Below are 52,932 nucleotides of genomic sequence, written 5' to 3'. Positions count from 1 at the left end.
ACACGGGGAGCTCACGCGGACGGATGGCGGCTACCTGCTGGGGCTGTATTTCGTCTTCGTCGTCGGGCGGCTCCTGCTGTTCCCCGGCCAGTGAAACGCAGACGGGTCCGGGTGGCGAACCACACCGCGTCCGTTCTGCACTCGGGGACCCAAGCGGTCGCGACGCCGTGTCCCGGCCGCACCGCTGCTCTCACCCTGCATGGTGTCGGTCTCCTGGAACGACCCTGCGAATATTTCTCCCGGGAGGCTGTCTGTCCGGGTATGAACGCTCGAACGGTCGCCCTCGCCCTCGGGACCGCTGTCACGACTTTCCTCCTCGTCGGTGCCGCGACGATCGAACTGCTGGGTGCCGGCGAGGCACCGGGGATCGGGATCATCGGCGTCTTCGCTGGCTTCGTCGCCGGATTGGCCGCCGGTGTGCTCGTCGGCGTGGCGAGCGACCGCATCGCGGGAGTTCCCGCGGCGGCCCTCCTCGGCTACGCCGCCTTCGGCACCACGTTCCTCGCCATCGCCGCGATGAGCTACGTCAACGTGCCGGGCGTGGACGACGTGTTCACGTTCCCGGTCCGTCTCGGCGTGAGCGCCGTGGTCGCCGTCGTCGCCGCCCTGGCGACCGCGTACGGCGAACGGTCGGTCGCCCGCTGAGCCCGTCCCCCGCCTCGCACGCCGCCGTTCCCTGCAGGGCGTGGGTCACTGTGCCGTCCACCCGCCATCGACCGGGATGTTCGCGCCGGTGACGTACGAGGCCTCGTCGGAGGCGGGGAACATTGCCAGACCCGCTATCGATCACGCCTGCCCGACCGTTTTGCGACCGATAACGGTCCCCATCTGTAGTTCGTATAGGGTGAATTCGACATCCTCGATGGCTTCGTCGAAGAGACGAAACGGTTGGAACCAGCTATTGAGCGTCCTCTCGTCGACGTCTCCCTCCCAGTTCTCGATCGTGCCACGAACGTGGATACTCCACGATTCGTTCGTCGAGGCCGCGTAGCACACGAACGTCGCCGTTTCGGTCGACTCGAGGAATCGGCCTTTTTCGCTCCCGTCGTCGTCGTGTTCGCTCACCCGGAAGAGGAATCGGTTGCCGTCGTAGTGGTAGCTCAGCGGGATGGTGTACGCATCGTTCTCGTGTGCGAGCCCGAGGACGCCGTGTTCACCTGCTTGCAGGTACTCGTCGATTTCGGACTCGGTCATACCGGTCGTGTATACGTATTCGACGTTGTCCATACGGAACTGTACGGACGGTGTTTTTAAATAGGCTGCCTGAGCCGAGCCCTGGAGGCACATCGAAATCACTCCCCGACAGTCCCCGTCACTTCCACGAAGAACGGCGGTTGATGCTCGGTCGGGTTCCCCCCACTGGGGCCCTGACTCCACACGCTGGTACGAGATGCCGGCTGCCCACGTCGAATCGCACGGTATTGTACCAACTGCACAAAATATGTTGTGAGTCCGACTCCTCCATTCGTATATCGGACGCCCGATTCGAGGTGTGAAATGCTCCGTCAGGATATGACCTGTGCAGGCCTGTTGAAATGTTGCCACGGTGTGAAGGAACTCGACGAGGACGTGTTCGGGCTGCTAGTCGAGCCGTCAGAACTGCTCACGGTCGACGAGGGTGCCGAACGGATCGATCGTGAACGCTCGACAGTCTACCGGTCCGTCCAGCGCCTGAGACGGGTTGGATATGGCCAGAAGGAACGGAGTAACGACGAGCAGGGGCAACTGGCACGTCTTCCGGCCGACGGATCCCGACGAGTGCCCCGAGACAAACGGTCGAAGCGCACGACCCGGCAGACGTTCGAGAGTTTCGCTGGCTCTGTCAGCCGATCCCCGGCCACCACATTTTTCATCGCTTACTTGTTTAGTATTGGCCGTGATGAACAATATCGATACAGATCCAGCCGAGGTCGCACGGCGTATCCACGATGACGATTCGGCGGACCCCTTCGTCCTCGACGTCCGCAACGAGGACGAGTACGAGGAGTGGCACATCGACGGGAGCTACAACCTGCCGATCTACGACCAGTTGCTCGACGAGAACTACGCCGGACTGAAAGACTCCCTCGACGAACTCCCCGACGACGAGGAGATTATCGTCGTCTGCGTCGCCGGCGTGACTTCGGGACGAGCGGCCGAGTTCCTTCGGGAACGGGGCTACGATGCAACGTCCATCGAGAACGGAATGAACGGGTGGGGGCGTGTCCACCGCCAGTACGACGTGGATGGCGCAGACGGTGTTGTCCAGATCGTCCGACCAGGAACCGGCTGTATCTCGTATCTGGCCCACGACGGCGACGAGGCCATCGTCGTCGATCCGAGTCAGTACATGGACCAGTATCTGACCGCCACAGACGAGCGGGAGCTGGAAATCGTCGGTGTCGCCGACACGCACGCGCATGCCGACCACGTTTCTGGGGCTCGGCGGCTCGCTGGCGAACTTGACGTGCCGTACTATCTCCACGAGACGGACACTGGTGTGCTCGAAGAAGTCACCGAAATCGAGGACGGCGAGACGATTGCTGTCGGTGAGCGTGAACTCGACGTCCACCATACACCGGGCCACACCCCCGGGAGCGTCTCGTTCCACTTCGGTGACGCCCTCCTCTCGGGTGATACGCTGTTCCTGCGTAGCGTTGGGCGACCTGACCTCGAAGACGGCTCCGAAGATGCGATTCGAGAGGCGAGTAGTCGGCTCTACGAGAGCCTCGACAGGCTCACTGCCCTGGATGACGAGACGGTCGTCCTTCCAGGCCACTTCAGCGATGCGGAGCTCCGGCCGCTCGCGACGCCGCTCGGTGAGCTCCGTGCGAAAACGAGCAACGAACTTCTCAACTACGTCGAGGACGGCGACGAGACGGCATTCGTCGAAACCATCGTGGAGAGCCTCGCCGACGAACCAGCGAACTACAACGAGATCAAGCAGATAAACTGCGGCAACGAACAGCCCGGCGGAGACGTCGAATCGCTCGAACTCGGTCCGAACAACTGCGCTGCCAACTGACGACGAAGGTACCGCTTTTTTGCCACACCTGCAGGGGATTCGTCGGAACTGATCGCAGGTTACGCTTCAGGACCCACGGTGTTTCACCGTCGGTCTTGTCGGAGCCGTCGGGGACGGTGACGCCGATTGAAGCCCCGCTGAATCGTCTTGGGAAGTGTCTACGAGAACGGGACTAGTCCGGTTAGCCAAAACTCCGTAAAGGCCAGAGCCACTTGTACACCCATGGAGCGAAGAGAGTACGCGATCCTCGCGGTCATCGCACTCGCCACGGTCGCACTCGGTGTCGTCACGACATCGAAGCCCCTGTGGCCGTTCTTCGTCGAGAGCACGCGCCAGTTCCTGACGACGGCTGCGGCGATGGCGTGGATAACCTGGTGGGCGCTGGTCCTCGGGTTCGCGATCGCCGGTGGCGTCGAGGCCTGGACCTCCGACGAGAAGGTCTCGGACCTGCTGGAGGGACACAGCCTTCGGGAGATCGGCTACGGGTCGCTGTTCGGGTTCGTCTCCTCGTCGTGTTCCTACAGCGCCATCGCCACGGCGAAGAACCTCTTCAAGAAGGGCGGGTCGGCGGCCGCCACCCTCGGCGCGTTCATGTTCGCGTCGACGAACCTCGTCATCGAGATCGGCATCGTCATCTACCTGCTGCTGGGCTGGCAGTTCCTCGTCGCAGACATCGTCGGTGGGTTCATGCTCATCGGATTGATGGCGTTCGGCTTCGCCTACGTCACGCCCGATGCGGTTATCGAGCAGGCGAGAGCAAACATCCAGGACGAGAACGACTCGACTGTCCAGGACCCGGTCTGTGGGATGGAGGTCGACCCCGATGAAGCCGACTACTCGACCGAACACGACGGGAAGACGTACTACTTCTGCTCACAGTCCTGCAAGGACAGCTTCGACCCGGAGGAAGCGACCACGACCATTCGGGAGCAAGCGACGTCACTCGCAGGCTGGAAGGCGCTGGCCGACAAGCAGTGGTCGGAGTGGGGGATGCTCTGGGACGAGATCGCCATCGGGTTCATCTTCGCCGGGCTCATCGCCGGCTTCATCCCCGAGAGCGTCTGGACGAGTGTGTTCTCGGGGCCGACGTTCGGGCTGCCGGTGTACGTCTTCTGGACTGCGGTCCTGGGGGCGGTCATCGGCGTCGCGACGTTCGTTTGCTCGGTCGGGAACGTTCCCTTCGGCGCCGTCCTCTACGCGAACGGCCTCCCGTTCGGATCCGTCCTGTCGTATATCTATGCGGACCTGATCGTACCGCCGATTATGGACGCCTACCGTGAGTACTACGGCATCAAGTTCGCCGCCATCCTCTCGGGGATGATCTTCGCCTCGGCCGTCCTCACTGGCTTCGTCATCCACTTCATCTTCTTCGGGGCGGGCATAATCCCGGACCCCTCCAGCGTCCAGGTCGCTGAGGTGGGAATCGAGGCGAACTACAAGATGGTGCTGAACGTGCTTGCGACGATCTTCTTCCTGTTCCTCTACTGGCTCCATCGCTCGGAGTCCGTCGGCGACGAGGGGAGCCAGGGCGAGCACGCCCACACCGCGGACTAACCGCGCTCCCCACTCGCCCCTGGGTGACGTGGCACGTCGTCGAGTCCACCCAGCGACCGAGGAAGCACACTCCTAGAGAGGATTCACGCCCAACTACCAATAGGTTCGGGAGAGAACAGCGACGGGTGCCCGACGATCCGCAGAGTCGATCGGTTGACTCGGTCCTGTCGGCCGCCGACACCGCTACCGAGGGCCTGACCGCCGATGAAGCACAGCGACGGCTCGCTGCGTACGGCGAGAACGAAGTGGCCCAGGCCAGGGACCGATCGCCATTCACGATCTTCGTCGCGCAGTTCAATAGCGTCCTCATCTGGGTCCTGCTGGCGGCAGCCGTCCTCTCGTCAGCGGCGGGGCACGCCGTCGACGCCGTTCTCATCGCCGTCATCGTGGTCGTAAACGGGGTCTTCGGGTTCGTCCAGGACTACCGCGCCGAGCGGAGTCTCGGAGCACTGCGCGAACTGACGTCGCCGACAGCGACTGTCAGACGGGGTGGAACGACCATCAAGGTCGACGCAACCGAACTCGTCCCCGGGGACGTGATCGAACTGGAGAGCGGCGACGTCGTCCCCGCCGACGGCCGGCTCCTCGAGGACGTCGACCTGGAAGTGGACGAGGCGGCGCTCACCGGTGAGAGCGCGCCGGTCTCGAAGTCGCCGAGTCCAGTCGGCGCCGACACACCGCTCTCAGAGCGCAGCTGTATGGTGTACAGCGGTACGAACGTCACACGCGGCAGGGGCGTCGCCGTCGTCACCGCGACAGGGATGGACACGGAGGTCGGCTCGATCGCACGTGAACTCGCGGCGACCGAGGAGACGGAAACGCCGCTCCAAGAGGAACTCGACGAACTCGGCCGCCGGCTCGGATTGGGCGTGCTCGCGCTGACCGCGCTCGTGGTTCCGCTGTTGCTGGTGCAGGAGACGCCTCTCGTCGAGGCGGGCCTCACCGCAGTGTCACTGGCCGTCGCCGCCATCCCCGAGGGGCTGCCGGCCGTGGTGACGCTGACCCTCGCACTGGGCGTCCGGACGATGGCCGAGGAGAACGCCCTCGTTCGCCGCCTGCCGGCCGTCGAGGCACTCGGCTCGGTGGACGTCATCTGCACTGACAAGACCGGGACGCTCACCGAGGGGCGGATGACCGTCAGCAGGCTCTGGGTGAACGACGCCGTCGTCGCCCTCGACGAACCCGGAAGTGAAGCGCCGTCCGACCGCGTCGATCTCCTGTTGCGGGCCGGGGCGCTCTGCAACGACGCCACCGCCGAGGAAGGCGACCCCACGGAGCGAGCGCTGGTCGAGGCGGCCGCGAACCACGGAATCGACGTCGAAGCTCTTCGCGATGAGCACCCTCGGACCGACGGGGTCCTGTTCTCCTCCGAGCAGAAGTGGATGGGGTCCGTCCACGGCGACGTCGGGTACGTCAAGGGCGCTCCGGAGGTCGTTCTCTCGAAGTCCTCACGGATTCTCACTGACGACGGGCCGGTCGACCTCACGGCCGATGCCGCTGACCGCGTCCACCACCAGGTCGGAGCGTTCGCCGACGACGCCCTTCGCGTGCTCGCGGTCGCCTATACGGAATCTCCGGAGTCTCTGGCGGACGACCTGGTGTTCGTCGGGATCGTCGGGATGATCGACCCACCCCGCGAGGAAGTCGCCGACGCACTCGCGGCGACCGGGCGGGCCGGCATCGACGTGAAGATGATCACCGGCGACAACGTCCGCACGGCCGCCGCGATCGCCGGATCGCTCGGAATGGGGCAGGAGGTGATCGAGGGGCGCGACCTCGATGAACTGGACGAGGCGGAACTGGCGGCACGGGTCGAGGACGTCGACGTGTTCGCCCGGGCCTCCCCCGAACACAAAGTACGCATCCTGCGGGCACTCCAGAAAAACGGGCACATCGTCGCGATGACGGGTGACGGCGTCAACGACGCGCCGGCGTTGAAGAATGCCGACGTCGGGGTCGCGATGGGCGTCCGCGGGACCGACGTTGCCAAACACGCCAGCGATATGGTCCTGCTGGACGACAACTACGCGACCATCGAACGGGCGGTCGAACGGGGTCGGGCCATCTTCGACAACCTCTGGAAGTTCGTGGCCTTCCTGCTCAGTGCGAATATCGCCGAGGTCGCGATCGTCTTTCTCGCGTCACTCTACGGCTACCTGATCCTCCCGGCGGTCCAGCTGCTCTGGATCAACCTGCTCACTGACGGGTTGCCCGCGCTGGCGCTGGGTGCGGACCCGCGGAGCGGCAACGTGATGGAACGGCCCCCACGCGATCCCGACCGGGGAATTGTCGGACGCCCGATGCTCTGGCTCGTCGGGGGTGCCGGGCTCGTGTCGACCGCACTCATGCTCGGGCTGATGCTCTACGTGATCGATGGCGCGGCCGTCGTGACGTCGTACGCGATGACGATGGTGTTCACGGGCTTCGTCTTCCTGGAGTTCGAGAAGCTCTACATCATCCGCTGGCTCCGGGAGACGCCGACGTTCTCGAATCCCTGGCTCACACTCGCGGTTGGCGGGTCGGTCGTATTGCAGCTCGCGGTCCTGTACACCCCGCTCAACCAGTACTTCGGGACGGTTCCGCTCGGGCTCGAAGACTGGGGAATCATCGGCGGTGTCCTCCTTCTTGGCCTCCCTGCATACCTCGCCATCGTGCTCACAATCAGACGGCAGTTCAGGCACGAGGCGAACGCGAGTGACGCCTCCTGAGGTCCCCGATTTCCCGGCCGTTGTGTCGACGTGCCCGAGAGGGTTCCCTCGTCGATAAGTGTGAGATGGCTGCCTGTTCGCCGCCGGCGAGGACGGAAGAGCGGCTTTCAAAAGACGTTGGTCACGTAGAACAGGAACAGTCCGAGCGACGAGCAGAGGCCAGCGAGTGCGGTAACCGAGAAGCGGCCGACGGTCAACGGCGCCGTGAAACCGGGAGTTGCGTCAGGGGCCTCGTACCGGAGTTTGACCAGTGCAGCGTTGACGAGGATGAATACGACGAGCAGGCCGCCGTTGGCCAGTCCGGCGACCGTCCCAAGGTCCCGTAGCAGCGTGAACGGGATCGTGACGCCAGCGACGAGCGCGACCGCGAGGTACGGTGTCCGTCGCCCGCGGTGGACCCGGGCGAACGCCGACGGGAACGACCGGTACTCGGTCTTCGAAACGCCGTACACCAGCCGCGAGGTGGAGACGAGCAGGATCAGCACCGTGTTCGCGGTCGAGGTGAGCGCGATCGCGCCCACGAGCGCCGCGGCGAACTCTCCGCCGGCCGCCCGGGCGACCAGCGAGAGTGGGGACGCCGACCCGCCGAGGGACTGCCAGTCGACGGCGCCGACCGCCGAAAGCGCGACGAGCACGTAGAACACCGTCGTGACGCCGATCGCGAGCAGGATCGCCCGCGGGATCGTCCTAGTCGGATCCTCGGTCTCCTCGGCCACGTTGACGATCGACCCGAACCCGAGGTACGCGAAGAACGCGAGGAAGGCCCCCTCGACGACGCCCGGCACGCCCAGCGGCGCATCGAACACGTCGACGCCACCCCACGTCCGTCGGCCCAGCCAGATTACGACCACGAGCCCCGCGACCTCGGCGACCGTGAACAGCAGGTTCACCCGCGCGGACTCCTCGATCCCCCAGAAGTTGACGGCGGAGGCGAGGACGACCAGCCCGACCGCGACGGGGACGACCGGCCCGCGGACGAACCCGCCGAGGTAGCCCGCGAACGCGAGCGCGACCGCAGCTGCGGAGACGGCGCCGACGAACACGCGCAGGACCGCGACCAGCTCTGCGAGGCGCTTGCTGTCGAACGCTTCACGGACGTAGACGTAGTCGCCCTCCCCTTTCGGGAACCGGGAGGCGAGCTCCGCGTAGCTCAGACCCGTGAACGCGGCGACGACGGCGGCGAGGAGGAACGAGAGCGGCAGCGACTCGCCGGCAACGCCCGCGGCCTCGCCGAGGACGGCGTAGATGCCGGCGCCGAGGATCAGCCCGATACCGTACACCGACACCTCGAACAGCCCCAGGTCCCGGCGCAGCGCCGGTGAGACCGGCTCCGACGCGCCGGGACCGTCGGGCGCACTCATCGAGCGATACCCGTTACGGTTGGCTGGTCGTTCGCGTGCACAGTATTTTGTAATTGTGTATCCTATCCAATAGTATGTTCGACGACCTGCTGTTCCCGACAGACGGGAGTGACGGTGCCGAGTCTGCGCTGGAACACGTCCTCGATCTCGCGGCGGCCCACGGGGCGAACGTGCACGTCCTCAACGTCGTGGACACGGCGTACGACCGGTTTCTCCACATGAACGGGGAGTTCCTCGAGCTGCTCGAGGAGGAGGGCGAACGGGTCGTTGACGAGGCCGCGACGCGGGCCAAGGACCGCGACGTAACTGTACAGACCGCGGTAGCGAAGGGAGAGCCCTACGAGGAGATCGTCGACTACGCGAACAGCCACGCCGTGGACCTCGTCGTCATGCCGACCCACGGACGGACAGGGCTGGGCCGGTTCCTGCTCGGCAGCGTGACCGAACGGGTCGTCAGGCGGGCCGACGTGCCGGTGCTTACGCTCCGGCCGGACGAGGAGGACCGGGTCGATTACCCCTACCGGACCGTGCTGGCCCCGGCCGACGGAAGCAGCTGTGGGGAGTACGCCCTCGGGAGAGGGATCGATCTTGCCGTCGCCGAGGAAGCCGAACTCCACGTCCTCTCGGTCGTCGAGACCGCCGCACTCGGGACCGACATCCGCAGTGAGATGCAGATCGACAGCCTCGAGGGGCGGGCCGAACGGGTCGTCGACGGCGCCGCCGAGGCCGCGGCGGACGCCGGCATCGAGGCGACGACCGCCGTCCAGTTCGCCGCCTCGGTCCCGGAGACGATCCGGACCTACGTCGACGACCACGACATCGATATCGTCGTCGTCGGCACGCACGGCCGGACCGGTTTCGATCGGTACGTGCTCGGCAGCGTCACCGAACAGCTCGTCCGCACGTGCCCGGTCCCGGTGCTCAGCATGCGCGAGCCCGCCCCGGAGTAGTCGGCGTCGGCGAGCGTCCAGCCGGGTGTCCCGCGGTGGCGGTCGCGCCGGCGTCAGCTCAAAACGACCGGCCAGAGGAGTCGGACGAGCAGGTAGGCCATCCCAGTCGTGAGCAGGATCACGACGACGTCGAGTAGGACGCCTGCCCTGAGCATGTGCTCGCGCTCGACGTAGCCAGCGCCGAAGACGATCGCGTTGGGCGGCGTCGCGACGGGGAGCGCGAACCCGTAGCTCGCGGCGACGGCGCCGGTGACTGCAAGCAGCACCGACGCGAGCTCGCCCGTCGTGCCGAGCGCGGCCGCGTACGCCGGTCCGATGTTGACGAGGATCGGCACGAGAACAGCGGCCATCGCGGTGTTCGAGGCGATCTCGCCGACGACCACGGTCATGGCGATCACGACGAGCAACACGGCGATGATCGGCGCCCCCGCGAGCGGCCCGAGTATGAGTTCCGCCAGCCACACTGTCGCGGCAGTGTCGTGCAGCGCGTTCGCCAGCGAGATGCCGCCGCCGAGCAGGAGCAGCGTCCCCCAGTCGATGTCGAGCAGGTCGTCCCACGCCGCCCCGCCGCTGACGACCAGCGCCGGGATTCCGAGGAGGCCGACGAGCACGTAGAACAGCAGCCCCTCGTGCCCGGCGGTGCCGAACACGGATTCGGCGGCGCCGCCGAAGAGGGTGACGTACCACGACCCCGGAAGCACGCCCTCGAACAGGAAGCCCAGACCGCCGAGTAGCCAGAGGGCTGCGACGGTGCCGAACACTGCGACTGTGCGGCGGGCAGCGCTCGACAGGGTGCCCGTCTCGCGGAGTCGCTCGCGGGCCCGCTCCCGCGCTCGCTCGACGTCGTGCTCCCGCGGGGGGTAGACGACGTAGGTCAGGAGCACCCATGCGACTGGGAGCGTGACCACGACCATCGGGAGCCCGACCGCGAGCCACTCGACGAACGTGATCTCGACGCCGATCAGGTCGTCGAGCTGGCCGACGACGATCGCGTTGGGTGGCGTCCCGATCAGCGTCCCCACGCCGCCTAGACTCGCCGCGTAGGCGACGCCCAGCAGCATCGCGATCTGAAGGTTCGATGCCCCGGGGGAGCCACGGGGCTCCTCGCCGGCTTTCGTGAGGTCCGTGACGCTCTCGACGATGCCGAGGACGATCGGGACCATCATCGCGACGGTGGCGGTGTTGGAGACCACCATCGAGAGCAGCGCGGTCGCGACCATGACGCCCAGAACCAGCCCGCGGACCGAACTGCCGAAGCGGACGAGGATCGCGAGCGCGATCCGGCGGTCGATTCCGTGGGTCTGGAGCGCCTCGGCGAACATGAACCCCGAGAGCAGCAGGAAGATCACCGGGTCCGCGAACCCGAGGACGGCAGTCTCGAACTCGGGGTAGACGCCGAAAACCGTCAGCAGGATCGGGATGGTCAGCGCCGTGAGCGCCAGCGGGAGCGCACCGGTGATCCAGAGGATCGCCGCGAACGCCATCGTCGCTACCGCGTACTGCCCCGCCGTCGTCAGTTGGCCGGCGGTCGGGGCGACCGCGATCGCGGCGGTGGCGACAACTGCCGCGGCGATCGTCGCGAGTCGGGTTGCGTGGGACACGAGTGGCGGTCGTGGTTCCCTCCACTCACGGAGAGGGTGTTAATTCTGTCTCCGAGTCGACCCGTGATGCGAGAGGGCGCCACCACGACGGCGCGTACGGGGTACCTCGAGCGTGTGGCTCAGGCGGGTGAGTGCCCATCAGCCCGGGAGGAGGAAGTTCAACAGCGCGACCAACACGCCGGCCATCCCCATCCGGGCACCAGCGACGAACCAGTTCTGTTCGGAGATCGTGGCGAGGTAGGCGCCGAACGTGAAGAGGATTGCGACGGCCACGCCGATGGAAGAGAGCGTCGCCGCGCGCATGCTGAGCACCGACCCCTCGATCAGGAACGGCGTCATGGGGAGCACGACGCCGATGATCGGGCCGATACCGCTCATCAACGCGTTCACCTGCCGGGCGCCCGCCTTCTGCCGCTGGATCCGCGTCTCGTCGAGGTCGGTCAGCATCGCCCGTTCGACCCGGGCGAGTTCGGCTTGCTTCTCGGCGCGCTCGATCTCCCACACGCTCCAGACGCCGGACGTTCCAAGCCCGATCGCGGCGCCGATACCGATGCTGAACACCGTTAGCCCGTCGGCGATGCCGGAGAGGTACGCGCCGACGGTCACGCCGACACTCGTGAGCGCGCCGTCGAACCCGTTGGAGATGAAGTAGCGTCGGGAGATCGATCGGACGTCTTCCCGTTCCAGGGTCCGGACGAAACGTCGCAGGCGTTGGCGCATGGTCAATCCTGTGGGGTCTTGCCCTGTTCCACCATCCGCTCGCCACAGACTACCTCATCGATCGAGTGAATTGCGGCACCCATGTCCTCGATCGTTTCGTCGACTGCGTCGACCCCGATCGCGTCGCCCTCGACGGTCATCTTGACGTTCTGGACTTCCTTATCGGTCTCTACGAGCACGATGTTGACGCCGTCGACGCCGTCGAGACCGGCGACGGTGTCGGCGACTGTGACGACATCCGGGTCGTACGGCTTCAACAGGTCGAGGACTAATCTTCGGACAGGAACCATTACTGGAGCATTATCGTGCTCCCGCTTAATCTCGGGGGTGCGGCTACTGAAACACACGCAATCGAGCTCGCAGCCGCCCACAGCGCAGTCCTTCACGTGCTCTACGTCGTCGACGAGGATGTCGCGACTGCATACAGTGGGGATGAGTACGTCAACGAAGCCGAAGGTCCCGAACACGGCCTCGAAGAACACGGCGAGGAGACGCTTTCCGAACTCCGACGTCGAGCCGCAGAGGCCGATGTCGACGTCGAGACGGCGATGCAACATGGCAATCTCGCTGAGACTATCGTGGATCACGCAGATGACTGTGACGCGGATCTCCTCGTGCTCGGTACCAAACGCCGGCCGGACGAATATCGGGCGTTGCTCGGAAGTGTCACCGACCGCGCCCTCCGATTAACGACTCGTCCGGCAACCGTCGTGAAAACTGAAGTCAGCGAGTAGGGGACGATCCTTCGCTACCGTCCATCATCTCGAGTGAGTCGGGCACGACGGCGGTCAAATTCCTCGTCGTCGATCTCGCCGCGGGCGTACCGCTCTTGGAGGACAGCGAGTGCGCTATCCTCGGTGGAGTCACCCGCATGGGACCGCGATCCCACCCAGTAAACGAGACCGAGGGGGAGGGCGACGAGGAGTGCCATCCACAGGAGACCGAACAGCATCATCCCCCAGCCACTCCATCCGGCCATATGGCCGCCAGTCCACATGCGGTCGTGCCACCCCCACATCATCGCATCTGGAACGGCCGCGTGCGTCAGCGCCATTCCGGCGACGACGGCCAGAGCCAGCGCTCCGACGACAATGAGGCCCAGAGAACAAATCCCGCGTGCTTGAATTGGATTTTGCATTGTTGTACTCCCAAAAGTCTCGGCGTGGTTAGCCGAGGATGTATTCGAGGGCGGGGTAGCGCTCAACGAGCGTCTCGCCGCCGATGTCGTAGTTCTCGATGTACTGGTCGAGGCCCAGGATGCGGCCCGCCGCGAACGCGGCAACCGCGAGGAACACGAGCATGTACGCGAAGTCCCCGTTGATGAACCCGTGGCCCATGTCCCAGTTCCCGAAGTAGAACATGAGCATCATGAGCGCGCCGAAGAACGCCGCGAGGCGGACCAGCGCACCGACGAGGAGGCCGAGGCCGATGAACAGCTCGCCCCACGGGACGGCGACGTTCGCGAACTCGACGAACCAGGGCGTGCTCCCCATCCACGCGAACATGCCCGCGAGGGGGTTGCCGTTGGTCGCCGCGACGTTCGACAGGTAGCCGCCGGCAGCGAACTCGCCGGTGATCTTCGTGAACCCGGAGTACGCGAACGCGTACCCCATCATGAGCCGGAGCGCGAGCACGAACCACGCGCTGAGACTGTGGACCTTTCCGCCGACGGTTCGTCCGCCGATCTTGCTCTCCAGTTGGTTGACGCCAGATTTGATAGTTGACATGCTTAGGTCACCTTACAACTACACCTTGGAGAGGAGAGATCATATAGTATCGAGCCGGCGTTCCGAGTCAGAAAATCGGCGGGCTATATTACCCTCCTGTAGCGAGTATGGTCGTGTGACCGAGGAGCCCGACCCGCCGGAGGTCTTCGCCACACTCGACGACGAGTACGCTCGCGACATCCTCGTGGCGACGAAGACCGACCGACTGTCCGCGAAGGAACTCGGCGAGAAGTGCGACATGTCGCGCCCGACCGTCTCGCGCCGTGTCAGCCGCCTCGTCGAACAGGGCCTCCTCGAGGAGTACACGCACGTCGACCCAGGGGGACGCCACTACAGCGAGTACGAGGCGCGTCTCGAACGCATCGAAGTCCTCCTTCAAGCAGAGGCCTTCGACGTCACCATCGACGTCCGGCCGGACCCCGCCGACCGGATCACGTCCATCTTCGAGGAGATGCGGGGGGACTGACTCATGGAACACACGTTATTCGTCATCGGCAAACTGTTCACGACCGCGCTGGCACTGGTCATCGCGTACCAGGCCTATCGGGGGTACCAACGACATCGCACGCAGTTACTCCTGTACGTCGCAGCCGGCTTCGCGCTGGTCGGGCTCGGCGGACTTCTCGAGGGCGTACTCTTCGAACTGTTTCGAATGTCGATTTTCGAGGCGGGGTTCGTCGCAGCCCTCGTTACCGCCGCGGGGATGGTGTCCATCCTGTACGCTCTCTACGCACCGAACCCCTGAGTCCCAGTATCGAGATCACTGCTCTCTTCGGAGATGCGGCCGGGACCGGATCAACGAAAGTCAGCGCATCGAGCGACAACCACGCCCACCGGTAAGGTTCCGTGATGGATCCGGGGAGCGATGCCGAACCGAACGCGAACGTCCATCGGCCTCGCACTCGGCAGATGCGTTCGCTGAAGCGCATGCCCGCGACCACCGTCCCACGAGGACCGGATCGAGACGACCGTACACCCACTTACGCAGTCGGTGGTGGTTCCATTACAGTACCTGGTTTGGTGCTACCCCAAACCGTATCATGGGTGATAGGTACGCGATCACTGACGGCGACCCAACCATCCGGAGTTGATACGAAAGTCGAGCGATTGCTCCCGGCTATCCGGAACGCGAGTGCGGCGGTCCAAGCGGCAAGGGCAAAGCAGGATGCTCGACGACTGCGACCGCTCGACGGGCGAGGCGGGGACCCGGATATCTGATCTCCGGCCGAGCCGGCCTATCGCCACGCGCTCGCGAGTGCGCCGGCGCCGATGACGCTGACGAACGAGAAGCCGAGTACGACGGTGAGGACGGTCGGGTCCGAGAAGCCGGCCGTCGCGATGAACAGCGCGACCGCTGCGTTGCGCGCGGTCGTCGTCGTCGCCAACACCTCCCGCCGTTCCCGGACTGGGCCCCCGAACCCGTACCCGAGGAGTAACGAGACGGCGACGACGACCGCCGAAAGACCGAGCGTTCCCGTTCCGACGAGTGACTGTAGCTCGCCGCTGTACACCGCGAGCAAGACGGCGATCAGCCCGACGAACGAGACGTCGGACAACCGCTGTATCGGCGCGTACATCCGTTCACCGAGTTCGGGAGACAGGTACGACAGGCCGAGTCCCGCGATCAGCGGAACGATCTGGATTTCCAGCACCATCCGTCCGATCGCGATGGGGTCGACGACGACGTCGCCGGGGGCGAGCACCACCAGCGAGATCGGGATCGTCACAACCGACAGGAGACAGAGGATCGCCATCAGCCCGCTGGCGAACGCGATGTCGCTGTCCGAGATCTCGGCGAACTTCGGCCCGAACGGGGCGCCGGGTGAGACGGCAAGCAACAGGAAGCCGGTCGCGTACGCCGGGCCGACCGAAACCGTTCGGACCAGAAGGTATGCGACGATCGGGACGGCAACGAGGTTCACCGCGAGGGATTTGGTCAAAAGCTGCCGGTCGCGGAGCGCACCGAACAGTTGTGTGACGGAGAGTTTCACCCCCATCGAGAACATCGTCGAAAGGACGAAGATCGTCGTCACGATCTCGACGGCCGTATCTCCAGATATCGCCTCCATCGTATGGTCGTGTAGTCACTAGTTCGGAGTGGTGCCATTTGTCGGTGGCGTATCGGGAGATCGAAAGCGGCCCCATTGAGACACTCTCGTCCCACGTCCCGACGCCATCGGCGATTGACTCGATCGAAAGTCGGACCGTACGACCGACAGGGACAGCGATCGCATGAAACAGATCCCGAGTACCGATCGAGTGGTGGAGCGTGGTACTAAAGATGACTCGCTCGCATAGCCTCTCACAGTGAGTCAGGACGTCCTTACGGTCCTCTTCGGCGATCCATTCGCGGTGATGAATACGATCGGATTGGTGGCGTTCGCTCTCGTGGGATCATCGAAGGCGATCCGCGAGGGGTTCGACGTGTTCGGAGTCATCATCGTCGGGTTGGCGATGGCATTTGCTGGAGGGGCAACCCGTGATCTCCTGGTAATGCGTGTCCCCTTGGTGCTCCAGTCGCCGATCGAAATCAGCCTCGGACTACTCGGTGTCGGGCTGGCCATCGCACTGAGCCTTGTCTTGCCGTCCCCGGATACACACCCAGTAACGGTTGTTGCGGACGCTATCGGGCTCGCCGCTTTCGCGACGACAGGGTCGATCGTCGCCACCGGGGCGGGCGTGTCGGCAGTTGGTGTTGTCGCGATCGCGACGATCAATGCCGTCGGCGGAGGTGCGTTTGCAGATATCCTTCTCGACCGCTCGCCGTTCATCCTTTTCGAGGATTTCTACGCAAGTTGTGCCGTTTTCGGTGGGTTCGCGTACTGGTTGGTGCAAACGATCGGAGCCGAGGGGAGTACTGCTGCGGCGATATGTGCGATAGTGACCGTCGTGACCCGGTTGGCCGCAGTTAAGTACAGCTGGAACCTCCCAACGGTACAGAAGACGGGATAACCCATTCCGGCGTCCGTGGCGTCAATCCCCACCGACGAACGGAGCGACACCCCGGGAAAGCGATGATGTCCCAACAGAGTACGTTAGAATTCCAGTGAATTGGGAAATTAATCGTCGTCGAGGTCGATATCCACGTCGTCTTCGGCGAAGATACGCCGAGAGATGATCGTTCCTTCGGACTGTCTCGGGTTCCTCGCGCCGGACAAAGCGCTTCTTCAGGAGCTGTCGCGTGCGTCGTCGGGCGTTACTGCGGGCTGGACACCTGTGGGTCAGCGTTCTCCCTAGTCGCCTGGGAGTCGGACGGTTCCGAGCTCGGACTGCCCGTCGAAGTGGTTCGCTCGTCGTCGCGGTACCAGCGGCGGATGCAGTATCGGTTGCCATCACCAGTGCTATTCGATTGTTTTGTAGAATACACACAATACTACCCAAACTAGTGTCCGCAGGAAAACGGGGGTCAGAGCTCGACAGCACGCGAAGTTTCGCTCCCTGGGGAGTATCAGAAGCCGAGATAGAGAGAACTGGAGGCGTTAGCTTTCGGCGGCCGGGGCTGCTGTCTCCGTCTGTTCGTACTTCGTCTCGAACTCCTGGATGAGCTGTCCCATCTTCGCGTACCAGTCGTTGAGGAGCCGCTGCATGTCGTCGGCGATCTTGGAGGGGTCCGTCGGCGAGTAGACGTGGTAGTAGCCACCCTGATCGTAGTTGATCTGGTCTTTCTCGATGAATCCGGTCTGTAGCAGCCGTTGTACGGCACGGTAGGCGGTCGAGCGTTCACGATCGACAGCCTCGGCGATTTCGTCGACTGTCAGCGGTTCGTCGGCCTCGACGAGCGCTTGAAAGCACTCCTTGTCGAGCTCCTTGAGACCGTGGAAACACTCCAGCAGCCCCTCGCACTCCATGTCCCGGCGGAGCTGTTCAGACATCGAATCTGGCATCGTTATCGTCAGTTCGTAGGCGCTGAGTCATTAAAAGACTTTTGCACAGTTCACACAATTTCGCGGTGAACCTGATGTAACGAGACCGGAACCGCACCCACGTGGTTGCTCGTCGCTCGGGGATTCGACGCAGCGCAGACGAAAACCCAATTCCGGCGGTTGGGACGCCCTGAAACGGGGTGGGTGATCGGCTTCACCGCGGCTTCGAACAACTTCGAACTCGCCATCGCCGTCGCGACGGCGGTGGTCGGCGTCGGCTCCGGCGTCGCCTTTACGACGTGATCGGCCCGCTGATCGAGGTGCCCGGACGGCTCGACAGCACGGCCCCGGCGAACACCGCCGGCAACGCCGACTCGACCGCCGAGGACGACTGAACCGCGCCGGGTCCGGGGCTACCCCATCGCCCCGCCGAGGGGCTGATAGTGGGGAAGCATCGGGTGGGGCACGTGGATGCCGACGGCCATCAGCCCGTGGGCCAGCAGGACGTAGCCGAGCACGACGAACACGACGCCGAGCAGCCGGTGGAGCCGCTGGCGGTGGACAACGTCGACGGAGTCGATCAGCGTTCCGTACGCGAAGACGGCCGGGATCGTCCCGATCCCGAGCACCCCCAGCGCGATGAACCCGGAGAGGGCGGAGCCGGTCGCGAACGCGAACAGGTACGCCGGATAGAGGATCGGACAGGGGAGCAGCCCGTGTAGCGCGCCGAGGCCGACGATCCCTGGGCTGTTCACGTACCGATCGACACGGGCCGCGATCCAGCCTGTCACCCGCTGGACGCCGGGAATCCGGACGCCGACGGCGCCGCCGAGGAGATACTTCGCCCCCGAGGCGATGATGAACGCGCCGATCACCACGCCGACGGTGCCACGGACGAGTGCCGCGACCGCCGTCAACTGCTCGGTCGTCACGAACACGACTCCCCCGAGCGCCCCGAACGCCCCGCCGAGAAGCGCGTAGCTGACCGCCCGTCCGACGTTGAACAGCGCGTGTTGCCGGACTTCGTAGGTCGTCAGATGTCCGCGCCGGTTCGTCGATCCCGCGTGCCCCGACTGCGGCGACATCTGCTCGGCGTACATCGTCACCATCGGCCCACACATGCCGATGCAGTGGGCGCCACCGAGTAGCCCGATCGCCAGAAAGAGCAGAACGTCCACCCGGAGGATCGATTCGATCATCGTCACTCGTCTACCGGATGAACGCCCGCGCTATTGATTACTCTGGTGTGATCGTCGAACCGAAACCGCCGGAAACGGCAAACGAACTGGGACTTCGCCGGCAGGCACGCGGCTGGACCGTTCGGATCGTCGCCGCCCGCGTTGCGCGGCCGGTGTCGACGCTGCCCCTCGACTACGGTCACGACTGGCCCGACTCCGGGCCCACCGACGGTCCCTCAGGCTGTCGTTACTGCTCGTTCGGCCTGTAGGCCGCCGTTATCGCGTTCGATCGGCGGCGATCCGGATCACTTACCTCGGGTTAACACCTCAGCTAAGGCAGGTAAGGCAACTAAGGTAGTATCAGTACGGCGGGGACTCGGCTTCGATGATCTCGCTGAGGCTGTCGAGCTCGTCCGAGAGCAACACCACGAGATCGTCGAGCGTGACGATCCCGGCGATAGCGTCGTCCTCGTCGACGACCGGCAGCCGCCGGACCGAGCTTTCTCGGAGCGTCCGGATGGCGTCGAACACGCCCTGATCGCCGTCGACGGTCACCGGCGTCTCGGTCATGACCGCCTCGGCGGTCGTCGTCGTGGGATCGCCGCGGGGTTCGAGAACCTCGATCATGAGATCGCGGTCGGTAACGATCCCGACGGGCTCGCCGTCGTTCTCGATGATCACGCTGCCGACGTTCTCCTCTTTCATCACGGTCGCGAGGTTCCCGGCCGACTGGTCACGGCTCGCGGTCATTACGTCCGTGCGTGCGATGTTTATGACGGGCATGGGTATCCACGTTTGGCCGTCGCCCTCAAGAGTATAGACACGGTTCGGGGCCGTCACGATCGCTATCTTCGTCCTACTTCCTCGAACCGCGTGTCGACGGCCTCTCGACGCCGCGAGCTTCGACCCGAATCGGTGACGCTCGTCACCGTGCCCGCCCGCGTCGAGCGACGCGAGGCTGACCCGGTAACAGATCCATACTTTTCCCCGTCGGGGGCGTCGCGTTCACGAGATGGTTTCGATCCCCAGTCCCTTCGAGTGTATCGGCGTCCTTGGCCTGATTATCGGCGCGGTCGGGCTCGTGATCGGCCTGCCGATGCTGCTGCTCTGGGACGTCGTCCCGTGGGGGTGGTACGTCGTCGTCGCCAGCGGCACTCTCGCGGGACTGTCGTTTCTCTACTGTTGGGCCTGGGAGTGGGACCACATGCCCTTTCCCGGCAGTTGACCCGGGGTGAGCGGGGTGTGTCGTCACCGTGTCGCGGTCAACTCGGGACGAGGCTCCCGACGCACGCGGCGTCGCCGATCGGCCCGTCGAGACAGCCCGCGAGCGAGGCTGCCAGCCCGCTACCGGTCCCGAGAAGGCTCCGCCCGGTGGTCATTCGCTACTGGATACCCGTCATCGCGGTCTCGGACTGGGGGCCCCCGTACTCCCCCTCGAGCGTTTTGCGGTACTGTTCGGCGATCTGTTGCATCTGTCGGCGGATCTGGTTCGACTGCTCCTCGAGCTCGCTCGTATCGATGTCGAACGCGACCAGCGGCTCCAGCGCGTCCTCGATGACCGACCGGGCCGCGCCCGGATCGGGGAGGTACGGATCGGACCGGACGACCAACACCGCCGCAGGCACGTCGTAGTGGTAGCAGTCGTTCGCGATGGCGCCGGTGACACCCCCGATCAGACCGGCTTCCGGCGCCAGCTCGATCCCGGCCGCCGTCACGTCGGCCGCCATCCGCTCGTCGGTCACGACCGCCGTCACGTTCCCGACCTCCGCCTCGTTCCGGGCCGGCGCGCCGGCGAGGAAGATCGCCCGGTCGAACTCGTCGGCCAACTGCTCGTGGACACACCTGCTCAGTGGCTGGAACGCGTACGGTGGCAGCGCGAGATCGCTCTCGAGGGTCATCACGTCGTGGTCGGCGTCCGCGTGTACCCGGACCAGATCCTGTGCGTGGCCGTCGCGGTACGAGAGCACCGGCGGGAACTCCTCGGAGACGATGTTCCCGTGGTGGCCGAGGCCGAGCTGGGTCGTGATCTGATCGACCGCGATCGCGGCGACCAGCCCAAACCCGGGGAACCCTTCGATCAGCACGGGCGATTCGGCGCCGAGATCCGTGAGCCGGTCGAACGTCACTTGGGGCTCGTCCATCAGCTTGGACCTACGCGCTCGCGTACTTCGTTATGGAGCGCCCACGGGGCCATAACAAGGAGTTCGGTCGGCGGCAGGGGGAGCCGCCGATGGCGGAGAGATGGCTCGATGCCACGTGTGGCGGCCGGCGAGTGGGGCCGACCGCTCACACAGCGGTGGCGAACCCGTTCGAGCGCGGGAACCGCACTCCTGGAGGGCCGCGGCTCTACCGTTTACCTGGTGGTACATCAAGGTGTTCCCGGTGTTACAGCCGTTGACACACTCTTCCCCTCGCCGATCGCTCTCGATCCCAGACGAATAGCGCGTGAGCACCCTCGGCCAAGTCATGCGGATGTTCTGACCGGCAGCTTCCCCCGCTGTGTGGACACAATAGCCGTACGCCGAGCGTCCGTGGCGATGCCGGTGCTCCCGGCCGATCCCTCGGCCGCCGGTATCGACGTCGACGAGCACGGGTCGATCCACGGCTGTTTTAAGCCCCCCGCCCCGGCGCCGTTTCACCTACGCCGTCTCCCCGCCGGCGTCGACGACAGCTTTCCGTGGCACCACCTCGATCGACGTTTCCGGGCCGATCACGGCGTCGCCGTCGATCTCCTCCACCCGGAGGATCACGTCCTCCGGGCTCGCACAGCCACAGTTGACGAACTCCGCCCACTCGTCGCCCACGTCGACCGGCCCGGCGTGGGCCCGTCGGAGGTAGCGCCGGTATCGGTCCTCGGTCATACTCTCCTGAAGCCACTCGCTGTCAGCGACCCACCAGCCGTCGTCCCCGTCCGGATCCGTCTCGGGGGAGCGAAAGGAGACGACGACGCGGGCCGCCTCCGGAGTCGCTCGCTCGCCCATCGCTCACCAGCCTCCGATCATCACGCCGTGTAAGACTCGACGAGCGCCCGGAGCTGGTCTTCGCCTTTGAGGCCGACGATCTCCTCGACCTGCTTCCCGTCGGCGAACAGCACGAGCGTCGGGACGCCGCGGACGCCGTAAGCCGACGCGAGCGCCTGGTTGGCGTCGACGTCGACTTTCGCGACGGTCGCGTCGGTCTCCGCGGCGAGGCTCTCGACGATCGGTTCGAGCATCTGACAGGGACCACACCAGTCGGCGTAGAAGTCCGTCAGCACGACGCCGTTCTCGGCGACGAGCTCGTCGAGTTCGGCTTCGCCGTCGACGTGGTGGGGCTCGGTCGGACTGTCGGTGCCGGCGTCGGCAGCAGTGTCGGTTGCCATCACCAGCACGTACGTCGCGGTGCTAATTAACAGTTTTGGGTAAAACGCACAATTCCGTTGCGGCCCGGCGGCGCGCCCGAGAAGGGGGACCAGTCAGTTGGTCACGCTCGTCGTCGAGTCGGACTCCGCCTGGAGCGCCCGGACGGAGCTGACCACGACGGCCCCGGCGACCAGCGTCGCCGCACCCAGGATCACGACGAGCGAGACGGTCTGGAGCACGGGGATCTCCATGAACGTCCCGATCTTCCGAAGGGCGACGGCGATCGCCCCCAGTAGGAGCATCACGCCGAAGTACACCTTGATCTCGTCCTCGTCGACGAGGCTGGTCGCCGCGGCGCCGATGCGGGCGCCGCCGGCGCTGCCCGCCAGCAGCGGGACGACGATCGAGAGGTTCACCGCGCCGTCCATCGCGTAGAGGAAGCTGCCGATCCCGCCCGAGAACACGATTTCGAACAGGTCGGTCCCAACGGCGACCGGCACGGGCACACCGATCAGGTAGAACAGCGCGGGCATGCGGATGAACCCACCGCCGACGCCGAGGAACCCCGAGAGGAGCCCCGTTGCGAACGCGACGAGGAGGATCATCCACAGCGACACTCTGATCCCGCCACGGAGCTTCATCATCGGGGGGACCCGGTAGGACTGTATCTTCTTGGCGATATCCGGGATCTCGTCGGCGTCGATCTCGCCGTCGACCTCGTCGTGGTCGGGGCTGAGGCCGCCACCGTCGTCGCCTTTGACGGCGGTGTAGGTGATGAACACGCCGATCCCGCCCAGCAGCAGGACGTAGATGACGCTCACGACCGTGTCCGCGAGGCCGATATCCTGGAGGTAGTGGAGGCCCATCTTCCCCACCTCGATCCCGACCGTGGTGCCGGCGATCATCAGCACCCCGAGCTTGTAGTCGACCTGCCCGAGGTCACGGTGTTTCAGCGTCGCGATCACCGACGTGGCGAACACGAACGCGAGGCCGGACGCGACTGCCACGTCGGTCTTGTACCCCATCACCATCAGTGCGGGCGTCACCAGGAACGACCCACCCATCCCGAAGAAACCGAACAGGAGGCCGATCAGCACGCCGAACCCGGCGAACAGGGCGAGCAGCGCCACCGAGACACCGAACAGTTCCATCATTAGTTACCACCCACCGCGTCGACGAGCGTCGGGCCGACCAGCCGCTCCAGCAGGCCGTAGCCGACGTAGAGGACGATCGCTTCAAGCAGTACGACACCGATGACGAGCAGGGCGCCGTCGACGCCCGTGGCGCTCTCAAGCCCGAACATCGGTCGACACCTCGAACAGTATTGTGTTTATCATGGGATTCTGCTCGGTCGAGCCTACTCCGTTGTGGCATTTAACGGTTGTGGGATCACAATACAATATTACTGGAGTGGATGCGACGGCTAACGGATTCGGATACACTCATAGGTTATCCAAATATACGGTTCGCGTCGGCGGGGTCGAAATCGGGGGGTGCGAGCCTCGCGCGCGCCGGGGTGGGAGAACGGGAAACGTGACGCGCCGAGGTGGAAGGACGAGCGACCTGAAGGCCGGGAAAACGTGGCGGTGGCGATAACGTGATACGGTCGCCCGCGGGCGGACACGCGTTCGCGCGGACGGCAGTCGTTCCGGCTCCCGTCCACCTCGATCGGGCCACCGCCGATGCCGGGGTCCCCCGAGAACGCTCGGGGTTCAGTCGTCCGTGACACCCGTCGCCTCTCCGGCAGTCGCAGGTGCCGGCGGCTCGTGAGTGCCGAACTCGGGATGGGTCTCCTCCATCCAGACGTACACAACTGCGCCGGACGCGAACATCAGGCCGGCGGTCACGTAGAACGCGGCCGCCGCATTCACGAACTCCATCGAGAGGCCGATCAGGACCGCGCCGACGGCGTAGCCGGAGTCGCGCCACATCCGGTAGACGCCCATCCCCGCCGAGCGCCACGTGGGGTGGGCCGCGTCGCTGGGGACCGTCATCAGGTTCGGGTACAAAAGCGCCATCCCGAGGCCGGAGACGCCAGCCAGCACGGCCCACGGGAGGTAGCTATCGACGAGTACCATCCCGAGGACGCCCCCGCCGGCGAGGAACATCCCGGCGATCACGGGCGGGCGGCGACCGATCCGATCCGCGAGCCCGCCGGTCGCGATCTGGAGGAAGTACATCGCGCTGTGGACGCCGACGACGACGCCGACCGCCGCGATACCGAGCCCCTGACTCGTGAGGTACAGCGGGACGGCGATCCAGAACAGCGTGTCGACGAAGTTCTCGACGTGGCCGGCTTGCGCCGCCGCGAACAGCGTTCGGTCGCCGTACGTTGCGCGTTTCAGCACCTCCTCGAACGGCAGGTTCGCGTCGTGGTGGTCGTCGTCGCCCTCGGCCTGCGCGTACTGCACGGTCTCCTTGATCAGGAAGATCGAGACGAGGAACGCCAACACCACGACCACGGCGAGGAAGTAGAACGGCTCGGGCCGCAGCCCCCACTGGCCGGCGATGACGCCCGTGATCCAGGCGCCGACTGCGAGACCGGTGTAGCCGAACGCCTCGTCGATCCCGACCGCGAGCCCGCGCTGGTCGGGGCCCGCGAGGTCAATTTTCGCGTTGATCGCCATGCTCCAGGTCAACGCCTGATTGATCCCGAGTAGGACGTTCCCGACGGTGATCCAGCCCCAACTCGGGGCGAAGATGAGGATGATCGGCAGCGGGAGCGCCGTCGCCCAGCCGGCGACGAGGACGGGCTTGCGGCCGTACGCCTCGCCCCACTTTCCGGCGTAGAGGTTGAGGATCGACTTCACGATCCCGAACGAAACGACGAACGAGCCGATCACGAGGAAGGACTCGACACCGAGGACATCCTCCCCCAGCACGGGGACGACGGTCCGTTCGGCACCGATGGTCAGTCCGGTTGCGAAGACGAGCAGGACGTGTAACGAGAACTGTCCGAGGTGTTCGCGGATGCCCTGTCTGAGTTCAGTTGTCGTGCTCATGGATTACTCGGCCGCGCAGTTGTTCGGCCCCAGTTCCAGTTCGGTCAGTTCGTCCGCGGGGACCGACTCCTGCCCCACGTTCGTCCGCTTGACGCGCTCGAAGTTCGGCGGGTGGTCTGGGATGTCCGACGCGAGCTCCTCGACGAACGCCTCGCGGTCGCGGCCGAGGTCGTCGTTCCGTTCTTTGACCGCCGCGAGTGTCGCAGTCACCGGCGGCTCCGGCGAGCCGGGGTCGTGCGCCGGCAGGACCAGCGCGTCGTCGGGGCGGTCCAGCAACCGCTGGAGGCTCTCGTACAGCGTCGCGGCGTTCCCCTCCACGTCGGACTCCTCGATCCCGGCTTCGACGCCGAGTTCCACGCGCCCGACGCTGTCGTGGAACAGCGTGTCCCCCGTGAGCAGCGCCGCGCCGTCGACGTCGAACGAGACGCTCCCCTCGCTGTGGCCGGGAGTGTGGATCGCTTCGACGTCGAGTCGGCCGACCGTCAGGGTCTCGCCGTCCTCGACGGGCGTCGCGTCGATGGCGAGCGCGTCCTTCGGGTGGAGGTAGTAGGGGACGCCGTGGCGGTCGGCGAGCTCCGCCCCGCCCGAGACGTGGTCTGCGTGGGCGTGCGTATCGAGGACTCCCACGAGCTCGCCGCCGTACTCGTCGAGGATCGACTCGTACTCCTCGAGGTAGTGGGACGGGTCGAAGACGACCGCTTCGCCGTCCGAGATGAGGACATGCGAGAGACAGCCCTTCCCGGGACGCGCGACTTGGACGAGCGTGCCGTCGATGTCGGTCGGCACCTTCGCGTGCCGGTGGACGCGGCTCCAGCCGTTCATCCCGTCCGTCAGCGTCACCGCGTCGTAGCCCAGTTCCCGGAGGAGTTCCGTCGCCGTCCCTGAGACGACGCCCGCGGCACAGACGGTGACGATCTGTCTGTCAGCGGGCAGATCGGAGAGCGGTTCTCTCGCCTGGTCCGGGTCTTCAGCCAGTTCGTCGTACACGTCGACGTTGCGGCTGCCCGGGATGTGCCACTCCTCGAACTCCTCCTGGTGGCGGATATCGAGGACGAGTGGCGGCTCGTCGCCCTGTAACTGTTCACCGAGTTCCGCTGGCGAGATCTCCTGCATCGGTACTCCGGATTAGCAGGGATATTCGCATATGGGTACTGCCGGCCATGACCGGCACTGGTAACTGCGTCGAGTTCGAATCCTCCCGTATGGGACTGTACGAGGCGTCGATTCGGGTCAAACACGAGTGCCCCTACCGGAAGATATCGGAGCGGTACCCGGACTTGACCATACGCGAGTGGCCGTTGAGCGACTGCCAAGTGCTCGAAATCAGCACGGAGACGACGCCGAGCGAGGAACTACTCGACGAGATCGACGAGATCGGTACCGTCCTGCACGAATCTGCGGACGAAGACGGGTACCACGTCGTGACCCAGTCCTGTCTCTGTTCGCTCGAAGCGTCGATCGTCGATCGCTTCGAGGAGCACAACTGCCTGTATCAGTCACCGACGATCTACCGCCAGGGCTGGGAGCACTACACCGTGGTCGCGTTCGACGGCGACGACGTTCGTGAGTTGCTCGGTGATCTCCGATCCGACAGGGAGATCGAACTGCTCTCGAAGACCTCGATCTCGGAGACGCAGATCCCCCACAGCATGCTGGCACCGGCGAGTCAGCTGTTCGAGGACATCACCGACCGGCAGTTGGCCGCACTCCAGTTCGCTCTCGAAAGCGGCTACTACGAACAGCCGCGGAAAACCTCCCTCCGAGATCTGGCCGAACAGACCTCAGTCGCCCGCTCGACGTACGAGGAGCATCTCCGGAAGGCGGAGAACAAACTGCTCACGAACGCGGGGCAGTTCCTGCGGCTGGTCACCGCAACCGCCACGTCGGATCCCTTGGGGGTCGAGGCCGGTCGACAGACCGAACAGCCTGCCGACTGAGTTCGGCCTCGAACGGCTACAACAGAAGCGAACCGGCGGCGTACGCGAGGGCGAACGAGAAACCGAACGACCCGGCCCACGCCCCCACAGTCATGAGGATTTTTCGTGCATCCACCGCTTCCCGACCGCCGACGGCGGCGCCGCTCCCGATGATCGCGGACACGACGATCTCGTTGAACGAGACCGGGACGCCCAACAGCACGGCCAGCTGGGCGATCAGGAACGACGGTACGAGCGCCGATATCGACCGTCGCGGCCCGAGCGACGAGTAGTCCTGTGCCAGCGACTTGATCATCCGTGGGGCGCCCGTCCACGAGCCGACGAGCATCCCCAGGCCGCCGCCGACGAGCACGGCGAACGTCGAGACCATCCCGACCTCGTCGAGCAGCGGGAGCAGCGGTCCGACGGCGAGACCGACCTGACTCCCGCCCGCGGAGAACGCCACAAGCGATCCGAGCGCGAGCAACACGCGCCGCAGCCCGCCGGACTGGTCCCGGCTGATATCCCACCAGACGACGACCGCGACGGTCAGCGCCGCGAGGCCGGTAATCCCGACCGCCGACGTGAGCCCGCTGACTGCCAGCGTCTGCTGTCCGAGTTCGCGGACAGTCCCCGACGTGCCTCCATCCCCGAGGAAGCTGAACCGGACGTTCACGAGAACGGCCCCGACGAGCCCAGCGAGGACGGGGATACTGTACCGTTCGGGCACGTCCGGCCGGGGGAGCAGACTGGCGATCGTGAACGCGATGCCGCCGCCGACGAACGGCGTCAGTACCCAGACGGCGGCGATCTGGCGGTATTTCGGCCAGACCGGTGAGCCGCCGAGCGCGAGGCCGACGCCGATGACGGCGCCGGTCACGGTGAACGCCGTCGCGATCGGGTAGCCGGTCGTGATGCCGATCGCCATCAGCCCCGCGCCCAACACGAGCACGAGGATGACGCCGGCGACGGGTAGGCTGATGCCGCCGACGAGGCCGCTCCCGACTGCTTCCGAGACGTTGCCCCCTTGCGTGACGGCACCAACGAACCCGAAGATGCCGACTAAAAACGCGGCTCGCATCGTCCCGATGGCGTTCGCGCCGACGGCGGGCGCGAACGGTGTGGCGCCGCTCGAACCGGCACCGATGACCCAGGCCATGAACAGGCTTGCGAGCGCTGCGCCGACGAAGAGGGCGACGAGAGCGGGGTCCATGGGTGAGTTAGTCGGCGCCCGTCGTAGCGGTGTCACGCGCCTGATTGCGGCTCCGCCAGTAGCCCTGGGCGTACGCGCCGAGGAACATCCCGGCGAGCGCCCAGAGGATGGTGACGTTGCCGACGCCGAGGCTGGCGTACGCCGCGCCGGGACAGATACCGGAGAGCCCCCAGCCGACGCCGAAGACGGCGCCGCCGACGAGGACGTTCCGGTCGAACGGCTTCAGCCGGCGTTCGTACGGGTCGCCCGTCAGGGGCGCTGCATCCCGAATCCGGGGCAGCAGCGCGAACGCGATCCCGGAGACGATAGCGGCGCCGAACATCACGAACGGGAGGCCGAGATCCTCGAACTGGAGGAAGTTCAGCACGACCTCCGGCCGCGCCATGTGGCTGAACCCGAGCCCGAACCCGAACACGATGCCGCCGACGAAGATCAGCGGCTTGAACAGCGGGTGGCGGTCGCTCATGGGCTCACCCCCATTGCGGCGACGACCTGTGCGGTCCCGATCGCCACGGTCAGGAACGTCACGACGCCGATCAGCGACGTCTTCGACGCCGAGCCGACGCCGCAGACGCCGTGCCCGGACGTACAGCCCTTACCGATCCGGGTTCCGATGCCGACCAGGATACCGCCGACGAACAGCCGCCAGGGCTGGACGTCGGTCGTCCAGAACGTCACGCCGGCGACCTCGTACAGCTGGCCGGTCGTCCCGGGTTCGTACAGCGAACTCGTGACCAGCCCGGACTGGAACGTCGCCGCGAACGCCAGCCCGCCGAGGACGATGCCGGCCGTGAACACGAGGCGCCAGTCTCGGGAACCGACGTACTGCTGGAACCGCGACTGGTCGGAGACGTACGACAGCGTCGACTCCAGGAACGTGCTCGCCCCGGCCGGAATCCCCGTCCCGATGTAGATCAGGACGGTCCCGAGGCCGACGAGCAGGCCGCCGACGGCGTAGCGACTGATCCCGTTGGGGAAGAGGTCGGCGGCCGCCTGGAGCAGTACTGGATCAGTGACCATCGGCGTCGTTAGTCACCCGCGAGCGAGTCCTGGCTGGCGGCGCAGTTGTTCGGCCCGAGTTCCAGCGTGAACGCCTCATCGTCGTCGACCGCGTTCTGGCCGAGGTTCGTCGCGATGATCTCCTCGTAGTTGGCCGGGCGGGGCGGCATGTCCGAGAGGATCAGGTCGACGAACTCGTCCTCGTCCATCGTGAGCGCGTCCATCTCCTCGACGAGCTCGCCGATGGGCGCTGTGTAGGTGCCGTCCTCGGCGGGCTCTGCGGCGTCGCTGAAGTGCGCGCCCCCGATCAGCGTGTCGTCGGGCAGCGTCAGGATGCGCTCCTGCAGGGACTCGTAGAGCATGCGCGCCGCGTCGGGCGCGCCGTCGTCGCCCTCCTCGAGGTCGGGGCGGGCAACGCTCTCGACGAACAGGCCGTCGCCGGTCGCGAGCAGGCTGTCGTCGACGAGGTAGGAGGTCATCCCGGTCGTGTGGCCGGGCGTGTAGACGGCCTCGATAGTCGCGTCGCCGACCTCGAAGGTGTCGCCGTCCGCGGCTGTGGTCAGCTCGTCCGCGTACGTGACCCCGCGGTCTACGGCGGCCTCGGGGATGACGCCCTCGACGCCCTCCGCGTCGAGGTCGCGAACCCCCGAGATGTGGTCGGCGTGGATGTGGGTGTCCAGCGCGTACTGCAGGTCGACGCCGAGCTCGTCGGCGTCCTCGAGGTAGCGGTCGGTGAATGCCCGCAGCGGGTCGATGATCGCGGCCTCCCCGTCGTCGTAGAGGAGGTAACCGAGACAGCCCGAGGAGGGGCGCTGATACTGCAGCAGCGTCCCGGCGCCGTCGTAGCGCTCGACTTCGACGGCCTCGTAGATGCGCGCCCAGCCGTTCATCCCGTCCTCGAGGTGGTTCACGTCGTAGCCACGGTCGGCGAGCGTGCCCGCGACGAACTCGCTGGCGCCGCCTTTCGCACACAGGACGGTCACCTCGCGGTCGTCGGGGATCTGCTCGAGAACCTCCTCGTCGATCTCGTCCTCGAGGAACTCGAAGTACGGGACGTTGATCGACGTGACGTTCTCGCCGTCGATGCGCCACTCCTCGTAATCTGATTGCATACGCGCGTCGAGGAGCGTGACGTCCTCGCCGGCGTCGATGCGGTCCTTCAGCGTTTCCGGGTCGACGGTTTCCACGTCGACGTCCGGAGTCGGGAAGTCGTCGGCGTTCATCTTGTGCGGTCATCTCTACCGGATGGACGTACAAAAGGGTTTGCATAGTAATTCCCTTTCCAAACAATACTGATCCGAGCCCGTTCGCTCGAAGTCTGACGTGTTTCGCGGATACGTGCGTTAGAAACATCTATGATCCGCGGAGCGACGCCTGCGAGCAGCTGTTTGTAGTTTCCACAAGGATCGACAATCTTTTACTTGGGGAGAGGGTATTGTGCGATAGCTCCAATACAGACCCACGGAGCAGATAACCAATGAGTGCTGAATTCGACATTACGGAGACGCTCGACGTCAAAGGTGCATCGTGTCCCATGCCGGTTGTGAAAGCGAAGTCGGCCATCGACGGTCTCGCCGAGGGCGAGATCCTCGAAGTGCTGGCGACCGACCCCGGGAGCATGAGCGACATCGACGGCTGGGCGTCCGGCACCGAAGGCGTCGAGCTCGTCGACCAGGAGGAGGGCGACGACGTGTACAAACACTACGTCCGCAAGACGGAGTAACGATGAGTTCGGACACACCTGACGCGCCGGCCGACGACGCGCCCTCGCGTGCGGAACTGGCCGCACGCGTCGACGAACTGGAGGATGCGCTCGCCGAGGTCACCAGCGAGGACGACGGCAAGAAGATGAGCATCATCGCCACGAAGGGCACCCTCGACATGGCGTATCCGCCGCTCATCCTCGCGAGCACCGCCGCCGCCTTCGACTACGACGTGACAGTCTTCCACACGTTCTGGGGACTGGACATCCTCCACGAGGAGCGCTCCAAGAACCTGAAGCTCAGCTCCGTCGGTAACCCAAACATGCCGGTGCCGAACGCCGTCGCCGCGCTCCCCGGGATGGACCGCGTCACGACGAAGATGATGGAGAAGAAGATCTCCGACAACGACACGGCCACCATCGAGGAACTCATCGAGACGAGTCTCGACATGGGCGTGGAGTTCCAGGCCTGCCAGATGACTATCGACCTGATGGACTACGACGAAGACGACTTCTACGACGGCGTCACCACCGGCGTCGGTGCCGCCACCGCTCTCCAGGATATGGCCGACGCCGACATCCAGCTACTCGTCTAAACTCCAATGAGCGAACTCGAGAACCCGATCCCCCAGATCGTCGATGCCGTCGCGGAGACGGAGGGCGTCGATCCGGTCACACTCGATCCGCCGCTAGCCGAGGCCGTCGATCCGGATGCGCTCGAAACGTTGATCGGGGAGTCCACAGCGTCTAATCCCGAGATTCAGTTCGCGTATCGTGGCCACGATGTCGTCGTCGATGCGAGCGGTCACGTCCAAGTCGAGTAAAGCTGACTGTCGGTTCCTTCGGTGTACCCCGTTTCTCACCGAATACCGTCTCGGCTACGCTGGTTGGTCCTCACGGATACTCAGTGCCGAGACCGGCCGGGTGCCTGCCTGTGTAGACCGTTCCGCGACGGCAGATCCGGTGGCGGTCATCCACCGTATCCCTCGTCCGCTATTGGGCCGCTGAATACGCCGTAGAGGAACTTGAAGTACCACAGTACCAGCAGTAACACCGGGAACCCGAGCACCGTTGTGAGGTTCAGCGCCAGCGGCGATACGACCGCTTCCCTGACTGTCAGACCGGTCGGCGGATAGATCGTCGGGTACAACAGAACGGCGACCAAGATCGTCAACAGCGTGGGGAGTGCCAGCGCGCTCGCCAGCCAGGCCCGGTACTGGCCGCGAATGGCCAGCAGGCTCCCACCCAGCCCCGCGGCGACCGAGAGGACGACGACTGCAGCCGCGGGGACCGAGAGGACCGCGTCGGCAGCACCGCCCGCGTCGGTCAGGACAACAGTTCCCAGCAGTGCGACCACCCCCACTAGGTACACCAGAGTTGCGCCGATGCCGTACAGCCGCAGTTCCGACGCCAGCCCGGGTTCGGTTTTGGCAGCGAGGAACGCTGCACCCGTGATGACCGAGACGGCGACCAGCCCGACGCCAGTTAGCACCACCGGCAGCGTCGCGCTGCCGAACAGCCAGCGGCCGGCGAGCATTCCGAACAGCAGCGGCGCGAACACACTGCCCCCGACGAAGGCGTAGTCGGCGTAGCGCTTCCACCGCTCGTCGTCGCGCTGCTCGCGAAGCTCCGGGCCGAGTCCCCGGAACACCAACGCGAGGACGAACCCGATTGCGAGCAGGTAGTTGTCCGCGAGGAGGCGGGAGTACGCCCGCGGGAACGCCGCCAGTAGCATCGTCCCGAAAGCGACCAGCCACACCTCGTTGGCGTCCCAGACCGGACCGAACGCAGCCAGAAACGTCTCTCGCTCGTGTTCGTCCGTCCGAGTCGCGTACAGCATACCGATGCCGAAATCGAAGCCGTCGAGGACGACGTACATCCCGAGGGCGAACAGCACGGCACCGAACCAGATCTCCGGCAACGACTCGACGAGGTAAGCGTCGACGGGCAGTAACCGGTCAGTCATCGTCGGTCACCCTCGGAATCGGCCCGTGCCAGCGACCCTCGCTCGCGTCACGGACGCCGAGCGCCCGGAGTTCCTCTCGGACCAGCCACTTCAGGACGTACAGGGCCGTCAGCATCAACCCGACGTAGACGACGACGAACGCCACCAAGGTCAGTGTCGCTTCCGTTCCGGTCAGTGTCGAGGAGACCGCCTCGCTGGTCCTGAGTTCGTCTTGGATGACCCACGGCTGGCGGCCGATCTCGGTGACGTACCAGCCGGTGAGCAATGCGGCGTAGCCGAGCGGCGACGCCGCGGTCATCGCCTGCATGTAGCGTGTGCTGTCGGACAACCGCCCGCGATACAGGAGGTTCCCACCCCAGAGCGCCAGCCCGATGAACAGGAACCCGAGCCCCACCATGAACCGGAACGACCAGAACACGAGCGCGACCGGGGGGTTCTCCTGGTACTCGTTCAAGCCGATGACTTCGGCGTCGAAGTCGCCGCCGCTAGCGAGGAACGAACCGAGTCCGGGGAGGCTCACGGTGATGAGGTTCTCGGCGCGGGGGTCTGTGAGTGCATCGAGGGACTTCGGGAATGCGAGCAGGTGCAGGTCGGCCTGCCCCGTCTCGTAGTGGGCCTCCATCGCGGCGAACTTCTGTGGCTGGGTGTCCGCGACGTGGCGGCCGTAGGCGTCGCCGTGGACCGCCTGGAACGGTGCGGAGACGAGCAGGAGTACGACAGCCAGCTTGAGTGCGGTGTTCCAGGCTTCCGTGTCCGGCTTCTTCCAGATGATGTACGCCGAAACGCCCGCGACCAGCAGGGCGACCGAGATCACCGACGCGTTCATCATATGGACGTACATCCAGGGCATACGCGGGGTGAGGAACGCGGCGACCGGGTCGGTCAGCTTGGCGACCTCCATCCCGTTGCGGGTGATCATCTCGTAGCCCTGTGGGGTCTGCATCCAGGCGTTGACGATCAGGATCCAGAACCCCGACAGCCAGGCGCCGAACCCGACGAGCACCGATGAGAGGACGTACGTCCGGTCCCCGACGCGGTCGCGGCCGTACAGCAACACGCCCAGGAAAACGGCCTCCAGAAAGAACGCCATCTTCGCCTCGAAGGCCAGCGGGCCGCCGATCAGTTCACCGGCCACCTCGGCGAACTGCGGGAAGTTCGTGCCGAACTGGAAGCTCATCGGGATTCCGGTGACCGTCCCCATCACGAAGCCGGCGGCGAACACCTTCACCCAGAACGACCGCAGTCGCGCGTACCGCTCGTCGTTCGATCGGACGTCCTTCCAAGTGAAGTAGACGATGAACGGCGCGAGCCCGATCGAGAGCGACGCAAAGAGGATGTGGACGGAGATGGTCCAGCCGAACTGCATACGGCTGGCGAGCTCCGGAGAGAGCACCGGCACCAACCCCGGGCCGACGGCGGACAGCAGTGTAATGGGGTCCATACAGGTGTTGATACGGCCCACAGCCTAATGAACGGTCACACTATCCTCGATACGGTGGACTCGATGCAATACTTTATATTCACGAGAGCGAAGTCTATGTACGCGACAAGAGAGTTGTTTTTCAATATACATAAACTTAGTTTGCCGATCGCGAAAACGTCGGGTCTCCCCGCTCGGGGTGACGGTACCGGCTACTGTGGCGAGATGTTCGGGGTCCATCGAAGGAGGGAGTCGACGGAGGAACTGCGGACGCGCCCACGCCTCCGGCAGCGCGCAACGACGGTGTTCGGAGGGATGGTCACCGAGACGACACCGGACGGACGGATGCGCTACTGATATGGAACACGACGCGAGCGCCACCGGCCCCAGTCACTCCCGGATTCCCGCGTCCCCAAGGGCCGAAGGCGTGGGCTCTCGCGCTGCTTGCGCTGTGAAACCCCGACCGCGTCAGGCCCACTCCGGTTCCAGCGCGTCGAGGAGCAGGCCGACCTCGCCCCGAGTGTTGACGGCGTGGACGGACGCTCGGACGGCGTCCGGCGTCGGCAGCCTGCGGACGACGATCCCCGCAGCGGCGAGTCGCTCGACCGTCGCTTCGGGGTCGTCGACGGCGATAGTCACGAGCCCCGATTCGGGATCCGCCGGGCTGTACAGCCGTTCGTCGGGCACACCGTCGGCCAGCCGGCCGGCCAGTTCCTGGATCCGGTCCGCGATACGGTCGACCCCGACCTCCTCGATCACGTCGATCGCCTCGGCCAGCGCGACGTGGGGCGCCGGGTTCGAGGACCCCACCTCGAACCGTCGCGCCCCGGCCGCGAACTCGTAGGGGTCTGCCGTCGGCGTCTCGACGCTCCGGTAGCCGACGGTGGCGGGCTGGAGGGTTTCGGCGACCTCGCTGTCGACGTAGAGAAACCCCCCGCCCCACAGACCCAGGAGCCACTTGTGTCCCGCCGCCGCGACGACGTCCGCGCCCCAGTCGGTGACGTCCATCGGGAGCTGGCCCGGCACCTGGACGGCGTCGACGAGCGCGAGCGCGCCGGCCTCGTGGGCGACGTCGACCATGTCGGCGACGGGTAACTGGGTGCCGTGGGTCCACGTGACGGCGCTGAAACACGCCAGCTCCGCGTTCTCGACGGCCGCGGCGAACTCGTCGAGGTCGACGCGACCGTCCGCCGTCTCGACGACGCGTACCTCGACGCCCTCGCGTTCGAGGCGCTGCCACGGGAGTACCCCTGCGGGATGTTCGAGGTCGGTCCGGACGACGGTATCGCCGGGCTGCCAGTCGATCGCGTTCGCGACGGCGTTGATGCCCGCGGTCGTGCTCTCGACGAGTCCGATCTCGTCGGGGGCGGCGCCGACGAAACTGGCGACGCGCTCACGCACTCGGTCGTACGCCTCGAACGCCTTCTCGTAGGGGTCGTTTCGGGCGTTCGCCTCGTACTCGTGGGAACGAACGAACTCGTCGGCCGCGTCGACGACGTACTGCGGGCTCGGGCCGTGGGCGCCGAAGTTCAGGTAGACGTCCTCGTGCAGTGCGGGCGTGTCGGCGCGAAGTTCGTTCGGGGTCATCGATTGCTCTCCGGGCATTAGTCGCTGTACGTCGCGATCAGTTCGCGGAGCGACTGCTCGGTTTGCCCGCCTCGGAGCTGTTTCACCGGCTGGCCGTCGGCGAACAGCACGAACGTCGGCGAACTCTGGGCGCCGAACTCGATCGCCGTCTCGAGGTTCGACTCGATGTCGATCGTCAGCACCGTCGCGTCGGTGTCCGCGGCGATCGTCTCGAGGGTCGGCTTCATCTGCTGGCAGGTGCCACACCACTCCGTGTAGAACTCGACGAGTGCGACCTGGCTGTCGTCGACGACCGCTTCGAGGTCGTCGTCGCCGAGCGAAACCACGCCGTCCGTTTCCGCTGTCTGTGGTACCATTTACGGGCTCTACGCGTCGGATGCGTAATAGTCTTGCTCAAGATATGCAATACAACCTCCCCAGCTAACCGTTCGCCGGCACCGAGCGACGCCGTGACACGGGCCGGGAACAGCCCGTCAGTGCGAGTCCTCGGCGGTACGGTCACGGCCGATCGCGCCCGCGAGCGCCAGCAGGTACCCGAGCCCGTACTGGACGTCCGGATCCCGGAGCCCGCGGGGCAGTCCGACGGGGCCGGCCTGCTCGGGCTCGCTCCGCTCGGCCGCGCCGACGCCGTCGAGCAGCGTCTCGATGCCGTCGCGGGTATCGTCGTCCGCAGCCGTCTGTGCGACCTCGCCGACCGCGGCGCCGGTGCCGGCCAGCGATCGAACCATCTCGTCGTCGAGCGCGGCGGTCGCGAGCGACCCGACCTCGGCGACCTCGGCCAGTTCGTCCAGCGTCCCGCTCTTCTGGAGCGTGACCAGCGTGTCGAGCGCTTCGCGCAGTTCGTCGCCGTTCTCGCCGACCGTCTCGGCCAGCGCCACCGTCTCGTCGGCCGCGATCCCGTCAGCGGACTCGGCGAGCGTCGATCCCGTGGCCGACAGTTCGCGGACCATCCCGTCGGTGAGCGCGCTCTCGCCGAGCGAGAGCACGTCCAGCAGCTCGTTGACGGCGTCGAGATGCTCGACGAACTCGCCGAGGAACTCGATCTGCCTCGATCGACAGTATCGTATCGACTCCGACGCGCGACCGCGGAAATAGCAAAACGATTCACTGATCATCAACTATGACGGCGGACGATTCAGCAAACGATCGTGAACCGGGACGAACAGACACTCAATACCCCACGGACGTGCTCGTTAGCCCGGATTGGGTCGAAGAGCGGCTCGACCGGTTCGACACGGACGATACGGACCTGCGGTTACTCGAAGTCGATGTCAACACCGCGTTCTACGATGTCGGCCATATACCCGGAGCCGCTCCTGTCGACTGGCGAGATGATCTCCGTTCGGAGGATACCCAAGATATCTTGGACGCAGAGGAGATGACACAGTTCTTGCAGTCTCACGGGATCACCGAGGAGACGACGGTTGTTGTCTATGGTGACAACTCGAACTGGTTCGCAACACATCTCTACTGGCAACTCACCTACTATGGCCACCCTGACGCTCGAGTCATGGACGGAGGGCGAGAGTACTGGATGGATTACGATCATCCGATTTCGACCGATCCAGTCGATTACCCAGCTGTCGAATACGGTGGGACACTCGACTCGCCTGCGAAACCCGAGATACGGGCCTATCGTGACGACGTGCAAGACGCACTCGACACGGACACGGTATTCATCGACGTCCGTCTCACCGAAGAGTTCCGCGGCGAGATCACGAAGCCCCCAGGTATCGACGAGGGTGCCATGCGCGGGGGACACATCCCCGGAGCGATGAGCGTCTTCTGGGCGGAGAACATCCGGCCGGACGGGCGATTCAAATCGCCAGCGCAGCTCCGAGAGCTGTACGAATCACGCGGCGTCGACCCGGGCGATGACGTGATCGTCTACTGCTGGATCGGTGAGCGTTCGTCGCTCACGTGGTTCGTCCTTGAAGAACTACTCGGGTACGAGCACGTACGGAACTACGACGGGTCGTGGACCGAGTGGGGGAACATGATCGGTGTCCCGATCGAAGTCGGTGAGGCTCCACACGGTCAACGGTAACCGTCGGCTACGGGAGCGACGATGCGATGTTCGACAGCTGGGGATCCAGCGAAAACTGGTGGGAGATCGGCTCGCTGCAGGAGGCCTGTTTCCGACTCCGGATGTTCTTCCCGGACGAACACCAGACGGTCCCCCGCCGTCATCGCCAGCGTGCCACACGACCCTTCCGCGAGCGTCGCTAGACCTCCTTCTGGGGGCCGAGCGTGATCGAACGCAGGATTAGCACCATCCCGAGCGAGACGAGCAACGCCTGCACGAGCGCCGCCGAGAACATCGACATCTCGAGAACGCTGAGGATGAGCCCCTCACAGATCGCCCCGACGCCGATGAACACGAAGCCGACCGAGACGTAGATCATCGGTGCGCTCTCGCTCCGCCGGTAGGCGTAGAACGCGAGGTACGCGACCGTGAGGCTGAGCAGCAGGGCGATCAGCTTGACGGCCACGATCGGGACGGTGGTCATACGTTCTCCCGAAAGTTCTCCCAGAGCGACGTGAAGTTGTCGGCGAGTTCGTCACGCGTCTCGACGGCCAGTTCGAGTTCGCCGTCGTCGATACTGACACGGAACGACTCGATCGTCGTCTCGAACAACTGTTTGTGCTCGCCGCCGGAGCCGATCGTCGAGTGAACCGTGACGAGACCGCGGTCCTGAAGCGTGGCGAGCCGTCGGTAGATCGTTGTCAGCGACGCGTCACAGATCCGGCTCAGACTCTTGGCTGTCCGTGGTTCCTCGTCGGCAGCGAGCAGGATCTTCCGGGCGTACTCGTCCGCGAACAGTTGGAAGAACGCCGGGGGGTCACCCGACTCGCCGGCTGTCATACGCCAGCCTAACGAGCGCGAGCGCAAAGAAGCGACGGTTCGGGAGCGGGATCGCCGCCGCGGCTTTTCCACGAGCGAGCGAACAGCCGGTCGGTTTTACTGTCCGTCCTCCGAAACTGGGATAGAGATGCGATCACCTTCGCGGCGGTTCCTCAAAGCAGCCGGCGTAGGCGTGGGGACGCTCGTCCTCTTCGGAGTCGTCACCGGCTTGATCCCGAACGCACTCTACGTCCGGATGGTCCCCCGGACGCCGCTCGACTACCTCTTCCTCGTCCTCACCGCCGGGTTCCTCGGGGCGTACACGCTCCAGCGAACTGCCGATGAGCGTGATGACGGGAAAGCGGCGACTGCGAGCACAGCAATCGGCTTCCTAGCCTTCGGCTGCCCGATCTGTAACGCCTTCCTGCTCGCCCTGTTCAGTAGCTCCGCACTGATGACGTATCTCAACCCGATCCGGCCGCTGTTGGGGGGTGTGAGCGTCGTCCTGTTTGCAGGATTGCTCTACACTCGCTCGCGGAGTCCGTGCGAAACATGTGAGCCAGAACGTGACGGGAGTACTACGTGACTTATGACGGACGATACAACGACGGACGACGACGCGTCGACGGGGTGGCGGTCGGTGCTAGGGCTGGGTGGCGTAGTCGGCCTCTGTTGTCTCTTCGCGACGCCAGCGGCGACCGGCGCCGCTGGGACGACGGTCGCGGGTGGGACGACGGCGGCCCTCGGCGGCGGGATCATCCGGATCCTCGTCTCCGCCGTAACAGTCGGGATACTGGCCGTCGTGATCGGCCGCCGAACCGAATGTAGGTCCTGCGCGGAATGAAGTACCTCGGGGGCAAGCCACGAGGCACTCGCCTTGTTCATGTAGACGCGAAGTAGTCCAGGGTCGAACGAAGAGAGAACAGTTCGAACTCCAGCGTCCGAGATTCCTCGTCGAAACGACGGTGCCGTGCCGAGCTTGGCTATTCGATCCGCTCCCTGTCGCGGAGAGAGTATCGCTACTCACAGCGTGTCTCGACGGTCCCTCCCCCGGACTCGGCAAACGGCTCTGTAACGAACAGACTCCGGTGTGGCTGATATCCGAACCTGGGGACTGCGGCACCACGGCTTGTTTGCCGGCTTGGAGAATCGCCGGTCCATACTTATCCGGATCGGCCCAAGGTCGGGTATGGATCGCCGAACCTACCTCCAGTCAGTCGCCACTACCGGTACTGTCGCCCTCACCGCAGGCTGTCTCGGCAACGACGGCGCCGAGGGGACCGTCCTCGGCCCGCCGGACCGGGACCTGAGCGACGCAGCACACCCGAGCTACGGCGACGAGATGCCCGACTTCTCCGTCCCCGATCCGATCACGGGCGAGACAGTGTCGCCATCGGCGCTCGAAGGGGACCGAAGCTTCCTCTGGACGTCGTTCTACACGAACTGCCCCGACGGCGTCTGCCCCGCGCTGATCCTGCGGCTGCGTCGGGCACAGGAGGTCGCCGCGGAGAAGGGGTACGGCGACGACGCTGCCTTCCTCGCGATGACCTTCGATCCGGAACGGGACACCGCGGACGTCCTCCGGACGTACGCCGACCAGCAGGGCGTCGATCTCGACGCCGGGAACTGGCACTTCCTCCGTCCCGAGAGCTACGAGGCCGGGAAGGAGCTGCTCGACGAGAAGTTCGGACTCGTGATCGAGAAGGTTCCCGCCAACAGCTACGAGAACCTCGAGTACCAGTTCCCGCACTACGGGCTGATCCTCCTCGTCAACGACCGCGGGATCGTCGAACGCGCCTACCCCAACGGCGCGTCAGTCGACATTGAGACCGTCGAGCGCGACTTCGAGACGGTGGTCACAGCGTGAAGCGGCGACACCTCCTCGCCGGGCTCGCCAGTACCGGTGCAATCGGCGGCGCCGGCCTCGTTGCGACCGGGACGGTCCCTGGTAGTTTCGGCGGTGACGGAGCCGAGCCGGTCGAACCGACGACGCTCGATACGATCGACGCCCCGGGCAGTCGCGACGGCGAGGTAACGATCCCGGCCGGGGACCGGGCCACGTTTGTCGACTTCTTCGGGACGTGGTGTCCCCCGTGTGTCGAGCAGATGCCCGCGCTCGGCGACGCCGCGGACCGCGTCGGCGACGAGGTGCTGTTCGTCTCGGTGACGACCGAGGACGTTGGCGGTTCGGTAAGCGAGGACACGGTGGTCGAGTGGTGGCGCGAGAACGACGGCGACTGGCTGGTCGCTGCCGACGTAACTGCCGAACTCGCGGCAAAGCTCAACGTCGGTGGCTACCCGACTGCAGTCGCGATCGACGCCGACGGACGGGTGCAGTGGTCCGGATCGGGGGTCCACACAGCCGACGAACTCGTCACCGGCATCGAGACCGCCCGCGAGTGATGCTCGGGGGACTGCTCGCGACGAACGTGCCGTTCGCGCTCACCGCGGGAGTGGCGACGTTCTTCTCGCCGTGTGCGTACCCACTACTCCCGGGGTACGTTGGCTTCTACGTGAACTCCGTCGATGCCGAGAACGCGTCGATCGCGGGCGCAGGAACCCGCGGAATCGCGGCCGCCGTGGGCGTCCTCCTCACGTTCACGCTGCTGGGCGGTGCGACGGCGTGGATCGGTCACGAGACGCTGTCAGGCATCACCGTCTTCGAGACGTTGGTCGGTGTGCTACTCGTCGTCTTCGGGCTGGCGGTCGCACTCGGCCGTGCGCCCTCACTCACGCTGCCGCTGCCACAGCGTCGAACCGGCGTACTCGGGTTCGGCCTGTTCGGCGCGGGCTACGCGCTGGCCGGCGCCGGCTGTGTCGCCCCCGTCTTCCTCGCTGTCGTCGCCCGTGCGATCACGCTGCCGACGGAGACAGCGCTGGTCGTGTTGGGTGTCTACGCGGGGACCGTAGCTGCCCTGATGACCGCGACGACCGTCGCGACCGGGGTCGGGATCGTCAGCAACGCCAACCGCGTAATGGCCCATGCGGGGTGGTTGAAGCGACTCGCCGGCGTGGCGATGGCGGTCGCCGGCGTCGGTCAGTTGTACCTCGCACTCGTCGTCTACTGACAGCCACGTGCGTTCCGAGCCGAACGTCAATCCAGACGATAGCTCCCCCCGAGAACGGAAAGCACTCACCAAACGGTTCTGGGGTGAACGGACGACTTGACGCCCTTCGTTGTCGATACCGGGTCGGATACTCGGCCGGATAACGAGGAAGCACCGTGACGGCCGTTGACGCCTACCCCTGCCCGACCATCGAGTCCTCGTCCGCCCACTCCTCCTCGCGGAGTTCGTACTTCTGGACCTTCCCGGTCGCAGTCGTCGGGAGGTCCGTGACGAACTCGACACGCCGGATCGCTTTGTACGTCGCGAGGTTCTCCCGGGTGAACTCGACGAGGTCGTTCTCGGTGATGCCCGGATCCTCGGGGTCCCCGGACTCGGGGACGACGAACGCCTTCGGCGTCTCGCCCCACTCGTCGTGTGGCGACGGGATGACGGCGACGTCGCTCACCTCGGAGTGGTCGAACAGCGTGTCCTCGAGTTCGATGCTGGAGATGTTCTCGCCCCCGGAGATGATGATGTCCTTCTTCCGGTCCTGGATGGAGAGGAACCCGTTCTCGTCGACGACCGCGAAGTCTCCCATGTGGTAGTAGCCTTCGAGCCGCTCGTTGAACGCTTCCTCCGTGGCGTCGGGCTTGTTCCAGTACCCTTCCATCACCTGGTTCCCGCTGACGACGATCTCGCCGATCGTCTCGTCGTCCCAGGGGACGTCCTCGCCGTTCTCGTCGACGACCCGGACTTCGGTGCCGAGGAAGCCGATCCCCTGCCGTTTCTTCAGCGAGTAGCGGTTCTCGTCGTCGAGGAGTCGTCCGGCTTCCGACGTGGTGATGAGGGGGCCGGTCTCGGTGGCGCCGTAGACGTGCACGAGGTCCCAGTCGAACTCCTCCTCGACGGTGCGGATGGTCGCCTCGGGTGGTGCGCTGCCGGCGGTCGCGGCACGAACGGGCTCGTCCCCGGTGGTTTCGACGTCGTTGTCCGCGTCGTAGTCCTGGAGCATGTTCAGGACCGTCGGCGCCGCACAGAGGTAGGAGACGTCCTCGGTCCGGATGGTCTCGAAGATGTCGGCGGCGTCGACGCCGCGGGTACAGACGTGGACCGCGCCGGCACCGGTGATCGAGAAGATGTGGCCCCAGCCGTTGACGTGGAACATCGGGAGCGTCCAGAGGTACGTGTCGGTGTCCCGGATGTTCTGGTGGTAGGCGACGAGGTAGGAGTGCAGCGTCTCGTTGCGGTGCGTACGGCAGACGCCCTTTGGATCGCCCGTCGTCCCCGACGTGTAGTTGATGGTGATGACGTCGCTCTCGTCCATCTCCGGGCGGTCGTACGACGGCGACGTGTCCGCGAGGCGGTCGTCGACGTCCGCCCAGTCGCCCTCGACGGCGTCCGCGTCGTTCGTGAGGAACGTCTCCACGGGAACGTTCTCTCGGACCGCTTCGATCTTCTCGGCGTACGCGTAGTCCGCGTAGATCGCGGTGACGCCCGCGTCGTTCAGGATGTACTCGAAGTCCTCGGGTGTGAGGCGGTAGTTGAGCGGGGTGTGGACGGCGCCGACCTGCATCGCGCCGTAGGCGGCTTCGAGGTGGTAGTGCGTGTTCGGATCGAGGACGGCGACGCGGTCGCCCTTCTCGACGCCGCGCTGCTGGAGGAGCGCGGAGAACCGGTCGACGCGGTCGCCGAGCTCGTCGTACGTGTAGCGCTCCCCCGTGGCTGTGACGACCCCGGTCTCGTCGCCGTAGTAGTTGCGTGCGCGGTCGAGAAAGTCAGTGACGAGGAGTGGTCGCTCCATTTCTGGCATATCAAATCGACGTTCGTGGCATAACCTTTGGGATCGGGGTGGGTTTCGGATAGGAACGTCGACGACTCACAGAAGTTGAGCCGCCCCTCTCGAGACAGTGGTAACAGGTTAGTTTGAGCCTTTCTACCGGTCCCTTTTCCGTCCACATCTCGGCTCAAATCGTACCTCTGAACGAAGATTCTCGGTCCGCTCCTCGGAAGGATCGCGAATCTTTTTGTCGTTCGTTGACGAATTGGCGTCCGTGAATCCACGGAAGGGGTTTCTTCTCACGCTCGTCGCCGTCCTTCTCACCCTGTCCGGTGTGCTGATCCAGCCGTTTCTCCAGTACGTTCTCGGTGCCGTCCTTCTCGCCTACCTGCTCTATCCGCTCCAACTCCGTTTCGAAGCGCACGCGTCCTCGATGGTGACGGCGTTCTCACTCGTCGTGCTGGCAGTCGTCGGGTTCGTCGCACCGTTAGTCGTCGTCCTCGGCGCGGTCGCCGACAGCGCCGAACGGGTCCTCCAAGACGTCGAGACGAACGGGATTCCGATCGAAGAGATCGAATCCCGAATCGAGGAACTCACTGGACAGCAGATCGATATCCTTGGGGGACTTGCTGGCTCCGGGCGGGAGGTCGGGGCGGTCGTGTTCGACATGTCGATCGACGCGTTCGGGACGGTCACGTTCCACCTCATCGGCGTCGCGCTGGCGCTGTTCCTCCTCTACTACCTTCTCAAAGACGGCGACGAGCTACTGAACTGGCTTACCCGAATGATCCCGCTTCCGACGGACATTCAGCGTGAGCTGCACACCGAAATCAACGGCGTGATGTGGGGCGGTCTCTTCGCGCACGTCTTCGTCGCCCTGGTCCAAGGCGTCGTCGCCGGAATCGGGCTCGCAGTGGCCGGCGTTCCGAGTGCGGTGTTTTGGACGGCCGTCATGATCGTCCTAGCTATGGTTCCCCTCGTCGGGACGATTCCGATCTGGGGCGGAGCGGTGGGCTATCTCTATCTCACGGGGGAGCCGGCTGTTGCTGCGGGATTGTTCGTCTACAGCGTGATCATCGTCGGGCTTACCGACGACTACCTCCGTCCGTTCGCCGTGAACAGGTACGCGAAACTCAACCCCGCCGTCATTCTTCTCGGCATCCTCGGCGGGGGGTACGCGTTCGGGGTCATGGGGCTGTTTTTCGGCCCCGTCGTTCTCGGCGCGCTCAAAGCCACTCTCCGTGTCAGCTCCGAGAACTGGTCTCGCCTCGACGGGGGAGAAACCGGCTGATCGTCTTTCCCGTCCGTTTCGAGGACGACGCCGACGCACTGCTGGACAACCCAAAACTCGGACAGCGCGACCTCGGCGGCTGTCGAGCCGATCCGTTTCAGCTCGCCAGCGCGAGGGAGTCACCCCCGTTCGAGATAGAGGGAGTACAGGACGATCGCCAGTCCGACCGCCACGAGGGCGCTGTTGATCAGGATACCCACCTCCAGCGAAACCGCGAGGAGCTGGTGGGCGATTCCCCCCAACAGGGTGCCGAAGGTGACGATCCCGAACCCGACACCGAGCGCCTTGAGCGACGGTGCCCCCGTGTTCCGGTACGCTCTGAACGCGATGTACGTGATCCCGCTCCCGAGGAGGAGGATCAGCGTCTTGACGACGACGATGGCGGGTTCGACCCAGATCACAGCTCCTCACCCATCTTCGACCAGATATCCGCCAGCCGTTCGTCGGCGCTCCGCGACGGCCGCTCGACCGACACCGAGAAGCGGTCGGCTTCGTCGATGGAGATCGTCACGTCGTCGAAGTCGCGTTCGTACTTCGTGGTTCGCCCCCCGCCGGGGTTGATCGTCTCCCGTTCCCGGAGCAGCGAGGCGTCGGTGAGGAGTTCGAGCTTGCGGTACAGTGTCGATCTGGGGATATCGCACGCGTCCCTGAGTTCGATTGCGGTCATGGGTTCGGCAGTTCGCTTCAGGATCGCCCGGCAGTCGTCGTCGTCCAGCGCGTCGAGGACTGTCTGCAACGATGGAACGTCCTCGGAAGGCACGCGTACCATCCGTTCGAAGTTGGCCACTCACCGGGAAAGGCTACTCGGTATCGGCGCTGATCGCGGCGGGGGGTAGTCGCCCGCCGGCAGAAACGGTGTGGTCGTGCACGGCGAGTCGAAGCCGACCCCGTCGCCGTGGATTACCCCGAGAACTCGCTGTAGGAGACCGACCCCTGGTCGACGATCGTCCCGCTTTCCGGCACGTCGCCGTCCGGCGGCATGCTCCCCTCGGCCGGACCGCCCGGCTCGCCGACGACGACCCGACCGACCATGCCGAGGCTCTTGTGCGGGATACAGAAGTAGTCGTACGTGCCGCTCGTCTCGAAGGTGTGTTCGAACGTCGCCCCCTCCTCGGTCAGGGTGCCGCTGTCGAACGCCGACGCCCCTTCGGGGATGCGCGTCACCGAGGCGCTGTCGTTGGACTCGTCGTACGCCGTCGCGGAGTGATTCCCGCTGACGTTCTCGAACGTGACAGTCGTCCCGGGCTCGACGGAGAGCCCGATCGGGTCGAAGTAGTACTCGCCCCCATCGGTGTGCATCTCCACCGTCGTCCCGCCGCCGGTCGAGGGTGCTTCCGTCCCCTCGTCCGACGGCGTCTCCGTCCCCCCGTTCGACGGCGTCTCGGTTCCGTCGTTCGATGGTGCTTCCGTCTCCGTCGACGGACTGCTACAGCCCGCGAGACCGGTCAGTCCGGCGGTCGCGGCGAACCCAGCTGCTTTCAGAACCTGTCGGCGCTCCATACCCGCTTTTCGCCCCCTGACTACAGGCCACTTCGGCGGAATCCTAGCCAATGGGAATCCGCAATCAGTTGACCCCGTTCCAGACCGAAGACATTGTGGCAGTCGGTCGCCGCCATCTCCCGATCCCGCCCGGCCCTCCGGGACCCCGTCGGTGACCAGTTACGGGGGCCCAGCCACCGTCGCCGAGACGGAGCTTGTGCCGTACGTTGGCGGCAACGGAACACTCACCACTCGAGCGCGAGATAACGGCAGGCAAGTGGATTCGTCTTTGCGGAGTTTGATGGGGCCATCGTCACGGCACCGTCTCACGCCGCCCTGCCGAGATAGACGAGCTACGACTCCCCCGCCTGATCGTGGGCGTCGAGTTCCGCACGAACGTACTCGGCGTGGGCGGTTGCCACGTGTTCGAGCAGGACCTCCCCGGCGTCGGCAGTCGCCGGGCGCGCATCGCCGAGCACACCGTCCTCGTCGTACGCTTCGATCCCCTCCGCGAACAGCGTCGTTTCGGACACCGGTCCGGTGTGGCCGTCCGGCAACGGGCCGTTCACGAGCGACGGCTCGAGCGCGAGGAGCATCGCGGTTTCGCTTGCACCCGCGTGGACGACTGGCTCGTCGACGTCGATACCGGCGGCCGTGAGCCCCTCCTGGAGCAGCTCCATGTACCGCTGGAGCCCAGTCACGGCGACGACGTCGGCCTCCACCGTCCGTGAGAGCTCCGGGGCGACGTCGTCGACGACGGGGAACCACCCACCGTGGCCGGGGAGGATCACGACGCGCTCGAACCCCTGTGCGTCGAACGACGCCACGTACTCCCGAAGCAGGTCAGTGAGCGTCTCCGGGGAGATAGAGATCGTCCCGGGGAACCCGGTGTGTTCCTCGGACGGGCCGACGGGGACGGGCGGGGCGACGAGCGCGTCCCCGAGCCGGCGGGCGACGCGTTCCGCGAGCGCGGTTGCGAGGCGTGTGTCCGTCCCGAGGGGGAGATGTGGCCCGTGTTGCTCCGTCGCCCCGAGCGGCAGGATGACCGTCGCCTGCCCCGCTCGGAGCGCCGTTTCGACCTCCGGCCACGACATCTCGGCCACCGTCACCCGTTCCGGCTGCGTTTCTCCCATACGGGGACCGGTGGCGGACGACACAAGAGCGTTCGCCTGCGCCGAGTGTGCTCCCCGTCGGTTCTGGGGAACCACCTCGAGCATCCAAATCTATTTACCAGTTCATTGTGTATGCTTACCGCATGTCACAATCGGCGGATACGAGCACGGATACCGACCAGTCTGACACCGACGAACCGGACATCGAGGAAGACCTCTTCGAGGAGGAACTCCGAATCGACGGGATCTGCGGCGTCTACTGAGATGGCGCCCGTCGCCAGACCCGACCACGTCAAGTTCCGCCGCGAGGCCGAGGGAGGACTGGTGTACGACCACGAGAACTACGGGTACGAGGACGCCTCGATGTACGAAGTGAGCGACACCGTCATCGACGTGCTCGAGTTCGTCGACGGCGATCGTCGACAGCGCGAGGCAGTGGAACGGGAGTTCTCGCCGGCCGTCGTCGCGACCCTCATCGACCGCGGGGTGCTCGCGGATGTCGAGTGAGCCGCTCTCGGCGCCGGTCACCATCACCTGGGAGGTGACGCTGGGCTGTAACCTCCACTGTGACCACTGTCTCTCCGGGAGCGGCCCGGGCCACCAGCTCCCGAACGAGCTCACGACCGAACAGGCCACCGAGTTCATCGCCGAACTCGACGAGATGGACGTGTTCCAGGTCAACATCGGCGGCGGCGAGCCGTTCGTCCGCCCCGACATGCTGGAGCTGCTCGAGGAGCTCACCGATCGGAACATCTCGACGTGTGTGAGCACGAACGGCACCCAGCTCGACGAGGCCACCCTCGACCGGATCGAGGCGATGGACCCCCTGTTCCTGCAAGTGAGCATGGACGGGCTGCAGGCCGAGAACGACGCGATCCGCGGCGAGGGCGTGTACGAGCAGGTCGTCGACGCGCTCGAACGGCTGGAGGACCGCGACATCGGGACGACCGTCAACACCGTGGTCACCCGGCAGAACGTCGACGATCTGCCCGAGATCTACGAGCTCGCAGAGGCCCACGGCGCCGGCCTACGGCTGAACCGCTTCCGCCCCAGCGGCCGCGGCGAGGACACGTGGGACGAGTTCCGCCTCACCGAGGAGGGGATCCGCTGGCTCCACGGCTGGATCGAGGACCACCCCGACGTGCGGACGGGTGACTCCTTCTTCTACCTCAACGCGCTGGGCGAGGTGCGCAACAACACGCTCAAGCAGTGCGGTGCGGGCTCGATGACCTGCCTGGTCGACCCCGCGGGCGACGTGTTCCCGTGTGCCTTTACGCAGTGGGACCACCTCGCCTCGGGCAACGTCGTCGAGGACGGCTTCCAGACCGCCTGGGACGAGATCGCGAACCTCCGCAGCCAGATCGACGACCACGAGGGCTGTCCCGCGGTCGCGATGGGGAGCGCCGACCCCGACGGCGAGGACCCCCAGCTGCGGGCGATCCTCTCGGGCGACTGAGCCCGTGTCGACCCCCGCCGCCGCTTCTGCCGACCGAACCGGCGAGCGAGCCGGCAGCGCGGGCGAGTACCGCCGCCGCGACAGCGTCACGGTCGTCGACAGCGTGGTGGTTTCGCGACAGCCGCTGACGGCGACACGGCTCAACGACGCCGCCGTGGCGCTCGTCGAGGCGCTCCCGACGGACCAGTTCCGCGCTCCCGAGCGCGTCGCCGCGGAGACGGGCCACGAGCTCGACACCGTCGAACGCCTGTTCGAACGGCTCGCCACCCGTGACTTCCTCGAGTGGCGACCGTCGCGTGACCCCGAGCACCGGCCGCCGGTGTCGGTCGTCGTCACGGTCCGGAACGATCGCGGGAACCTCGCCCGCTGTCTCGACGCGCTGGCCGAACTGGACTACCCCGACTCCGAGGTCGTCGTCGTCGACGACGGCTCGACCGACGGGACGCGGGAACTGGTCGAGAGTCGTGAGGGGGCCGGCGACGAGGTCCGCCTCGTTCGCGTCGGCGAGCCGGACGACCCGATCGGTATCGGCGCCGCACGGAACCGCGGCGTCGACGCGGCGCGCCACGACGTGATCGCGTTCACCGACGCCGACTGCCGACCGCGGCCCCGGTGGCTCGCCGATCTCGTCCCGTGTCTCGCCGCCGCGGATCTCGTGGGGGGTCGCGTCCGCCCGGCCGGTGGGGGTGCGGCGAGCGCCTACGAGGGGGTGAACTCCTCGCTCGATATGGGGGCGTACGCCGCCCGTGTCGACCCGACCGGACGGACGCCGTACCTCCCGACTGCGAACCTCGTCGGCCGTCGTGACCTGTTCGAGACGGTGCGGTTCCCCGAGCGAAACGTCGCCGAGGACGTGGCCGTCTGTTGGGGGGCGCTCAACGCCGGGTACGCGGTGGTGTACACGCCGCGCGGCGTGGTGGAACACGCCTACCGTGACGCTCCCCGCGCGTTCGCCGCCCGGCGAGGGACCTACGGCGCGTCGGAGGCGCTGCTGGCGAGCGAGCACGACCGCGAGGACGGCAGCGTCGGCGTCCCGGTCGTCGCGCTACTGGTCGCTGTCCTCGCGGTGGTCGGCGTCGTCGGCACCGGCACGGTCGCGACCGGCGCGGTCGCGCTCGGCGTGGCCGTACTCGGGGGGACCGCCGGCGTTCGAGGCTGGCGCGGCTGGCGGCGTGCCCGGCGGCTCGCCCCAGCGGTCACGGCGAGCGACCTCGTCGCGAGCTGGGGCCGCAGCAGCCTCTCGTCGGCGTACGCGCTCTCACGGGAGCTGACACGGTACTACGCGCTCCCCGTCGCGGTGCTCGCGATGGGCTGCTGGCTGGGTGGCCCGGCGTGGCTCGGGACAGGTGTGACAGCCGCACTCGTCGGCGCGGTCGGCCTCCCGGCGATCGTCGAGTACCACGTCCACGCGCCGGAGACGTCCCGACTCGCCTACGCGGGCTACTACCTCGCGGACCATCTCGGCTACCAGTTCGGCGTCTACCGTGGCGCACTCGCCCACGGGACGGTCGCCCACCTCCGACCGAGCGCGCGGTTCCGGCTCGCCTAGAGCAGCCCGTTCCGCCGGAGGTAGTCGACGACTTGCTCGGCCGCCTCCTCGGGCGGGGCGTCGATGCGCTCGCCGGCGCTGGAGCCCTCGTCGGTGCCGCGGCCGAGCATCCGGTAGATTCGCTGTTCGACGGTGCCGGTTCTGGGCGGGCGCCCGCGCCCCCAGCGCTCGTTCGGGGTCACGTCCTCCACCGTCGCCGCGCCGACGCTCATCGAGAACCGGGACTCTCCCGGCGCGACGTCCTCCAGTGGCACCGTCTCGATCTCGGCCCGCTGGCCGGCGACGACCGTCGAGAGCGGCGCGCGATCGGGGTCGGTGTAGCCGACGTCGATCCCCAGCACCGTCGGCGACTCGACGACGATCGCCTCCTGCCGGCCGATCGCCAGCTTCCGCTGGACGGCGATCTCACCCTGGTCGACCGAGAGGTCGGCGTCGATCTCCGGTGTGCCGAGCCCCGTCACCCGCGTCGCGGCGGGCCAGTCCAGCTGCTCGCCCACGAGCGTCGCGATCTCGGAACCCGCGAACGAGGACGACTGCCCCACGACGACGGTGTCCGGTGACTCGCGCGCGGCGACGCGGGCCAGCACGGTCGCGTACTTGTCGCCGGCGGCCTCCTCGACCGGGTCGTACGCCACGTGGAGGCCGGCGTCGGCGCCGCCTTCGAGCGCCGTCCGAACACAGCGCTTCGCCGGATCGCCGCCGATGCCGACCGCGGTCACCTCCTCGGCGACGTCGCGGGCGGCCGCCAACGCGACGCGGTCGTCGATGCTGAGCTGGGGGCGGTACGGCTCCGCGTTCCCGTCGTCGTCGACGACGCGGTGCGGTTCGGGCCGTGCCGTGACGAGCGCCTTCATCGGGCGGTGTACCCCCCGTCGACCGGGATCGTCGCCCCGGTGACGAACGCCGCGTCGTCGGACGCGAGGAACGCGATCGCCCGACCAATGGCTTCGGGATCGGCGATCCCCAGCGGCGTTTCCTCGATCATCGACGCCATCGTGTCGGGGACGTCGCCGTCTCCCGCTGACTCCATGGCGGCTTCGAGCATCGGCGTCTCGACGATGCCGGGGCAGACGGTGTTCGCACGGATCTCGGGCGCGTACTCGACGGCGATCGAGCGAGTCAGCGAGACGAGCGCGCCCTTCGTCGCCGTGTAGATGTCCATCCCGGGCTCCGCGATCAGCGCGGCGATGGAGGCGTTGTTGACCACGACGCCGGTCCCGTCGCCGGTGTCGAGCATCGCGGGGATCGCGTGCTTGGCAGCGTACATCGGTCCCTTGAGGTTCACGCCGGTCAGGAACTCGTACGCCTCCTCGTCGAACTCGGTGATCCGGCTGTCGGCCTCCCGTGAGGCGACGGCGGCGTTGTTGACGAGCACGTCGACGCTGCCGAACGTCGTTTCGGCGTGCTCGACCATCGCCGCGACGGCGGCCTCGTCGCTCACGTCGGTCTCGACGAACGAGGCGTCGCCGCCGTCCGCGGCGGTGATCGAGTCGGCAACCGTTTCACCCTCCTCGACGGAGAGATCCGCGACGACGACGTCCGCGCCGCGCTCGGCGAGTACGCGACACGTCGCCGCGCCGATCCCGCTCGCGCCGCCGGTCACGATCGCCGTCTGGTCGTCGAGCTGCATGGTCAGCCGAAGTCGAACTCGACGCCCTTGCCGCCCTCTGCCTTCGACCACGAGACGGCCCCCTTCTCGGGGTCGTTCGCACAGAACACCATACAGGCGCCACACTCCACGCACGGTTCGTACGCGAAGTAGATGCCGCCCTCCTGGTCCTCCTGGTAGTCGAAGCACTCCGCGGGACAGAGATGCAGGCAGGGCTTGTCCTCGCAGGTGATACACTGTTCGTTGTCGACGGTGATGTGGGCGTCCTCGCTGACGTCCCACTCGACCGTCTCCAGATCGTCCTGAACGCTCATCGGTCTGTGCCTCCGCCGGCCACGTATGGTGTGTGTGAACTCATAGCTCCGTGTTCGTGTCGATCGGTATTGCTCTTTGGGGTCACAGCGACCTGAGCCCCCGGTAGCCGTCCTTGAGCAGGTCGAGGACCCCGGCGTCGCTCCGCCGGAACGCGCGGTACGCCTGCCGCCACGTCAGCCCGGACGCGTCGGTCTCCGCGGAGTACATCCCCCGGAGCGTCTCCGTCGCGATGCCCGGGTACGCACCGTACATCCGCTCGTTCTTCAGGAACTTCGGCAGGTGGCGGTGCTGCTTCATGTCCTGGAGGACGTACGACGCCTCCAGCCGGTCGTCGTACCGCCGGCCGAACGCGTCCCAGTTCCCGTCCTCGGTACACTCCATCGCGGCCTCGGCGGCGACAAGCCCGCTTTTGATCCCGTAGTCGAGGCCACGGAACGTGTACCCCTTGTTGAGGACGAGCCCCGCGGCGTCGCCGACGAGCGCGACCCGCCGGTCGTGGCGGTCGGGGAGCGTGTCGTAGGAGTGCTCGGGGACGAGGATTCCCTGATACTCCTCGACGGCGTCGCCCTGCACGTAGGGCCGGACCGTGTCCAGCTCCATGAACTCCTCCAGCAGCGAGTACAGCGGGGTACCGGTGTCG

65 protein-coding genes and 2 pseudogenes (2 of these 67 cut by a window edge) are annotated in these 52,932 nt (G+C 65.9%); 28 read left to right on the top strand and 39 right to left on the bottom strand.

Features of this window, described 5'->3' with window-relative positions; genetic code table 11:
* Window positions 1–94: the 3' portion of a sodium:calcium antiporter gene (locus B9G49_RS00595; protein ID WP_086214990.1), read on the top strand. 896 nt of this gene lie to the left of the window's left edge; only the last 94 of its 990 coding nucleotides appear in the window; the start codon falls outside the window, past its left edge; it ends in the stop codon at window positions 92–94.
* Between the two features lie 167 nt (window positions 95–261).
* Window positions 262–645: a permease gene (locus B9G49_RS00590; protein WP_086214989.1), complete on the top strand. Its 384-nt coding sequence runs from the start codon at window positions 262–264 to the stop codon at window positions 643–645.
* A 45-nt stretch (window positions 646–690) separates the two neighbouring features.
* On the opposite strand, the pseudogene B9G49_RS16030 reads toward B9G49_RS00590, so the two are convergent.
* Window positions 691–783, bottom strand: a pseudogene (locus tag B9G49_RS16030) (SDR family oxidoreductase); the annotation flags it as partial.
* 3 nt (window positions 784–786) lie between these two features.
* Complete coding sequence (locus B9G49_RS00585; protein WP_086214988.1) at window positions 787–1,227, bottom strand: pyridoxamine 5'-phosphate oxidase family protein; 441 nt, start codon at window positions 1,225–1,227, stop codon at window positions 787–789.
* 270 nt (window positions 1,228–1,497) lie between these two features.
* Here B9G49_RS00585 and B9G49_RS16890 point away from each other — a divergent pair, with 270 nt between their 5' ends.
* The 4 genes from B9G49_RS16890 (at window position 1,498) to B9G49_RS00565 (ending at window position 7,266) form a co-directional block, all read left to right on the top strand.
* On the top strand, window positions 1,498–1,932 hold the full coding sequence (locus B9G49_RS16890; protein WP_321166717.1) for a helix-turn-helix domain-containing protein: 435 nt from the start codon (window positions 1,498–1,500) through the stop codon (window positions 1,930–1,932).
* Window positions 1,880–3,004 carry an MBL fold metallo-hydrolase gene (locus tag B9G49_RS00575; protein WP_086215194.1) on the top strand — a complete coding sequence of 375 codons (1,125 nt, stop codon included), beginning with the start codon at window positions 1,880–1,882 and terminating at the stop codon, window positions 3,002–3,004. Before B9G49_RS16890 ends, B9G49_RS00575 begins: the two co-directional genes overlap by 53 nt.
* A 222-nt stretch (window positions 3,005–3,226) precedes the next feature.
* On the top strand, window positions 3,227–4,558 hold the full coding sequence (locus B9G49_RS00570; RefSeq protein WP_086214987.1) for a permease: 1,332 nt from the start codon (window positions 3,227–3,229) through the stop codon (window positions 4,556–4,558).
* 125 nt (window positions 4,559–4,683) lie between these two features.
* Window positions 4,684–7,266, top strand: coding sequence for a calcium-translocating P-type ATPase, PMCA-type (locus B9G49_RS00565; protein WP_086214986.1), 2,583 nt, complete (start codon window positions 4,684–4,686; stop codon window positions 7,264–7,266).
* Window positions 7,267–7,373: 107 nt separating this feature from the next.
* Here the strand turns inward: B9G49_RS00565 and B9G49_RS00560 are convergent, their stop codons facing one another.
* Entirely contained in the window at window positions 7,374–8,627 is a 1,254-nt protein-coding gene (locus B9G49_RS00560) for an APC family permease (RefSeq protein ID WP_086214985.1), read from the bottom strand.
* 74 nt (window positions 8,628–8,701) lie between these two features.
* Here B9G49_RS00560 and B9G49_RS00555 point away from each other — a divergent pair, with 74 nt between their 5' ends.
* On the top strand, window positions 8,702–9,577 hold the full coding sequence (locus B9G49_RS00555) for a universal stress protein (RefSeq protein WP_086214984.1): 876 nt from the start codon (window positions 8,702–8,704) through the stop codon (window positions 9,575–9,577).
* Between the two features lie 53 nt (window positions 9,578–9,630).
* Here B9G49_RS00555 and B9G49_RS00550 read toward each other — a convergent pair whose 3' ends face one another.
* The 3 genes from B9G49_RS00550 to B9G49_RS00540 form a co-directional block, all read right to left on the bottom strand.
* Window positions 9,631–11,178 (bottom strand): DASS family sodium-coupled anion symporter, encoded by a 1,548-nt coding sequence (locus tag B9G49_RS00550; protein ID WP_086214983.1) that lies wholly within the window; start codon window positions 11,176–11,178, stop codon window positions 9,631–9,633.
* A 138-nt stretch (window positions 11,179–11,316) separates the two neighbouring features.
* Entirely contained in the window at window positions 11,317–11,898 is a 582-nt protein-coding gene (locus tag B9G49_RS00545; RefSeq protein WP_086214982.1) for a VIT1/CCC1 transporter family protein, read from the bottom strand.
* Between the two features lie 2 nt (window positions 11,899–11,900).
* On the bottom strand, window positions 11,901–12,188 hold the full coding sequence (locus tag B9G49_RS00540; protein WP_086214981.1) for a DUF211 domain-containing protein: 288 nt from the start codon (window positions 12,186–12,188) through the stop codon (window positions 11,901–11,903).
* A 9-nt stretch (window positions 12,189–12,197) separates the two neighbouring features.
* On the opposite strand from B9G49_RS00540, the gene B9G49_RS00535 reads away from it, so the two are divergent.
* Window positions 12,198–12,632, top strand: a complete 435-nt coding sequence (locus B9G49_RS00535) for a universal stress protein (RefSeq protein ID WP_086214980.1) — start codon at window positions 12,198–12,200, stop codon at window positions 12,630–12,632.
* Between the two features lie 14 nt (window positions 12,633–12,646).
* Here B9G49_RS00535 and B9G49_RS00530 read toward each other — a convergent pair whose 3' ends face one another.
* Entirely contained in the window at window positions 12,647–12,877 is a 231-nt protein-coding gene (locus B9G49_RS00530) for an SHOCT domain-containing protein (protein ID WP_233125128.1), read from the bottom strand.
* Between the two features lie 187 nt (window positions 12,878–13,064).
* Window positions 13,065–13,625 (bottom strand): DoxX family protein, encoded by a 561-nt coding sequence (locus tag B9G49_RS00525; protein WP_086214979.1) that lies wholly within the window; start codon window positions 13,623–13,625, stop codon window positions 13,065–13,067.
* Window positions 13,626–13,740: 115 nt separating this feature from the next.
* Between B9G49_RS00525 and B9G49_RS00520 the strand changes: the two genes are divergently transcribed.
* Together B9G49_RS00520 and B9G49_RS00515 are read left to right on the top strand one after the other, a co-directional pair.
* Entirely contained in the window at window positions 13,741–14,091 is a 351-nt protein-coding gene (locus tag B9G49_RS00520; RefSeq protein WP_086214978.1) for a winged helix-turn-helix domain-containing protein, read from the top strand.
* Window positions 14,092–14,094: 3 nt separating this feature from the next.
* Window positions 14,095–14,370 (top strand): hypothetical protein, encoded by a 276-nt coding sequence (locus tag B9G49_RS00515; RefSeq protein WP_079232179.1) that lies wholly within the window; start codon window positions 14,095–14,097, stop codon window positions 14,368–14,370.
* Between the two features lie 490 nt (window positions 14,371–14,860).
* Here the strand turns inward: B9G49_RS00515 and B9G49_RS00510 are convergent, their stop codons facing one another.
* Window positions 14,861–15,694, bottom strand: coding sequence for a bile acid:sodium symporter family protein (locus B9G49_RS00510; protein ID WP_086214977.1), 834 nt, complete (start codon window positions 15,692–15,694; stop codon window positions 14,861–14,863).
* Window positions 15,695–15,932: 238 nt separating this feature from the next.
* Here B9G49_RS00510 and B9G49_RS00505 point away from each other — a divergent pair, with 238 nt between their 5' ends.
* Window positions 15,933–16,577: a trimeric intracellular cation channel family protein gene (locus B9G49_RS00505; protein WP_079232176.1), complete on the top strand. Its 645-nt coding sequence runs from the start codon at window positions 15,933–15,935 to the stop codon at window positions 16,575–16,577.
* A gap of 527 nt (window positions 16,578–17,104) precedes the next feature.
* On the opposite strand, the gene B9G49_RS00500 is transcribed toward B9G49_RS00505, so the two are convergent.
* Complete coding sequence (locus B9G49_RS00500) at window positions 17,105–17,509, bottom strand: helix-turn-helix domain-containing protein (protein WP_086214976.1); 405 nt, start codon at window positions 17,507–17,509, stop codon at window positions 17,105–17,107.
* Between the two features lie 174 nt (window positions 17,510–17,683).
* On the opposite strand from B9G49_RS00500, the pseudogene B9G49_RS17255 reads away from it, so the two are divergent.
* Window positions 17,684–17,883: pseudogene (locus B9G49_RS17255) on the top strand (arsenical-resistance protein); the annotation flags it as partial.
* Between the two features lie 18 nt (window positions 17,884–17,901).
* Here B9G49_RS17255 and B9G49_RS00490 read toward each other — a convergent pair.
* Complete coding sequence (locus B9G49_RS00490) at window positions 17,902–18,687, bottom strand: sulfite exporter TauE/SafE family protein (protein ID WP_086215192.1); 786 nt, start codon at window positions 18,685–18,687, stop codon at window positions 17,902–17,904.
* A gap of 339 nt (window positions 18,688–19,026) precedes the next feature.
* Window positions 19,027–19,449, bottom strand: coding sequence for a CBS domain-containing protein (locus B9G49_RS00485; protein WP_086214975.1), 423 nt, complete (start codon window positions 19,447–19,449; stop codon window positions 19,027–19,029).
* 229 nt (window positions 19,450–19,678) lie between these two features.
* Here B9G49_RS00485 and B9G49_RS00480 point away from each other — a divergent pair, with 229 nt between their 5' ends.
* Window positions 19,679–19,891: a hypothetical protein gene (locus B9G49_RS00480; protein ID WP_086214974.1), complete on the top strand. Its 213-nt coding sequence runs from the start codon at window positions 19,679–19,681 to the stop codon at window positions 19,889–19,891.
* Window positions 19,892–20,048: 157 nt separating this feature from the next.
* On the opposite strand, the gene B9G49_RS00475 is transcribed toward B9G49_RS00480, so the two are convergent.
* The 7 genes from B9G49_RS00475 to B9G49_RS00450 form a co-directional block, all read right to left on the bottom strand.
* Window positions 20,049–20,807, bottom strand: a complete 759-nt coding sequence (locus B9G49_RS00475) for a proteasome assembly chaperone family protein (protein ID WP_086214973.1) — start codon at window positions 20,805–20,807, stop codon at window positions 20,049–20,051.
* Window positions 20,808–21,305: 498 nt separating this feature from the next.
* Window positions 21,306–21,647: a hypothetical protein gene (locus B9G49_RS00470; protein WP_086214972.1), complete on the bottom strand. Its 342-nt coding sequence runs from the start codon at window positions 21,645–21,647 to the stop codon at window positions 21,306–21,308.
* Window positions 21,648–21,667: 20 nt separating this feature from the next.
* On the bottom strand, window positions 21,668–22,027 hold the full coding sequence (gene trxA / locus B9G49_RS00465; RefSeq protein ID WP_086214971.1) for a thioredoxin: 360 nt from the start codon (window positions 22,025–22,027) through the stop codon (window positions 21,668–21,670).
* 93 nt (window positions 22,028–22,120) lie between these two features.
* Entirely contained in the window at window positions 22,121–23,158 is a 1,038-nt protein-coding gene (locus tag B9G49_RS00460) for a sulfite exporter TauE/SafE family protein (protein WP_086214970.1), read from the bottom strand.
* Window positions 23,159–23,160: 2 nt separating this feature from the next.
* Complete coding sequence (locus B9G49_RS16610; RefSeq protein WP_198943777.1) at window positions 23,161–23,310, bottom strand: hypothetical protein; 150 nt, start codon at window positions 23,308–23,310, stop codon at window positions 23,161–23,163.
* A 409-nt stretch (window positions 23,311–23,719) separates the two neighbouring features.
* Window positions 23,720–25,009 (bottom strand): MFS transporter, encoded by a 1,290-nt coding sequence (locus B9G49_RS00455; protein ID WP_086214969.1) that lies wholly within the window; start codon window positions 25,007–25,009, stop codon window positions 23,720–23,722.
* 3 nt (window positions 25,010–25,012) lie between these two features.
* Window positions 25,013–26,122 carry a rhodanese-like domain-containing protein gene (locus B9G49_RS00450; RefSeq protein WP_086214968.1) on the bottom strand — a complete coding sequence of 370 codons (1,110 nt, stop codon included), beginning with the start codon at window positions 26,120–26,122 and terminating at the stop codon, window positions 25,013–25,015.
* A gap of 89 nt (window positions 26,123–26,211) precedes the next feature.
* Between B9G49_RS00450 and B9G49_RS00445 the strand changes: the two genes are divergently transcribed.
* A complete protein-coding gene (locus B9G49_RS00445) occupies window positions 26,212–26,946 on the top strand; it encodes a helix-turn-helix domain-containing protein (protein ID WP_086214967.1) in 735 nt (244 codons plus the stop codon).
* Window positions 26,947–26,962: 16 nt separating this feature from the next.
* Here the strand turns inward: B9G49_RS00445 and B9G49_RS00440 are convergent, their stop codons facing one another.
* From B9G49_RS00440 to B9G49_RS00425, 4 genes are read right to left on the bottom strand one after another with little or no spacing between them, the layout of a single operon-like run.
* Window positions 26,963–28,138 (bottom strand): inorganic phosphate transporter, encoded by a 1,176-nt coding sequence (locus B9G49_RS00440; protein WP_086214966.1) that lies wholly within the window; start codon window positions 28,136–28,138, stop codon window positions 26,963–26,965.
* A 7-nt stretch (window positions 28,139–28,145) separates the two neighbouring features.
* Window positions 28,146–28,604, bottom strand: a complete 459-nt coding sequence (locus tag B9G49_RS00435) for a YeeE/YedE family protein (RefSeq protein WP_086214965.1) — start codon at window positions 28,602–28,604, stop codon at window positions 28,146–28,148.
* A complete protein-coding gene (locus B9G49_RS00430; protein WP_086214964.1) occupies window positions 28,601–29,158 on the bottom strand; it encodes a YeeE/YedE family protein in 558 nt (185 codons plus the stop codon). The genes B9G49_RS00435 and B9G49_RS00430 overlap by 4 nt, the downstream gene beginning before the upstream one ends.
* Window positions 29,159–29,166: 8 nt before the next feature.
* Window positions 29,167–30,360, bottom strand: a complete 1,194-nt coding sequence (locus tag B9G49_RS00425) for an MBL fold metallo-hydrolase (protein WP_086214963.1) — start codon at window positions 30,358–30,360, stop codon at window positions 29,167–29,169.
* A gap of 254 nt (window positions 30,361–30,614) precedes the next feature.
* Here B9G49_RS00425 and B9G49_RS00420 point away from each other — a divergent pair, with 254 nt between their 5' ends.
* Genes B9G49_RS00420 through B9G49_RS00410 form a run of 3 tightly spaced genes read left to right on the top strand, consistent with a single transcriptional unit; the run spans window position 30,615 to window position 31,663 of the window.
* A complete protein-coding gene (locus B9G49_RS00420) occupies window positions 30,615–30,860 on the top strand; it encodes a sulfurtransferase TusA family protein (protein ID WP_086214962.1) in 246 nt (81 codons plus the stop codon).
* 2 nt (window positions 30,861–30,862) lie between these two features.
* A complete protein-coding gene (locus B9G49_RS00415) occupies window positions 30,863–31,435 on the top strand; it encodes a DsrE/DsrF/DrsH-like family protein (protein WP_086214961.1) in 573 nt (190 codons plus the stop codon).
* A gap of 6 nt (window positions 31,436–31,441) precedes the next feature.
* Window positions 31,442–31,663, top strand: a complete 222-nt coding sequence (locus tag B9G49_RS00410) for a HalOD1 output domain-containing protein (protein ID WP_086214960.1) — start codon at window positions 31,442–31,444, stop codon at window positions 31,661–31,663.
* A 146-nt stretch (window positions 31,664–31,809) separates the two neighbouring features.
* Here the strand turns inward: B9G49_RS00410 and B9G49_RS00405 are convergent, their stop codons facing one another.
* The 5 genes from B9G49_RS00405 to B9G49_RS00380 all read right to left on the bottom strand — a co-directional run bounded on the left by B9G49_RS00405 (window position 31,810) and on the right by B9G49_RS00380 (window position 36,927).
* Entirely contained in the window at window positions 31,810–32,805 is a 996-nt protein-coding gene (locus B9G49_RS00405; protein ID WP_086214959.1) for a cytochrome d ubiquinol oxidase subunit II, read from the bottom strand.
* Window positions 32,798–34,246, bottom strand: a complete 1,449-nt coding sequence (locus tag B9G49_RS00400) for a cytochrome ubiquinol oxidase subunit I (protein WP_086214958.1) — start codon at window positions 34,244–34,246, stop codon at window positions 32,798–32,800. Before B9G49_RS00400 ends, B9G49_RS00405 begins: the two co-directional genes overlap by 8 nt.
* A gap of 447 nt (window positions 34,247–34,693) precedes the next feature.
* A complete protein-coding gene (locus tag B9G49_RS00390) occupies window positions 34,694–35,812 on the bottom strand; it encodes an aminotransferase class V-fold PLP-dependent enzyme (protein WP_086214956.1) in 1,119 nt (372 codons plus the stop codon).
* A gap of 17 nt (window positions 35,813–35,829) precedes the next feature.
* The gene (locus B9G49_RS00385; RefSeq protein ID WP_233125127.1) at window positions 35,830–36,168 is read right to left on the bottom strand and encodes a co-chaperone YbbN; all 339 of its coding nucleotides are present in this window, start codon (window positions 36,166–36,168) and stop codon (window positions 35,830–35,832) included.
* A gap of 117 nt (window positions 36,169–36,285) precedes the next feature.
* Window positions 36,286–36,927 (bottom strand): DUF1641 domain-containing protein, encoded by a 642-nt coding sequence (locus B9G49_RS00380; protein ID WP_086214955.1) that lies wholly within the window; start codon window positions 36,925–36,927, stop codon window positions 36,286–36,288.
* 5 nt (window positions 36,928–36,932) lie between these two features.
* Between B9G49_RS00380 and B9G49_RS00375 the strand changes: the two genes are divergently transcribed.
* Window positions 36,933–37,859 (top strand): sulfurtransferase, encoded by a 927-nt coding sequence (locus tag B9G49_RS00375; protein ID WP_086214954.1) that lies wholly within the window; start codon window positions 36,933–36,935, stop codon window positions 37,857–37,859.
* A 178-nt stretch (window positions 37,860–38,037) separates the two neighbouring features.
* On the opposite strand, the gene B9G49_RS00370 is transcribed toward B9G49_RS00375, so the two are convergent.
* Together B9G49_RS00370 and B9G49_RS00365 are read right to left on the bottom strand one after the other, a co-directional pair.
* On the bottom strand, window positions 38,038–38,322 hold the full coding sequence (locus B9G49_RS00370) for a hypothetical protein (protein WP_086214953.1): 285 nt from the start codon (window positions 38,320–38,322) through the stop codon (window positions 38,038–38,040).
* On the bottom strand, window positions 38,319–38,678 hold the full coding sequence (locus tag B9G49_RS00365) for a helix-turn-helix domain-containing protein (RefSeq protein ID WP_086214952.1): 360 nt from the start codon (window positions 38,676–38,678) through the stop codon (window positions 38,319–38,321). The genes B9G49_RS00370 and B9G49_RS00365 overlap by 4 nt, the downstream gene beginning before the upstream one ends.
* A 127-nt stretch (window positions 38,679–38,805) precedes the next feature.
* Here B9G49_RS00365 and B9G49_RS00360 point away from each other — a divergent pair, with 127 nt between their 5' ends.
* From B9G49_RS00360 to B9G49_RS00340, 5 genes are all read left to right on the top strand, one after another.
* Complete coding sequence (locus B9G49_RS00360; RefSeq protein ID WP_086214951.1) at window positions 38,806–39,243, top strand: hypothetical protein; 438 nt, start codon at window positions 38,806–38,808, stop codon at window positions 39,241–39,243.
* A 3-nt stretch (window positions 39,244–39,246) separates the two neighbouring features.
* On the top strand, window positions 39,247–39,501 hold the full coding sequence (locus B9G49_RS00355; RefSeq protein ID WP_086214950.1) for a hypothetical protein: 255 nt from the start codon (window positions 39,247–39,249) through the stop codon (window positions 39,499–39,501).
* 345 nt (window positions 39,502–39,846) lie between these two features.
* Entirely contained in the window at window positions 39,847–40,524 is a 678-nt protein-coding gene (locus B9G49_RS00350; protein WP_086214949.1) for an SCO family protein, read from the top strand.
* Window positions 40,521–41,060, top strand: coding sequence for a TlpA disulfide reductase family protein (locus tag B9G49_RS00345; protein WP_086214948.1), 540 nt, complete (start codon window positions 40,521–40,523; stop codon window positions 41,058–41,060). The genes B9G49_RS00350 and B9G49_RS00345 overlap by 4 nt, the downstream gene beginning before the upstream one ends.
* The gene (locus tag B9G49_RS00340) at window positions 41,060–41,725 is read left to right on the top strand and encodes a cytochrome c biogenesis CcdA family protein (RefSeq protein WP_086214947.1); all 666 of its coding nucleotides are present in this window, start codon (window positions 41,060–41,062) and stop codon (window positions 41,723–41,725) included. Before B9G49_RS00345 ends, B9G49_RS00340 begins: the two co-directional genes overlap by 1 nt.
* A 172-nt stretch (window positions 41,726–41,897) precedes the next feature.
* Here B9G49_RS00340 and B9G49_RS00335 read toward each other — a convergent pair whose 3' ends face one another.
* Window positions 41,898–43,505, bottom strand: a complete 1,608-nt coding sequence (locus B9G49_RS00335; protein WP_086214946.1) for a long-chain-fatty-acid--CoA ligase — start codon at window positions 43,503–43,505, stop codon at window positions 41,898–41,900.
* A gap of 250 nt (window positions 43,506–43,755) precedes the next feature.
* Between B9G49_RS00335 and B9G49_RS00330 the strand changes: the two genes are divergently transcribed.
* A complete protein-coding gene (locus tag B9G49_RS00330; RefSeq protein ID WP_198943776.1) occupies window positions 43,756–44,772 on the top strand; it encodes an AI-2E family transporter in 1,017 nt (338 codons plus the stop codon).
* Window positions 44,773–44,891: 119 nt separating this feature from the next.
* On the opposite strand, the gene B9G49_RS00325 is transcribed toward B9G49_RS00330, so the two are convergent.
* The 4 genes from B9G49_RS00325 to B9G49_RS00310 all read right to left on the bottom strand — a co-directional run bounded on the left by B9G49_RS00325 (window position 44,892) and on the right by B9G49_RS00310 (window position 47,384).
* Window positions 44,892–45,173 (bottom strand): hypothetical protein, encoded by a 282-nt coding sequence (locus B9G49_RS00325; protein WP_086214944.1) that lies wholly within the window; start codon window positions 45,171–45,173, stop codon window positions 44,892–44,894.
* The gene (locus tag B9G49_RS00320; RefSeq protein WP_086214943.1) at window positions 45,170–45,541 is read right to left on the bottom strand and encodes a helix-turn-helix domain-containing protein; all 372 of its coding nucleotides are present in this window, start codon (window positions 45,539–45,541) and stop codon (window positions 45,170–45,172) included. The genes B9G49_RS00325 and B9G49_RS00320 overlap by 4 nt, the downstream gene beginning before the upstream one ends.
* Window positions 45,542–45,672: 131 nt before the next feature.
* Window positions 45,673–46,272 carry a plastocyanin/azurin family copper-binding protein gene (locus tag B9G49_RS00315; protein ID WP_086214942.1) on the bottom strand — a complete coding sequence of 200 codons (600 nt, stop codon included), beginning with the start codon at window positions 46,270–46,272 and terminating at the stop codon, window positions 45,673–45,675.
* Between the two features lie 332 nt (window positions 46,273–46,604).
* A complete protein-coding gene (locus tag B9G49_RS00310; protein WP_086214941.1) occupies window positions 46,605–47,384 on the bottom strand; it encodes a creatininase family protein in 780 nt (259 codons plus the stop codon).
* A gap of 122 nt (window positions 47,385–47,506) precedes the next feature.
* Between B9G49_RS00310 and mftA the strand changes: the two genes are divergently transcribed.
* From mftA to mftF, 4 genes are read left to right on the top strand one after another with little or no spacing between them, the layout of a single operon-like run.
* Window positions 47,507–47,626, top strand: coding sequence for a mycofactocin precursor MftA (gene mftA / locus B9G49_RS00305; protein ID WP_086214940.1), 120 nt, complete (start codon window positions 47,507–47,509; stop codon window positions 47,624–47,626).
* 1 nt (window position 47,627) lies between these two features.
* Window positions 47,628–47,870: a mycofactocin biosynthesis chaperone MftB2 gene (gene mftB2, locus B9G49_RS00300; RefSeq protein ID WP_086214939.1), complete on the top strand. Its 243-nt coding sequence runs from the start codon at window positions 47,628–47,630 to the stop codon at window positions 47,868–47,870.
* Window positions 47,860–48,819, top strand: a complete 960-nt coding sequence (gene mftC / locus B9G49_RS00295; RefSeq protein WP_086214938.1) for a mycofactocin radical SAM maturase — start codon at window positions 47,860–47,862, stop codon at window positions 48,817–48,819. The genes mftB2 and mftC overlap by 11 nt, the downstream gene beginning before the upstream one ends.
* Window positions 48,820–48,823: 4 nt before the next feature.
* Entirely contained in the window at window positions 48,824–50,368 is a 1,545-nt protein-coding gene (mftF, locus tag B9G49_RS00290) for a mycofactocin biosynthesis glycosyltransferase MftF (RefSeq protein WP_086214937.1), read from the top strand.
* Here mftF and B9G49_RS00285 read toward each other — a convergent pair.
* The 4 genes from B9G49_RS00285 to B9G49_RS00270 all read right to left on the bottom strand — a co-directional run.
* Window positions 50,365–51,222 (bottom strand): electron transfer flavoprotein alpha/beta- subunit, encoded by an 858-nt coding sequence (locus tag B9G49_RS00285; protein ID WP_086214936.1) that lies wholly within the window; start codon window positions 51,220–51,222, stop codon window positions 50,365–50,367. The genes mftF and B9G49_RS00285 overlap by 4 nt on opposite strands.
* Window positions 51,219–51,998, bottom strand: a complete 780-nt coding sequence (locus B9G49_RS00280; RefSeq protein WP_086214935.1) for an SDR family NAD(P)-dependent oxidoreductase — start codon at window positions 51,996–51,998, stop codon at window positions 51,219–51,221. The genes B9G49_RS00285 and B9G49_RS00280 overlap by 4 nt, the downstream gene beginning before the upstream one ends.
* A 2-nt stretch (window positions 51,999–52,000) precedes the next feature.
* A complete protein-coding gene (locus B9G49_RS00275) occupies window positions 52,001–52,291 on the bottom strand; it encodes a ferredoxin family protein (RefSeq protein ID WP_079232154.1) in 291 nt (96 codons plus the stop codon).
* 82 nt (window positions 52,292–52,373) lie between these two features.
* A protein-coding gene (locus B9G49_RS00270; protein ID WP_086214934.1) for an FAD-dependent oxidoreductase crosses the window boundary here: on the bottom strand, window positions 52,374–52,932 show its 3' end. The gene runs 755 nt beyond the window's last position; the window shows 559 of its 1,314 coding nt (coding positions 756–1,314); its start codon lies off the right edge, out of view; it ends in the stop codon at window positions 52,374–52,376.

This window comes from Halorubrum sp. SD683, assembly GCF_002135045.1.
In the GTDB taxonomy this organism is placed as follows: Archaea; Halobacteriota; Halobacteria; order Halobacteriales; family Haloferacaceae; genus Halorubrum; species Halorubrum ezzemoulense.
Note: the sequence above shows the minus strand (reverse complement) of the source record. Positions and strands in the feature narration are given on the sequence as shown.

What these genes read in the sequence shown, in the direction of transcription:
- B9G49_RS00590 (WP_086214989.1), top strand. Translation starts at nt 262, where the DNA reads ATGAACGCTCGAACGGTCGCCCTCGCCCTCGGGACCGCTGTCACGACT.
- B9G49_RS00585 (WP_086214988.1), bottom strand. Translation starts at nt 1,227, where the DNA reads ATGGACAACGTCGAATACGTATACACGACCGGTATGACCGAGTCCGAA.
- B9G49_RS16890 (WP_321166717.1), top strand. Translation starts at nt 1,498, where the DNA reads ATGCTCCGTCAGGATATGACCTGTGCAGGCCTGTTGAAATGTTGCCAC.
- B9G49_RS00575 (WP_086215194.1), top strand. Translation starts at nt 1,880, where the DNA reads ATGAACAATATCGATACAGATCCAGCCGAGGTCGCACGGCGTATCCAC.
- B9G49_RS00570 (WP_086214987.1), top strand. Translation starts at nt 3,227, where the DNA reads ATGGAGCGAAGAGAGTACGCGATCCTCGCGGTCATCGCACTCGCCACG.
- B9G49_RS00560 (WP_086214985.1), bottom strand. Translation starts at nt 8,627, where the DNA reads ATGAGTGCGCCCGACGGTCCCGGCGCGTCGGAGCCGGTCTCACCGGCG.
- B9G49_RS00555 (WP_086214984.1), top strand. Translation starts at nt 8,702, where the DNA reads ATGTTCGACGACCTGCTGTTCCCGACAGACGGGAGTGACGGTGCCGAG.
- B9G49_RS00545 (WP_086214982.1), bottom strand. Translation starts at nt 11,898, where the DNA reads ATGCGCCAACGCCTGCGACGTTTCGTCCGGACCCTGGAACGGGAAGAC.
- B9G49_RS00540 (WP_086214981.1), bottom strand. Translation starts at nt 12,188, where the DNA reads ATGGTTCCTGTCCGAAGATTAGTCCTCGACCTGTTGAAGCCGTACGAC.
- B9G49_RS00530 (WP_233125128.1), bottom strand. Translation starts at nt 12,877, where the DNA reads ATGGCCGGATGGAGTGGCTGGGGGATGATGCTGTTCGGTCTCCTGTGG.
- B9G49_RS00525 (WP_086214979.1), bottom strand. Translation starts at nt 13,625, where the DNA reads ATGTCAACTATCAAATCTGGCGTCAACCAACTGGAGAGCAAGATCGGC.
- B9G49_RS00515 (WP_079232179.1), top strand. Translation starts at nt 14,095, where the DNA reads ATGGAACACACGTTATTCGTCATCGGCAAACTGTTCACGACCGCGCTG.
- B9G49_RS00510 (WP_086214977.1), bottom strand. Translation starts at nt 15,694, where the DNA reads ATGGAGGCGATATCTGGAGATACGGCCGTCGAGATCGTGACGACGATC.
- B9G49_RS00500 (WP_086214976.1), bottom strand. Translation starts at nt 17,509, where the DNA reads ATGCCAGATTCGATGTCTGAACAGCTCCGCCGGGACATGGAGTGCGAG.
- B9G49_RS00490 (WP_086215192.1), bottom strand. Translation starts at nt 18,687, where the DNA reads ATGATCGAATCGATCCTCCGGGTGGACGTTCTGCTCTTTCTGGCGATC.
- B9G49_RS00485 (WP_086214975.1), bottom strand. Translation starts at nt 19,449, where the DNA reads ATGCCCGTCATAAACATCGCACGCACGGACGTAATGACCGCGAGCCGT.
- B9G49_RS00480 (WP_086214974.1), top strand. Translation starts at nt 19,679, where the DNA reads ATGGTTTCGATCCCCAGTCCCTTCGAGTGTATCGGCGTCCTTGGCCTG.
- B9G49_RS00475 (WP_086214973.1), bottom strand. Translation starts at nt 20,807, where the DNA reads ATGGACGAGCCCCAAGTGACGTTCGACCGGCTCACGGATCTCGGCGCC.
- B9G49_RS00470 (WP_086214972.1), bottom strand. Translation starts at nt 21,647, where the DNA reads ATGGGCGAGCGAGCGACTCCGGAGGCGGCCCGCGTCGTCGTCTCCTTT.
- trxA (WP_086214971.1), bottom strand. Translation starts at nt 22,027, where the DNA reads ATGGCAACCGACACTGCTGCCGACGCCGGCACCGACAGTCCGACCGAG.
- B9G49_RS00460 (WP_086214970.1), bottom strand. Translation starts at nt 23,158, where the DNA reads ATGGAACTGTTCGGTGTCTCGGTGGCGCTGCTCGCCCTGTTCGCCGGG.
- B9G49_RS16610 (WP_198943777.1), bottom strand. Translation starts at nt 23,310, where the DNA reads ATGTTCGGGCTTGAGAGCGCCACGGGCGTCGACGGCGCCCTGCTCGTC.
- B9G49_RS00455 (WP_086214969.1), bottom strand. Translation starts at nt 25,009, where the DNA reads ATGAGCACGACAACTGAACTCAGACAGGGCATCCGCGAACACCTCGGA.
- B9G49_RS00450 (WP_086214968.1), bottom strand. Translation starts at nt 26,122, where the DNA reads ATGCAGGAGATCTCGCCAGCGGAACTCGGTGAACAGTTACAGGGCGAC.
- B9G49_RS00445 (WP_086214967.1), top strand. Translation starts at nt 26,212, where the DNA reads ATGGGACTGTACGAGGCGTCGATTCGGGTCAAACACGAGTGCCCCTAC.
- B9G49_RS00440 (WP_086214966.1), bottom strand. Translation starts at nt 28,138, where the DNA reads ATGGACCCCGCTCTCGTCGCCCTCTTCGTCGGCGCAGCGCTCGCAAGC.
- B9G49_RS00435 (WP_086214965.1), bottom strand. Translation starts at nt 28,604, where the DNA reads ATGAGCGACCGCCACCCGCTGTTCAAGCCGCTGATCTTCGTCGGCGGC.
- B9G49_RS00430 (WP_086214964.1), bottom strand. Translation starts at nt 29,158, where the DNA reads ATGGTCACTGATCCAGTACTGCTCCAGGCGGCCGCCGACCTCTTCCCC.
- B9G49_RS00425 (WP_086214963.1), bottom strand. Translation starts at nt 30,360, where the DNA reads ATGAACGCCGACGACTTCCCGACTCCGGACGTCGACGTGGAAACCGTC.
- B9G49_RS00420 (WP_086214962.1), top strand. Translation starts at nt 30,615, where the DNA reads ATGAGTGCTGAATTCGACATTACGGAGACGCTCGACGTCAAAGGTGCA.
- B9G49_RS00415 (WP_086214961.1), top strand. Translation starts at nt 30,863, where the DNA reads ATGAGTTCGGACACACCTGACGCGCCGGCCGACGACGCGCCCTCGCGT.
- B9G49_RS00410 (WP_086214960.1), top strand. Translation starts at nt 31,442, where the DNA reads ATGAGCGAACTCGAGAACCCGATCCCCCAGATCGTCGATGCCGTCGCG.
- B9G49_RS00405 (WP_086214959.1), bottom strand. Translation starts at nt 32,805, where the DNA reads ATGACTGACCGGTTACTGCCCGTCGACGCTTACCTCGTCGAGTCGTTG.
- B9G49_RS00400 (WP_086214958.1), bottom strand. Translation starts at nt 34,246, where the DNA reads ATGGACCCCATTACACTGCTGTCCGCCGTCGGCCCGGGGTTGGTGCCG.
- B9G49_RS00390 (WP_086214956.1), bottom strand. Translation starts at nt 35,812, where the DNA reads ATGACCCCGAACGAACTTCGCGCCGACACGCCCGCACTGCACGAGGAC.
- B9G49_RS00385 (WP_233125127.1), bottom strand. Translation starts at nt 36,168, where the DNA reads ATGGTACCACAGACAGCGGAAACGGACGGCGTGGTTTCGCTCGGCGAC.
- B9G49_RS00380 (WP_086214955.1), bottom strand. Translation starts at nt 36,927, where the DNA reads ATGATCAGTGAATCGTTTTGCTATTTCCGCGGTCGCGCGTCGGAGTCG.
- B9G49_RS00375 (WP_086214954.1), top strand. Translation starts at nt 36,933, where the DNA reads ATGACGGCGGACGATTCAGCAAACGATCGTGAACCGGGACGAACAGAC.
- B9G49_RS00370 (WP_086214953.1), bottom strand. Translation starts at nt 38,322, where the DNA reads ATGACCACCGTCCCGATCGTGGCCGTCAAGCTGATCGCCCTGCTGCTC.
- B9G49_RS00365 (WP_086214952.1), bottom strand. Translation starts at nt 38,678, where the DNA reads ATGACAGCCGGCGAGTCGGGTGACCCCCCGGCGTTCTTCCAACTGTTC.
- B9G49_RS00360 (WP_086214951.1), top strand. Translation starts at nt 38,806, where the DNA reads ATGCGATCACCTTCGCGGCGGTTCCTCAAAGCAGCCGGCGTAGGCGTG.
- B9G49_RS00355 (WP_086214950.1), top strand. Translation starts at nt 39,247, where the DNA reads ATGACGGACGATACAACGACGGACGACGACGCGTCGACGGGGTGGCGG.
- B9G49_RS00350 (WP_086214949.1), top strand. Translation starts at nt 39,847, where the DNA reads ATGGATCGCCGAACCTACCTCCAGTCAGTCGCCACTACCGGTACTGTC.
- B9G49_RS00340 (WP_086214947.1), top strand. Translation starts at nt 41,060, where the DNA reads ATGCTCGGGGGACTGCTCGCGACGAACGTGCCGTTCGCGCTCACCGCG.
- B9G49_RS00335 (WP_086214946.1), bottom strand. Translation starts at nt 43,505, where the DNA reads ATGGAGCGACCACTCCTCGTCACTGACTTTCTCGACCGCGCACGCAAC.
- B9G49_RS00320 (WP_086214943.1), bottom strand. Translation starts at nt 45,541, where the DNA reads ATGGTACGCGTGCCTTCCGAGGACGTTCCATCGTTGCAGACAGTCCTC.
- B9G49_RS00315 (WP_086214942.1), bottom strand. Translation starts at nt 46,272, where the DNA reads ATGGAGCGCCGACAGGTTCTGAAAGCAGCTGGGTTCGCCGCGACCGCC.
- B9G49_RS00310 (WP_086214941.1), bottom strand. Translation starts at nt 47,384, where the DNA reads ATGGGAGAAACGCAGCCGGAACGGGTGACGGTGGCCGAGATGTCGTGG.
- mftA (WP_086214940.1), top strand. Translation starts at nt 47,507, where the DNA reads ATGTCACAATCGGCGGATACGAGCACGGATACCGACCAGTCTGACACC.
- mftB2 (WP_086214939.1), top strand. Translation starts at nt 47,628, where the DNA reads ATGGCGCCCGTCGCCAGACCCGACCACGTCAAGTTCCGCCGCGAGGCC.
- mftC (WP_086214938.1), top strand. Translation starts at nt 47,860, where the DNA reads ATGTCGAGTGAGCCGCTCTCGGCGCCGGTCACCATCACCTGGGAGGTG.
- B9G49_RS00285 (WP_086214936.1), bottom strand. Translation starts at nt 51,222, where the DNA reads ATGAAGGCGCTCGTCACGGCACGGCCCGAACCGCACCGCGTCGTCGAC.
- B9G49_RS00280 (WP_086214935.1), bottom strand. Translation starts at nt 51,998, where the DNA reads ATGCAGCTCGACGACCAGACGGCGATCGTGACCGGCGGCGCGAGCGGG.
- B9G49_RS00275 (WP_079232154.1), bottom strand. Translation starts at nt 52,291, where the DNA reads ATGAGCGTTCAGGACGATCTGGAGACGGTCGAGTGGGACGTCAGCGAG.